At 75.0% G+C, this 57671-nt stretch carries 44 protein-coding genes (2 of these 44 only partly in view); 15 read left to right on the forward strand and 29 right to left on the reverse strand.

Features of this window, described 5'->3' with window-relative positions:
• From ACGFK0_RS20075 to ACGFK0_RS20085, 3 genes are all read right to left on the reverse strand, one after another.
• Positions 1 to 703, reverse strand: the 5' portion of a protein-coding gene (locus ACGFK0_RS20075) for an MIP/aquaporin family protein (RefSeq protein WP_392906699.1). 143 nt of this gene lie to the left of the window's left edge; only the first 703 of its 846 coding nucleotides appear in the window; it begins with the start codon at positions 701 to 703; the stop codon falls past the left edge of the window.
• Between the two features lie 297 nt (positions 704 to 1000).
• Positions 1001 to 2683 (reverse strand): thiamine pyrophosphate-binding protein, encoded by a 1683-nt coding sequence (locus tag ACGFK0_RS20080; protein WP_392906700.1) that lies wholly within the window; start codon positions 2681 to 2683, stop codon positions 1001 to 1003.
• On the reverse strand, positions 2680 to 3453 hold the full coding sequence (locus ACGFK0_RS20085; RefSeq protein ID WP_392906702.1) for a cyclase family protein: 774 nt from the start codon (positions 3451 to 3453) through the stop codon (positions 2680 to 2682). The genes ACGFK0_RS20080 and ACGFK0_RS20085 overlap by 4 nt, the downstream gene beginning before the upstream one ends.
• Positions 3454 to 3671: 218 nt before the next feature.
• Here ACGFK0_RS20085 and ACGFK0_RS20090 point away from each other — a divergent pair, with 218 nt between their 5' ends.
• Complete coding sequence (locus tag ACGFK0_RS20090) at positions 3672 to 4844, forward strand: serine hydrolase domain-containing protein (protein WP_392906704.1); 1173 nt, start codon at positions 3672 to 3674, stop codon at positions 4842 to 4844.
• Positions 4845 to 4958: 114 nt separating this feature from the next.
• Positions 4959 to 5804, forward strand: a complete 846-nt coding sequence (locus tag ACGFK0_RS20095; protein ID WP_392906705.1) for a siderophore-interacting protein — start codon at positions 4959 to 4961, stop codon at positions 5802 to 5804.
• A 32-nt stretch (positions 5805 to 5836) separates the two neighbouring features.
• Here ACGFK0_RS20095 and ACGFK0_RS20100 read toward each other — a convergent pair whose 3' ends face one another.
• Both ACGFK0_RS20100 and ACGFK0_RS20105 read right to left on the reverse strand, forming a co-directional pair.
• Positions 5837 to 7204, reverse strand: coding sequence for an ABC1 kinase family protein (locus ACGFK0_RS20100; RefSeq protein WP_392906706.1), 1368 nt, complete (start codon positions 7202 to 7204; stop codon positions 5837 to 5839).
• Positions 7205 to 7297: 93 nt separating this feature from the next.
• The gene (locus ACGFK0_RS20105; protein ID WP_392906707.1) at positions 7298 to 7966 is read right to left on the reverse strand and encodes a QsdR family transcriptional regulator; all 669 of its coding nucleotides are present in this window, start codon (positions 7964 to 7966) and stop codon (positions 7298 to 7300) included.
• Between the two features lie 91 nt (positions 7967 to 8057).
• Here ACGFK0_RS20105 and ACGFK0_RS20110 point away from each other — a divergent pair, with 91 nt between their 5' ends.
• The gene (locus ACGFK0_RS20110) at positions 8058 to 8894 is read left to right on the forward strand and encodes a cyanophycinase (protein WP_392906709.1); all 837 of its coding nucleotides are present in this window, start codon (positions 8058 to 8060) and stop codon (positions 8892 to 8894) included.
• 2 nt (positions 8895 to 8896) lie between these two features.
• The gene (gene cphA, locus ACGFK0_RS20115) at positions 8897 to 11536 is read left to right on the forward strand and encodes a cyanophycin synthetase (protein WP_392906710.1); all 2640 of its coding nucleotides are present in this window, start codon (positions 8897 to 8899) and stop codon (positions 11534 to 11536) included.
• Between the two features lie 38 nt (positions 11537 to 11574).
• On the opposite strand, the gene ACGFK0_RS20120 is transcribed toward cphA, so the two are convergent.
• The 11 genes from ACGFK0_RS20120 to ACGFK0_RS20170 all read right to left on the reverse strand — a co-directional run bounded on the left by ACGFK0_RS20120 (position 11575) and on the right by ACGFK0_RS20170 (position 24464).
• Positions 11575 to 12732 (reverse strand): 4-hydroxybenzoate 3-monooxygenase, encoded by a 1158-nt coding sequence (locus ACGFK0_RS20120; RefSeq protein WP_392906711.1) that lies wholly within the window; start codon positions 12730 to 12732, stop codon positions 11575 to 11577.
• A 54-nt stretch (positions 12733 to 12786) separates the two neighbouring features.
• A complete protein-coding gene (locus ACGFK0_RS20125) occupies positions 12787 to 13614 on the reverse strand; it encodes an IclR family transcriptional regulator (protein WP_392906712.1) in 828 nt (275 codons plus the stop codon).
• Between the two features lie 29 nt (positions 13615 to 13643).
• Positions 13644 to 14048, reverse strand: coding sequence for a 4-carboxymuconolactone decarboxylase (pcaC, locus tag ACGFK0_RS20130; protein WP_392906714.1), 405 nt, complete (start codon positions 14046 to 14048; stop codon positions 13644 to 13646).
• Positions 14045 to 14839, reverse strand: a complete 795-nt coding sequence (gene pcaD, locus ACGFK0_RS20135) for a 3-oxoadipate enol-lactonase (protein WP_392906715.1) — start codon at positions 14837 to 14839, stop codon at positions 14045 to 14047. Before pcaD ends, pcaC begins: the two co-directional genes overlap by 4 nt.
• Positions 14836 to 16047, reverse strand: coding sequence for a 3-carboxy-cis,cis-muconate cycloisomerase (gene pcaB, locus ACGFK0_RS20140; protein WP_392906717.1), 1212 nt, complete (start codon positions 16045 to 16047; stop codon positions 14836 to 14838). Before pcaB ends, pcaD begins: the two co-directional genes overlap by 4 nt.
• Positions 16037 to 16603, reverse strand: coding sequence for a protocatechuate 3,4-dioxygenase subunit alpha (gene pcaG / locus ACGFK0_RS20145; RefSeq protein WP_392906719.1), 567 nt, complete (start codon positions 16601 to 16603; stop codon positions 16037 to 16039). Before pcaG ends, pcaB begins: the two co-directional genes overlap by 11 nt.
• The gene (pcaH, locus tag ACGFK0_RS20150) at positions 16603 to 17268 is read right to left on the reverse strand and encodes a protocatechuate 3,4-dioxygenase subunit beta (RefSeq protein ID WP_392906721.1); all 666 of its coding nucleotides are present in this window, start codon (positions 17266 to 17268) and stop codon (positions 16603 to 16605) included. The genes pcaG and pcaH overlap by 1 nt, the downstream gene beginning before the upstream one ends.
• The gene (locus tag ACGFK0_RS20155) at positions 17265 to 17945 is read right to left on the reverse strand and encodes a CoA transferase subunit B (protein ID WP_392906722.1); all 681 of its coding nucleotides are present in this window, start codon (positions 17943 to 17945) and stop codon (positions 17265 to 17267) included. The genes pcaH and ACGFK0_RS20155 overlap by 4 nt, the downstream gene beginning before the upstream one ends.
• On the reverse strand, positions 17945 to 18724 hold the full coding sequence (locus tag ACGFK0_RS20160; protein ID WP_392906723.1) for a CoA transferase subunit A: 780 nt from the start codon (positions 18722 to 18724) through the stop codon (positions 17945 to 17947). Before ACGFK0_RS20160 ends, ACGFK0_RS20155 begins: the two co-directional genes overlap by 1 nt.
• A 114-nt stretch (positions 18725 to 18838) precedes the next feature.
• A complete protein-coding gene (locus ACGFK0_RS20165) occupies positions 18839 to 19816 on the reverse strand; it encodes a sigma-70 family RNA polymerase sigma factor (RefSeq protein ID WP_392906724.1) in 978 nt (325 codons plus the stop codon).
• A gap of 190 nt (positions 19817 to 20006) precedes the next feature.
• A complete protein-coding gene (locus tag ACGFK0_RS20170; protein WP_392906726.1) occupies positions 20007 to 24464 on the reverse strand; it encodes a tetratricopeptide repeat protein in 4458 nt (1485 codons plus the stop codon).
• A gap of 271 nt (positions 24465 to 24735) precedes the next feature.
• On the opposite strand from ACGFK0_RS20170, the gene ACGFK0_RS20175 reads away from it, so the two are divergent.
• Positions 24736 to 28485, forward strand: coding sequence for a helix-turn-helix domain-containing protein (locus ACGFK0_RS20175; protein ID WP_392906727.1), 3750 nt, complete (start codon positions 24736 to 24738; stop codon positions 28483 to 28485).
• Positions 28486 to 28507: 22 nt separating this feature from the next.
• Here the strand turns inward: ACGFK0_RS20175 and ACGFK0_RS20180 are convergent, their stop codons facing one another.
• On the reverse strand, positions 28508 to 29005 hold the full coding sequence (locus ACGFK0_RS20180; RefSeq protein ID WP_392906729.1) for an XdhC family protein: 498 nt from the start codon (positions 29003 to 29005) through the stop codon (positions 28508 to 28510).
• Positions 29006 to 29154: 149 nt separating this feature from the next.
• Between ACGFK0_RS20180 and ACGFK0_RS20185 the strand changes: the two genes are divergently transcribed.
• Both ACGFK0_RS20185 and ACGFK0_RS20190 read left to right on the forward strand, forming a co-directional pair.
• Positions 29155 to 29709, forward strand: coding sequence for a universal stress protein (locus ACGFK0_RS20185; RefSeq protein ID WP_392906730.1), 555 nt, complete (start codon positions 29155 to 29157; stop codon positions 29707 to 29709).
• An 82-nt stretch (positions 29710 to 29791) separates the two neighbouring features.
• On the forward strand, positions 29792 to 30436 hold the full coding sequence (locus ACGFK0_RS20190; protein ID WP_392906731.1) for an adenylate kinase family protein: 645 nt from the start codon (positions 29792 to 29794) through the stop codon (positions 30434 to 30436).
• A gap of 60 nt (positions 30437 to 30496) precedes the next feature.
• On the opposite strand, the gene ACGFK0_RS20195 is transcribed toward ACGFK0_RS20190, so the two are convergent.
• Entirely contained in the window at positions 30497 to 31618 is a 1122-nt protein-coding gene (locus tag ACGFK0_RS20195; RefSeq protein WP_392906732.1) for an acyl-CoA dehydrogenase family protein, read from the reverse strand.
• On the reverse strand, positions 31615 to 32808 hold the full coding sequence (locus tag ACGFK0_RS20200; RefSeq protein WP_392906733.1) for an acyl-CoA dehydrogenase family protein: 1194 nt from the start codon (positions 32806 to 32808) through the stop codon (positions 31615 to 31617). Before ACGFK0_RS20200 ends, ACGFK0_RS20195 begins: the two co-directional genes overlap by 4 nt.
• A gap of 273 nt (positions 32809 to 33081) precedes the next feature.
• Between ACGFK0_RS20200 and ACGFK0_RS20205 the strand changes: the two genes are divergently transcribed.
• Complete coding sequence (locus ACGFK0_RS20205; protein ID WP_392906734.1) at positions 33082 to 33693, forward strand: TetR/AcrR family transcriptional regulator; 612 nt, start codon at positions 33082 to 33084, stop codon at positions 33691 to 33693.
• Positions 33694 to 33702: 9 nt separating this feature from the next.
• Here the strand turns inward: ACGFK0_RS20205 and ACGFK0_RS20210 are convergent, their stop codons facing one another.
• The 4 genes from ACGFK0_RS20210 to ACGFK0_RS20225 are packed head-to-tail and all read right to left on the reverse strand — an operon-like array spanning position 33703 to position 41927.
• The gene (locus tag ACGFK0_RS20210; protein ID WP_392906735.1) at positions 33703 to 34581 is read right to left on the reverse strand and encodes a DNA-3-methyladenine glycosylase family protein; all 879 of its coding nucleotides are present in this window, start codon (positions 34579 to 34581) and stop codon (positions 33703 to 33705) included.
• A 43-nt stretch (positions 34582 to 34624) separates the two neighbouring features.
• Entirely contained in the window at positions 34625 to 36625 is a 2001-nt protein-coding gene (locus ACGFK0_RS20215; protein ID WP_392906737.1) for a HelD family protein, read from the reverse strand.
• Between the two features lie 59 nt (positions 36626 to 36684).
• Entirely contained in the window at positions 36685 to 37974 is a 1290-nt protein-coding gene (locus ACGFK0_RS20220) for a M1 family metallopeptidase (protein WP_392906738.1), read from the reverse strand.
• On the reverse strand, positions 37971 to 41927 hold the full coding sequence (locus ACGFK0_RS20225; protein ID WP_392906739.1) for a Pls/PosA family non-ribosomal peptide synthetase: 3957 nt from the start codon (positions 41925 to 41927) through the stop codon (positions 37971 to 37973). The genes ACGFK0_RS20220 and ACGFK0_RS20225 overlap by 4 nt, the downstream gene beginning before the upstream one ends.
• 295 nt (positions 41928 to 42222) lie before the next feature.
• On the opposite strand from ACGFK0_RS20225, the gene ACGFK0_RS20230 reads away from it, so the two are divergent.
• Complete coding sequence (locus ACGFK0_RS20230; RefSeq protein WP_392906740.1) at positions 42223 to 43014, forward strand: SDR family NAD(P)-dependent oxidoreductase; 792 nt, start codon at positions 42223 to 42225, stop codon at positions 43012 to 43014.
• A gap of 40 nt (positions 43015 to 43054) precedes the next feature.
• Positions 43055 to 43897 (forward strand): ABC transporter ATP-binding protein, encoded by an 843-nt coding sequence (locus ACGFK0_RS20235; RefSeq protein WP_392906741.1) that lies wholly within the window; start codon positions 43055 to 43057, stop codon positions 43895 to 43897.
• Here the strand turns inward: ACGFK0_RS20235 and ACGFK0_RS20240 are convergent.
• Positions 43833 to 47045 (reverse strand): carboxyl transferase domain-containing protein, encoded by a 3213-nt coding sequence (locus tag ACGFK0_RS20240; RefSeq protein WP_392906742.1) that lies wholly within the window; start codon positions 47043 to 47045, stop codon positions 43833 to 43835. The two genes, ACGFK0_RS20235 and ACGFK0_RS20240, sit on opposite strands and share 65 nt — an antisense overlap.
• Positions 47046 to 47256: 211 nt before the next feature.
• Between ACGFK0_RS20240 and ACGFK0_RS20245 the strand changes: the two genes are divergently transcribed.
• Both ACGFK0_RS20245 and ACGFK0_RS20250 read left to right on the forward strand, forming a co-directional pair.
• Entirely contained in the window at positions 47257 to 47865 is a 609-nt protein-coding gene (locus ACGFK0_RS20245; RefSeq protein ID WP_392906743.1) for a TetR family transcriptional regulator, read from the forward strand.
• A 134-nt stretch (positions 47866 to 47999) separates the two neighbouring features.
• Entirely contained in the window at positions 48000 to 49553 is a 1554-nt protein-coding gene (locus ACGFK0_RS20250; RefSeq protein ID WP_392906745.1) for an RtcB family protein, read from the forward strand.
• Here the strand turns inward: ACGFK0_RS20250 and ACGFK0_RS20255 are convergent.
• Positions 49543 to 50976, reverse strand: coding sequence for an aldehyde dehydrogenase family protein (locus ACGFK0_RS20255; protein ID WP_392906746.1), 1434 nt, complete (start codon positions 50974 to 50976; stop codon positions 49543 to 49545). The two genes, ACGFK0_RS20250 and ACGFK0_RS20255, sit on opposite strands and share 11 nt — an antisense overlap.
• Positions 50977 to 51077: 101 nt before the next feature.
• Here ACGFK0_RS20255 and ACGFK0_RS20260 point away from each other — a divergent pair, with 101 nt between their 5' ends.
• Positions 51078 to 52292: an acyl-CoA dehydrogenase family protein gene (locus ACGFK0_RS20260; protein WP_392906748.1), complete on the forward strand. Its 1215-nt coding sequence runs from the start codon at positions 51078 to 51080 to the stop codon at positions 52290 to 52292.
• A gap of 47 nt (positions 52293 to 52339) precedes the next feature.
• Here the strand turns inward: ACGFK0_RS20260 and ACGFK0_RS20265 are convergent, their stop codons facing one another.
• The 3 genes from ACGFK0_RS20265 to ACGFK0_RS20275 all read right to left on the reverse strand — a co-directional run bounded on the left by ACGFK0_RS20265 (position 52340) and on the right by ACGFK0_RS20275 (position 54945).
• Positions 52340 to 53137 (reverse strand): enoyl-CoA hydratase/isomerase family protein, encoded by a 798-nt coding sequence (locus tag ACGFK0_RS20265; protein ID WP_392906749.1) that lies wholly within the window; start codon positions 53135 to 53137, stop codon positions 52340 to 52342.
• Positions 53118 to 54098: an alpha/beta hydrolase gene (locus tag ACGFK0_RS20270; RefSeq protein ID WP_392906750.1), complete on the reverse strand. Its 981-nt coding sequence runs from the start codon at positions 54096 to 54098 to the stop codon at positions 53118 to 53120. The genes ACGFK0_RS20265 and ACGFK0_RS20270 overlap by 20 nt, the downstream gene beginning before the upstream one ends.
• 94 nt (positions 54099 to 54192) lie before the next feature.
• Positions 54193 to 54945, reverse strand: coding sequence for a gamma-glutamyl-gamma-aminobutyrate hydrolase family protein (locus ACGFK0_RS20275; RefSeq protein WP_392906751.1), 753 nt, complete (start codon positions 54943 to 54945; stop codon positions 54193 to 54195).
• A 540-nt stretch (positions 54946 to 55485) separates the two neighbouring features.
• Between ACGFK0_RS20275 and ACGFK0_RS20280 the strand changes: the two genes are divergently transcribed.
• A complete protein-coding gene (locus tag ACGFK0_RS20280; RefSeq protein WP_392906752.1) occupies positions 55486 to 56619 on the forward strand; it encodes a globin domain-containing protein in 1134 nt (377 codons plus the stop codon).
• Between the two features lie 4 nt (positions 56620 to 56623).
• Here the strand turns inward: ACGFK0_RS20280 and ACGFK0_RS20285 are convergent, their stop codons facing one another.
• Positions 56624 to 57421 (reverse strand): helix-turn-helix domain-containing protein, encoded by a 798-nt coding sequence (locus ACGFK0_RS20285; protein WP_392906954.1) that lies wholly within the window; start codon positions 57419 to 57421, stop codon positions 56624 to 56626.
• 144 nt (positions 57422 to 57565) lie between these two features.
• On the opposite strand from ACGFK0_RS20285, the gene ACGFK0_RS20290 reads away from it, so the two are divergent.
• A protein-coding gene (locus tag ACGFK0_RS20290) for a PaaI family thioesterase (RefSeq protein ID WP_392906754.1) crosses the window boundary here: on the forward strand, positions 57566 to 57671 show its 5' end (the start). The gene runs 299 nt beyond the window's last position; 106 of the gene's 405 nt are visible here — the first part of the coding sequence; its start codon is at positions 57566 to 57568; its stop codon lies off the right edge, out of view.

Raw genomic sequence — 57671 nt, forward strand, 5'->3', positions numbered from 1 at the left:
ACAGGTTCCCGTACTGGTCGTCCCATGGGGTCTCGTAGCCCGTGAGGAACTGGACCAGCCGCGGACCGAGGTCGCGGGCCGGGTTGATCGCGTACCCGGCGGCGGAGCCGAACGCCATCCCGATCGCCACCACGATGAGCCCGATGATGAGCGGCGCCATGTTGGCCAGCGGCGGCGCGTTGCGCAGGTCGGTGAGGGCCAGCACGAGGAACAGCAGGATCGCGGTGCCGATCACCTGGTCCCTGAACGCCCCCCAGGTCCCGATCGGCAGGGTCCCGTTGCCGGGCATGGTGGAGAAGACGATGTGCGTCTTGTCCGTCAGGCCGGGGTCGAACTTCTGCAGGATCTCGCTGTAGTTCCACCGGACGATGAGCGCGCCGACGAAGGCCCCGAGCGTCTGGGCGATGGAGTACGGGAGCACCTTGCGCCAGGGGAAGCCCTTGAAGACCGCGAGGGCGACCGTGACGGCGGGATTGATGTGCCCGCCGCTGATGCGGGCGGACACGTACACGCCCAGCGTCACGCCGATGCCCCAGGCCCAGGCGATGCTGTCGTGGTCGCCGAGGCTCTGGGGGTCTCCGAGCCCGCTCCCCGCGATGACCTGGGCGACGACGCCCACGCCGAACAGGATCAGGATCATCGTGCCGGCGAACTCCGCGGCCATCTCCCTGGCGAGCTCGGGGACCTTCGGCCCTCGCGTCATCTCTCCTCCTCAGGGGTGTGTGACGTAAGGCACAGTCGCCGCGAACGTATGTTCGTCGGACAAAACGGGTCAACCACCACATGATGACAATGTCGGCACTCTGTACGGTCCATCACCACCCCCGGCGGAACGATCGCGAGCGTGATCTTCCCCAGGGAATACGCCCTTACACCGTCCGCTCGGCCCACCGTCCTCCAACCCCCGCCCGCCACCGTTCAAAGGACGAGCTCCGCTCGGCCCACCGTCCTCCAGCCCCCGCCCGCCATCATCCGGTCGGCGAGGTCCGCTTGAGGATCGTCAGTGGCCTCGGAACGCCTCCTCCAGCCACCAGGCCGGCCGGGCACGGGTGACCTTGGCGTCCACGACCATCGGGCGGTCGCGCGGGCCCGCCAGCCAGTCGGCCACCGCCGCCAGGTCCTCGCGCCGCCGGACGGTCGCAGACGCGCAGCCGAAACCGCGGCCGATCGCGGCCAGATCCGCCGGCGGGAACGTGACCGTGTCGAGCGGGTGCCCGCCCGGGCCGAAGTGGTGCACCTCCGCCCCGTACGCCTCGTCGTCGTAGACGACCACGAGCAGGCCCAGCGCGAGCCGGACGGCGGTCTCCAGCTCCGCGACCGACATCAGCGCGCCGCCGTCGCCGAGCGCGGCGACGGTCAGCCGGTCGGGACGGGCCACCGCCGCGCCGATCGCGGTGGCGAGGCCGAGCCCGATCGACTGGAACGCCTGGGTGAACACGAGCGCGTCCGCGTCGGGAACGTCCAGGAACATCGCCGGGTAGCCCATGAAATTGCCGGAGTCGACGGCGACGGTGCGTTCGCCCGGCAGCATCCCGTCCAGGGCGATGGACAGTGTCCGCGGGTCGATCCGCGGCCCGTCGGCGCCGTCCTTGCCGTCGCGGTGCTCCTCGTAGGGGACGTCCTGCCAGCGTCCCTCCCGCGCGAGCCGTTCGGCCACCTCCGGTGTGCGGTAGCCGGAGGCGGCGTGGCCGCGCGCGTCCAGCTCGGCGGTGACGGCCCGCGCGGTCTCGGCGGCGTCGCCGATGAGGCCGAGGTCGACGGGATGGTGCGCGCCGAGCGCCCGGGCGTCCACGTCGACCTGCACGACCTTCGCGCCCCGGGCGATGAGGGCGCCGTGCCGGGTCGTCCACATGTTCAGCGAGCAGCCCCAGCCGACGACCAGGTCGGCGCCGCGGATCAGGTCGGCGGCGGCGGGGGTGGCGAAACCGCCGCTGACATCGAGGGCGAACGGGTCACCGGCGAACAGGCCGCGCGCGACGGCGGACGTCGCGGGCAGCGCACCGCAGCGCCCGGCCAGCTCGGCGAGGGCCTCGCGGGCCGCCGACAGCCGCGCGCCCCGCCCGGCGATGAACACCGGCCGCTCCGCGGCCTGCAGCGCGTCGGCCAGCCGGGCGATCGCGGCCGGCGGCGGCACCGGCAGCGGCGCCACCCTCGGCCGCTCCCCGGCGGGCGGGCGCTCCTCGGCGCGGTCCGGATGCTCGGCCGCCTGGATGTCCAGCGGCAGGCCGAGCAGCACCGTCCGGCGCTCGGCGACCGCCGTGCGGCACGCGCGGGCCACGTCGGCCAGCGCCGTCCGCGGGGAGTGGACCCGCTCGGGGACGGCCCCGACCGCCGCGGCGATGGCCGCCTGGTCGACGCGGAAGTTGGAGCGGACCGCGGCCGCGGCCACCTCGCCCGCGACCACCAGCAGCGGAGTGCGGCTCTTGGCCGCCTCGGCGATGCCGGTGACCGCGTTGGTGAGGCCGGGCCCCTGGTGGAGCGACACCACGCCGAGGCCGCCGCTCACCCGCGCGTACGCGTCGGCCATCGTGGCGGCCCCGGCCTCGTGCCGCGCGGCGACGAACCGGGCGCCGTTCGCGACGAGCGCGTTGGTGACGTGGAAGTTGCCGCTGCCGACGACCCCGAAGACGGTGTCGGCGCCGAGCCGCGTGAGCGCCTCCCCCACGGCCTCCGCGACGTTCATCCTTCGATCAGCGCGAGCACGCGGGCGGGGCTGCCCGAGCCGCCGACGATCGGCAGCGGCGAGGCGAGCAGCACGGCGCCGCGGGCGGGGAGCCGGTCGAGGTTCTGCAGCTGGGTGAGCCCGTACTTGCCGGCGCCGAGGAAGTAGGAGTGGCACGGGAACGGCGGGTCGAAGGCGTGGGCGCCGCCCGCGTCGGTGCCGACGGTCTCCACGCCGAGCCCGATGACGGGGGTCTCCTCGGCGAGCCACCGCGCGCACTCGGCCGAGATCCCCGGCGTGTGCGGGCCGTTCTCGTCGGCGTTGAGGAAGGTGTCCTGGTCGCCGGACCGCGCGTCCCAGCCCGTCCGGTAGAGGAGCCAGCCGCCGTCCGGGAGCGGCCCGTGCGTCTTCTCCCAGTCGCGGACGTGATCGATCTCCAGCAGGAAGTCGGGGTCGCCGGCGGCCCGCACGGACGCGTCCAGCACGACGGCCGGGGCGACCAGCCTGCCGGGCGGCACCTGCGAGACGTCCTCGCCGTCGCGGCCGGAGGCCCAGTGCACGGGCGCGTCGAAGTGGGTGCCGACGTGCTCGCCGGTGACGATGTCGTTCCAGTACCAGGCGGGCCCGCGGTCGTCGTACCGGCTGATCTCCTCCAGCCGGAACGGGACGGTGTTGGCGAACGGCTCCGGCAGCCGGAGGATCGGCGTCCGCTCCGACAGCGGAGCGGTCAGGTCGACGATCTCCACCGAGCCGTCGGCGACGGCGGTGAGCAACTGGTTGAGCACGGACATCGGTCCTCCGGCGGCGCGGGGGCGGCTGACGGTCGCGGGGTGTCATGAACGTATCGCAGATGCGCCTGTTCGGAGGGTCACCCCGGCCAGGCCGCATGCCCATTGTTCATGCTCACGTCCGGGTCCGGATTTCGTTGCATGACCACATGGACGCAGCGTCGCCGCGCGGTCACCATCGGGGCGGAACCCCGGTCGACACCGCCCCCACGGAGGCCCGCATGCGCCGAAGGCCCTGGACGCTCACGCTCACCGCAGCCGCCCTGACGGCCGCCCTGGCCGTCCCCCTCGGACACGCCGCTCCCCCCGCACACGCCGCCCTCCCCGCACACGCCGCCCTGACTCCGCCGCCGCCCGCACCGCCGTCCGCCGCCGTCACGGGACACCGGGCCGGCTTCGATCCGCTGGTCCCCTCGCCCGACCCGGTCGAACTGCGCGAGGCGTACCGCCCTCTCTCGGTGACCTACACATTCGAGGGCCAGAAGCGCACGCTGGACGACTACCTCGCCCGCACGGGAACGCAGGGCTTCGTCGTCCTGGACGGCAGCGACATCGTCTTCGAGCGCTACGTCGCCTCCGGCGAGGACAGCCTCTTCCAGTCGTGGTCGATGGCGAAGTCGTTCACGTCGGCGGCCGTCGGCATCGCGCTCGGCGAGGGCTTCATCGACTCGATCGACGACCCCGTCACCCGCTACGTCCCCCGCCTGGCGGGCTCGGGGTTCGACGGCGTCTCGCTGCGGGACCTGCTGCGGATGTCGTCGGGCATCGACTGGGACGAGACGTCCGACGTCCCCTTCGTGCATGTCGCCGCGAGCCTCGGGTATCCGCTCACCGAGCTGGCCCGGCAGCAGAAGCGCGGCTGGGAGCCGGGGACGAGGTTCGAGTACACGAGCATGAACACGTTCGTCCTCGCCTGGGTCGTCGCCGAAGCGACCGGGGTCCCGTACCACTCCTACGTCCAGGAGAAGATCTGGGGGCCGGCCGGGATGGCGTCCAAGGCCTACCTCGGCAACGACTCCAACGGCAACAGCATGGGGTACTGCTGCTACTACGCCACCGACCGCGACTTCGCGCGGTTCGGCCTCCTGTACCTGAACGGCGGGAAGGCCGACGGGCGGCAGGTCGTCCCGGCCTCGTGGGTGACGGAGTCGACGCGTCCGTCGGCGCCGTTCAACCAGGGGTACGGCCTGCAGTGGTGGCTCGGCGAGGACGGCGGCTTCTCCGCCAACGGCCTCGGCGGCCAGCAGATCTGGGTCTCGCCCCGGTACGACGTCGTCATCGTCAAGTCGACGCTCTTCACCGTTCTCGGCGCGGACGAGACGGACGCCGCGTTCGAGGCGGTCGCCGCCGAGGTCGCGCGGACGCGCACGGCCCGGCCGGCCTCGGCGCACTGACCGCCCGGCCGCGGGGGCGGCGTCCGCTCCGCCGCCCCCGCGGCCGGGAACAACCCGGGCGTCTCCGGCGGTTAGGCTTACCTAAGTGTGATCCACATCATCGGGAGGAACCGCATGGCGACGGAACCGGCGCGCAAGGGACGCAGGCTCAACCGGGGGACGGTACTGCGCACCGAACGCCTCACCCCGCACATGATCCGCGTGGTCATCGGCGGTGAGGACCTCACCGGTTTCGGCGCGGGCGAGTTCACCGACCACTACGTGAAGCTGCAGTTCCCGCGGCCGGGCGTTGACTATCCCGAGCCGTTCGACTTGGAGCGGGTCCGCGCGGAGCTGCCGCGTGAGCAGTGGCCCGCCACCCGGACCTACACCGTCCGGGCGTGGGACGCCGAGGCGGTGGAGCTGACCATCGACTTCGTCCACCACGGCGACAAGGGCCTCGCGGGCCCGTGGGCGGCGGGCGTCCGGCCGGGCGAGGAGATCCTGTTCACGGGGCCGGGCGGCGCCTACGCGCCCCGCCCCGACGCCGGCTGGCACCTGCTCGCCGGGGACGAGAGCGCGCTGCCGGCGATCGCCGCCTCGCTGGAGCGGATCCCGGAGGGCGCCCCCGCCCGCGTGTTCATCGAGGTCGCCGGGCCCGAGGAGGAGCAGGAGCTGCCCACTCCGGGGGACGCGGACGTCGTGTGGCTGCACCGGGGCGGCGGGCAGGTCGGGGACCTGCTGGTCGAGGCGGTCGAGAAACTGGAGTTCCCCGACGGGGAGGTGCACGCGTTCGTCCACGGCGAGGCGAACTTCGTCAAGGCGCTGCGGCGGCATCTGCGGGTGGAGCGCGGTCTGCCGATGGAGCGGCTGTCGATCTCCGGGTACTGGCGGCGCGGCCGCGACGAGGACGGCTGGCAGACGACGAAGGGCGACTGGAACCGCCGGGTCGAGGAAGAGGAGGCGCAGGCGCTCGCCTGATCCCGCCCTGAGCCGCTCCCGAGGCGGCCGGGTCAGGCGGTGGCCTGTTCGGGCTCCTCGGTCCCGTCGGCGTCGGGTCCGCCGTCGGCGGTGAAGCCGGGGAGCCAGCGCTCGACCTCGGCTCGGAACGCGCCTTCGGCCTCAAGCTGGCACAGCACCCCGCCGCATCCGGTCAGGGCGCGGCTGACGGCCAGGTACTGGGGCGGCAGCCGGAACTGGCGGGCGAGCGCGCCGGGGCGCATGTCGGAGGCGACGCCGAGGCCGTGCGCGGTCTGCTCGCGCATCCACTCGCGGGAGTACCGGAAGCGCTCCACGGCGAACGGGGCGGCGTGCGGCCCGATGAAGTCGGCGACCTCCTCGGGGTCGACGTCGGCGTCCGGCACCAGGAACCCCTCCTCGTGGAGGGCCTCGACGATCTCGTCGGGGTCGCCGAGCGTCCCGATGCGGGTCAGCCGCCCGATCGACCACTGCAGCTCGGCCGGGACGCGGGCGGCGCCGCCGAAGTCCATGACGCCGAGCCGGCCGTCGTCCAGCAGCCGGAAGTTGCCCGGGTGCGGATCGATGTGGATCATCTCGCAGCGGGACGGCCCGGAGAGCAGGAAGCGGAACAGCAGCAGGCCGGCGCGGTCGCGGCGCTCCTGGTCGCCCTCGGCGATGACCTTGGCGAGCGGTGTGCCGCCCAGCCATTCGGTGACCAGCACGTTGCCCGACTGGGTGACGACGGCGGGGACGACGTAGTCGGGGTCGCCGGCGTAGGCGTCGTGGAAGGCGGTCTGGGCGCGGGCCTCGTCGACGTAGTCGAGTTCCTTCTCCAGCCGCCGCTTGAGGTCGGCGATGACGGGCTTGACCTCGACGCCGGGGAACAGCGGCGTGAAGAGCCTGCTGACGCGGGAGATCTGGTTGAAGTCGCTCATCAGCGCCCGGGCGGCGCCGGGATACTGGACTTTGACCGCGACGGTCCGCCCGTCGTGCCAGACGGCCTTGTGGACCTGGCCGATGGACGCCGCGGCGGCCGGCCTGTCGTCGAACTCGGTGAACTTCTCGCGCCAGTCGTCGCCCAGGCCCTCGGCGAGGACGCGGTGGGTGGTGGCGGCGGGCATCGGGGGCGCGGCCTCCTGGAGCCGCGTCAGGCTGGCGCGGAACGGCCCGGCGACCTCCTCGGGCAGCCCGGCCTCGAAGATCGACAGCAGCTGCCCGACCTTCATGGCGCCGCCCTTGAGCTCGCCGAGCACCGCGAACAGCTGCTCGGCGGTGCGGCGCTGGACCTCCAGAGCGACGGCCTCGGCGGGGCGCCCGATCGTCCGCTTCCCGAATCCGAGGGCGGTGCGCCCGGCGAAGCCGAGCGGCAGGGTCGCCAGCTTGGCGGTCCGCGTCACCGCGCGGCGGGGAATGTCGCTCACGGCCTGACCGTCCCTTGTCCGACGATAGGTCTGATGACTGAAGCCTCTCATGGCGAGGGAACGCCACCAAATGGTCATTCCCTGTCAAAGAGTTCAGCGTTCAGGCGGGCCCGGAGATTCCCCGGCCGTTCCGCCGGCGCCCGGCGGGACGCCCGCGCACGGGCGCAGCAGCAGCTCGACGACCTCCAGGGCCTGGTCGATCTCCGGCCGGTTCCCGCCCAGGTAGTGCGCGTACATGAACGAGTCGGAGAGCCGGACGATCGCCTGCGCGAGGGTCCGGGTCGGCAGCGGGACGCGCATCTCGCCGCGGTCGATCTCGGCCTGCAGCTCCTTGGTCAGCAGCTCTGTGGCGCGGTCCTCGATGGTGCCCGGCATGGTGGCCAGCCGGATGAACAGCCGGGGTTCGCGTTCGGTGAAGGCCTTGAGCGGCTCGGCCTCCACCACTGCGTGCATGAACCGGTCGAGGAGCATGAGGATACGGTCCGGGCCGGCGCCGCCCACGCCGCGCGCGGCGAAGCGGTAGGTGCGCTCGGTCATCTCGCCGAGGACCGCGCCGAGGAGCTGTTCACGGCTGCCCACCCACCGGTACAGGGTCGCGCGTCCGACGCCCAGCTCAGCGGCCAGCGCCGACATGTCGATCGGCTCTCCGCGCAGGTAGTGCGCGGACGCCGCGTCGAGCGCGGCGGCGGGCCCCGGCGGCCGGGCGGACGGCCCGCGCGGACGCCGGGCGGGGACGTCCGGGGGAACGGGGATACCGCTCATCCGCACAGCATGGCACAGCGCACATCCGGCCCCGCACATGGCTCCTCGCGGTCGAAAGACTACCGGGGGTGATCAGGGGTAGCTAGCAGATGTGAAAGAGAGACATGGGGGTGCCGGACGCAAGGGCCGGCTGCTGATCATCGGTGGGGCGGAGAACCGGACCTGCGGGTCCGGGGCGCTGGAGACCTTCGTCGAGCTGTCGGGCGGCGAGGACGCGCGGGTCGTGGTCGTGACGACGGCGACCGAGGTACCGGAGGAGGTCGCCGAGGAGTACACCGCCGTGTTCGGCCGGCTCGGGGTGTCGTCGGTCCGGGAACTGCGGCTGCTGGGCCGGGCCGCGGCCGACGGCGCCGCGACGCTGCGGGCGCTGGACGCGGCGACGGGGGTGCTGTTCAGCGGCGGCGACCAGTCCCGGATCCGGACCCTGGTGGGTTCCAAGACCAACGAGCTGCTCAAGCGGCGGCTCGACCAGGAGGGCCTGGTCATCGCGGGGACCAGCGCGGGCGCGACCGCCATGGGCCACTGGATGATCCTCGGCGGCCACGGCCACGAGGTCGCCGCGTCCAGCGTGAAGGTCGGCCCGGGGCTCGCGCTGCTCGACAACGTGCTGATCGACATGCATTTCAACGAGCGGGGGCGGCTGCCGAGGCTGATGAGCGGGATAGCGCTCGACACCCGGCTGCTGGGCGTGGGGATCGACGAGGACACGGCGATCGTGGTGGGCGACGGCCGTTTCGACGTCGTCGGGACGGGGGTGGTCACGGTCGTGGACGCCGGGCAGTCCACCGTCGCCTATGCCGCCTCCGACGACGAGCCGATGGCGATGTTCGACGTGTCGCTGCATCTGCTGCCGGCCGGCTGCGCGTTCCAGATGAACGACAAGCTTCCGGAGATCGGCAACATGCGCGGCCCGGCGGAGGAGGAGTAGCGGTGCGCCTCGACCATGTGCGCCGCCTGAGCGGCCCGAACGTCTATCTGTCGCGTCCCGTCGCGATCGCCCGGCTCGACCTGCAGGGCCTCACCGGACACGAGACCACCGACCATCCCGGGTTCGCCGGGCGGCTGCTGGAGGCGCTGCCGGGCCTGGCGACGCACCACTGCTCGGCGGGCCGGCCCGGGGGCCTGCTGGACGCGATGGCGCGCGGCACCTATTTCGGCCATGTCACCGAGCACGTCACGCTGGAGCTGTCCGGGCTCATCGGCCGCGAGGTGTTCTTCGGGCGCACCGTCCGCGCGGGCGGTCCCGGCGACTACGACGTGATCCTGGAGTGCCCGCGGGACGAGCCGGCCGGCAGCACGGTGGTGGAGCAGCTGATCACGCTCGCCGTACGGGCCGTCACGGGGGCGCTCGCCGGGCGGGTGCCCGACCCGTCCGCCGACCTGGCCCGCGTCGCCGCCGAGCACGAGAGCGGGCGGCTCGGCGTGAGCACCGCGGCGCTGGGCCGGGCGGCGCGGCGCCGGGGCGTGCCGGTCCGCCGCGTCGGCGACCTGAACCTGCTGCGCCTCGGGTACGGGCGGTACCGCCGGACCGTGTGGGCGGCGATGACCGACGGCACGTCCGCGATCGGGATGGAGCTGGCAGGCGACAAGCGGCTCGCGCACCGGGTGCTCGCCGACGCGGGCCTGCCCGTCCCCGCGGGGCGGGTCGCGGCGTCGCCGGCGGAGGCACTCGAGGCGCTGCGCGACATCGGCGGGCCCGTGGTGGTCAAGCCGCTGGCCGGGCACCAGGGGGAGGGCGTCCACATCGAGCTGACCAGCGCGCCGGAGGTCGTGGCCGCGTTCGCGTCCGCGGCCGGGGACGACGGCGAGGTCCTCGTGGAGTCCTACATCCCGGGCCGGGACTACCGGGTCCTGGTCGTCGGCGGACGGGTCGCGGCGGCGGCGGAGCTGACCGCCGCGTGCGTCACCGGCGACGGGGCCGCCACCGTCGCCGGTCTGGTGGAGCGGGTCAACGCCGACCCGGCGCGCGGCGAGGGCCACGACCGGCCGCTGACCCGGCTGGTGCTCGGCCCCACCGAGCGGGCGCTGCTGGCGCGGCAGGGCCACGGGCCCGGATCCGTGCCCGCCGCCGGGGAGCGGGTGTGGCTGCGCCGCAACGCGAACCTGTCCACCGGCGGCACCAGCCGCGACGTGACCGGCGGCGTGCACGCCGACGTCGCGGAGATGTGCGTGCGGGCCGCCGCGACCGTCGGCATGGACGTGTGCGGGATCGACCTGCGGCTGCCCGACATCGGGTGCCCGCCGCCCGCCGACCGCGGCGCCGCCGGGATCCTGGAGGTCAACGCCGCCCCGGGCCTGCGCATGCACCTCGCGCCGCACGAGGGGGCGGGGCGGGACGTCGCCGGCGACATCATCGACCTGATGTATCCGCCGGGGACGCCGTCGCGGGTCCCGGTCGTGTCGGTGACGGGCACCAACGGCAAGACCACCACCGTCCGGATGATCGCGCACATGCTGGAGCTGGACGGCCGGCGGACCGGCATGACCGGCACCGAGGGCGTGTACGTGGGGCGGCGGCTCGTCCACCTGTCCGACGCGTCCGGCCCGCGTTCCGCGGAGATGGTGCTGGGCGACCGCTCGGTGGAGGCGGCCGTGCTGGAGACCGCGCGGGGCGGGATCGTGCGGCGCGGCCTCGGCTACGAACGCGCCGATGTCGCCGTCGTCACCAACATCACCCGCGACCATCTCGGCACGGACGGCACCGAGGACATCGACGACCTGGCCGACATCAAGGCGCTGGTCGCCGAGGAGATCAAGCGCGGCGGGCATCTCGTCCTCAACGCCGCGGACCCGCCGACGGCGGCGCTGGCGGCGCGTCCCGCGGTCCGGCGCCGCGACCCGGTGCTGCGCTACTTCTCGCTCGCCCCGGACGAGCCCGTCCTCGTGGAGCATCTGCGGGACGGCGGCATGGGCTACTACGTGCACCACGGCTGGCTGACCGAGGCGCGCGGCGACCGCCGGACCCGGATCCTGCCCGCGGACGAGGTCGCGGGCTCGTTCGGCGGGCACGCCGCCCATGTCGTCGCCGACGCGCTCGCCGCGGCGGCCGCCGCCCGCGCGCTCCACGTCCCGGTGGACGTGCTCGCACGCGCGCTGCGCACGTTCGACCCGCACACCCGCAATCCCGGGCGGGGTTGCGTGTACCAGGTCGGCGACAATCCCGTCGTGGTCGACTACGCGCACAACCCGGCGGCGGTCGCGGCGATGGGCGCGTTCGTCGAGCGGCGCTGGGGCGCCGGGGGCGTCGCCGCGGTCACCCTGCCGGGCGACCGGCCCGACGAGCTGGTGACCGAGACCGCGCGGGCCGTGTCCGGGACGTTCGGGCGCGTCGTCGTCTACGAGGACGAGGACCTGCGCGGCCGCCGCTCGGGCGAGATGACCCGCCTGATCGTCCAGGGGCTGCGGGAGGGCCGCCCGGACGTGCGGCACCATCCGGCGGGCGACCTGAAGGGGGCGGTGACGTCGGCGCTGGACATGGCGGAGCCGGGCGAACCCGTCCTGCTGCTGTACGAGAAGCTGCAGCCGGTCACCGAGCTGCTCGACACGCTGGGGGCGCGGCCGGGCGGCTGAGCGCCGGACCCGCCGTCGGCCGGGCGCCGGACCCGCCGCTAGGCGATGGGCAGGCCGGCGTAGTTCTCCGCCAGCGACGTCGCGGCGGCCTCGGACGAGACCACGTAGTCCAGGTGGGAGCGCTGAAGCCGCCGCTCGTAGTCGCTCGCGGCCGGGTCGGTGTGCAGCAGGTGCGTCATCCAGTACGAAAAGTGCTCGGCCCGCCACACGCGGCGCAGGCACGCGTCGGAGTAGCCGTCGAGCAGCGTCCGCGACCCCGACGCGTACCGCTCGGCGAACGCCCGCGCCAGGACGATCACGTCGGAGACGGCGAGGTTGAGGCCCTTCGCCCCGGTCGGCGGGACGATGTGCGCGGCGTCCCCGGCGAGGAACAGCCGGTCGTGGCGCATCGGCTCCGCCACGAAGCTGCGCATCGGCGTGATCGACCTGTCGGTGATCGGGCCCTCGTGCAGCTTCCACCCGTCGTCGGTCGCGAACCGCGCCGCCAGCTCGTCCCAGATGCGGGCGTCGGACCACCCGGCGAGGTCCTCGTCCGGGGGCACCTGCAGGTACAGGCGGCTGACCTTGGGCGAGCGGAGGCTGTGCAGCGCGAAGCCGCGGTCGTGGTTGGCGTAGATCAGCTCCTCGGTGGACGGGGCGACGTCGGCGAGGATCCCCAGCCAGGCGAACGGGTAGTCGCGGGAGAACGTCCGCAGTCCCGGCACCGCCGGGCGGCTGACGCCGTGGAAGCCGTCGCAGCCGGCGATGTACTCGCAGTCGAGGGTGTGCGTCTCGCCGCCGCTGCGGAACGTCACGCTCGGCGCGGACGCGTCCAGCGCGACGACCTCCGCCTCGAAACGCACGTCGCCGCCGTCCGCGAGGCGCCTGGCGACGAGGTCCTTGACGATCTCGGTCTGCGCGTAGACGGTCACCGTGCGGCCGGTCAGGTCGGTCAGCGGGATGCGGTGGCCCGCGCCGCCGAACCGCAGCTCCAGCCCGTGGTGGACGAGGCCCTCCCGGTCGAGCCGCTCGCCGGCGCCGCTCTCGCGCAGCACGTCGGTCGTGCCCTGCTCCAGCATCCCGGCCCGCTGCCGATGCTCCACATAGTCGCGGTCCCGGCTCTCCAGGACCACCGAGTCGATCCCCTGCAGGTGGAGCAGGTGGGACAGCAGCAGCCCCGCGGGACCGCCGCCGATGATCGCGACCTGGGTACGCATCGAGCCTCCTCGTCGTCGGTTGACCCAGCGATGCTCGCGCGCATCGCCGCAGGTTCAGGCGCCGGTGTTCCGCTCAGCGGAAAACATGTCGGGATGTCCGCCCCAGTGCGCCGCCACGTCCCGGGACAGCGCCCGCACCGCCGTCGTCAGCGGCGGCAGCAGCCGCCGCAGGTCGGCGCCGCGTGTGCCGGCCACCAGCGACATCGCCGCGACCACGTCCCCGGCCCCGTCGCGCACCGGGGCGCCGACGGACGACGCGCCCAGCGTCATCTCGTCGCGGGTCAGCGCGTAGCCGGCGCGGCGGACCCGCTCCAGGCCGCGCCGCAGCTCCTCCGGGTCGGTGATGGAGCGCACGGCGTGCCGGGCCAGCTCCCCGGCCAGGACCTTCTCCCTGACCTCCGGCGGGGCGTAGGCCAGCAGCACCTTCCCGACGCCGGTGGTGTGCAGCGGGAGCATCGCGCCGACCTGCGTCACGACCGGCACCGACCGCGTCCCGCGCAGCCGCTCGACGATCAGGACGTGGTCGTCGCGCAGCACGCCGAGCTGGACGTTGTCGTGGGTCGCCTCGTACAGGTCCTCCATGTGCGGGAGCGCCAGCTCGCGCAGGCCCATGACCGCCGGGGCCTGGCTCCCGATCCGCCAGAGCCGGGTCCCGATGCGGTACGTGCCGTCCGGCACCCGCTCCAGGAAGCCGCCCTCGGCGAGCTCGCCGACGAGGCGGTGCCCGGTCGCCAGGGGCAGGCCGGAGCGGCGGCAGATCTCGCTCAGGTTGAGGCGGACACCGCCCTGCGCGAACGCGTTCAGGATGGCCATCACCTTGCCGGCCACACTGACCGGCCGCGCACCGCCCGCGCCGCCGCCCGCCGCCCTGCGACCTCCCATGTGAGCCCCTCCGCCCGGGCTCGTGCCCGTCACTCCTGCTCGGTGAGTACCCGCTGGGCGACGGCGAACGCCGAGTTCGCTGCGGGCACCCCACAATAGATCGCCGTCTGCAGGAGCACCTCCTTGATCTCGTCGCGCGTCAGCCCGTTGCGGAGCGCGGCCCGCACGTGCATCGCCAGTTCCTCCAGATGGCCGCCCGCGACCATCGCGGTCAGGGTGATGCAGCTGCGGGTCCTGCGGTCCAGGCCGGGCCGGCTCCAGATCTCCCCCCACGCGTACCGGGTGATCATGTCCTGGAAGTCGGAGGTGAAGTCGTCCTTGCCGGCCTCGGCGCGGTCGACGTGGGCGTCGCCGAGGACCTCCCGGCGGGTCTTCATGCCCTGCGCGTGCCGCCCGGCGCCGGTGGTCTCCTCGCCGGTGGTCTCCTGGCTCATCGGCCGGTTCCCTTCCATGTGCGGTCCAGATGCGCGGTGATCGCGTCCGTGACCGGACCCGGCCGTTCGACGCCGGCGAGATGCCCGGCGCCGTCGACGACGGTCAGGCGCGCGTCCGGGATGCCCTCGGCCAGCCGGTCCGCGTGGCCGCCGGGCGGTGTCGGCCCGTCCTGCGCCCCGGCGATCACCAGGGTCGGGGCGGAGACGCCGCCGAGCCGCCCGGTCGCGTCGAACCGCGCCAGGGCGTCGCAGCACGCCGCGTACCCCTCGGGGTCGGTCGCGCGGAGCATCGCCACGTACGGTTCCGCGCCGGTGAAGGCGGGGGTGAACCAGCGTCCCGCCGCCGTCTCGGCCACCGGCCCGACGCCGTCGCGGCGGACGAGGGCCGCCCGCTCGCGCCAGGGCCCCGAATCGCCGAAGCGGGGGGACGTGCAGCACAGGACGAGGCTCCCGACGCGGTCCGGGGCGCGGAGCGCGAGGGCCGTGCCGACGGCGCCGCCGAGGGACACGCCCGCGTAGGCGGCGCGGGCGACGCCGAGGTCGTCCAGCAGGGCGACGATCCCGCCCGCGAGGTCCTCGACGGTGAACGGTCCGTCCGGCGGCGGGGCGGCGCCGTGGCCGGGCAGGTCGTAGCGCAGGACCCGCCAGGAGCGGGTCAGCGCGGGCAGCTGCGGCAGCCACAGGTCCATGGACGTCCCGAGGGACGGGCCGAGGACGACGACGGGCGCGTCCGCCGGGCCGTCCAGGCGGTGGTGCGGCGGTGTTCCGCCCGGTCCTGAAGGCGCGGTCACGCGCGGCTCCTCCGGTAGGCGTCGAGGGCCCGGCCGACGAGGGCGGCGGCGGCGCCGGGCCCCGGATCGCCGCCGAGCACGTCCAGCAGATCATCGAGGCCGGCCCGCATCGGCTCCGCCGACACCTCCAGGCCGTCGAGCAGTTCGGCGGCCGTCTCCGCGGCGCCGCCGGTGAGGCGGAGGCATTCGCGCAGCGGCTGCCACTCGGCGTGCCACTCCCCCGCCGGCCGCTCGTGCGGCGCCGCCTGCGCGGCGAGCAGTATCTGCACCTGCGCGGGGACCTGCAGCGCGGCCGAGCGGATCAGGGTGGACAGCGCCGGGTTGCGCTTGTGCGGCATGGACGACGAGCCGCCTCTGCCCGCCCCGGCGGCCTCGGCGACCTCGGCGACCTCGCTCTGCGACAGCAGCCACACGTCCGTGGCGATCTTGCCGAGCGCCCCGGCGGTCAGCGCCAGCGCCGCCGCCAGGTCAACGACCGGCGTGCGGCGGGTGTGCCACGGCAGGATCGGGCGGGCCAGCCCCGTCTCCTCCGCGAACGCCGCCACCACGTCGAGGGCCCGGTCGCCGAAGGCGTCCAGGGTTCCGGCCGGGCCGCCGAGCTGCGCCGGCAGCTCCACCGCCGCCAGCCGCTCGCGGGCCTCCAGGCAGCCCATCAGCCAGTTCGCGGCCTTCGCGCCGAACGTCGTCGGCAGCGCCTGCCGGCCGAGCGTGCGGGCCGCCATCGGGGTGTCGCGGTACCGCGCCGCGAGCCCGGCCAGCGCGTCCAGTGCCCGGTCGAGATGGGCGAGGACGACGCGCCTGGTCCGGGCCGCGACGAGCATGGCGCCGGTGTCGGCGATGTCCTGGCTGGTGGCGCCCTTGTGGACGTGCGCACCGGCCGGTCCGGCGAGGACCCGCAGGTCCGCGACCAGCGGCACGACGGGGTTGCCGGAGCCGCGCGCCCGGCGGGCCACGTCCACCAGGTCGAACCGGCCCGCGTCGGCGGCGGCGCCGATCGCCTCGGCCGCGTCCCCGGGGACGATCCCGAGGCGGGCCTGCGCCCGGGCGAGGGCGGCCTCGGCGTCCAGCATCGCCGTCAGGTAGGCCAGGTCGCCCGTCGCGGCCTCCGCCGCCGTCCCCGCGCGGACGGGCGACAGCAGGCCCGCGTCCGGCGACACGGCGTCCGGCGCCGGCGCACCGGGCGCCGGGCCGCGTTCGTCAGAAACCAAGGAAGACCGTCTCCCGCTCCCCCTGCAGGTGGATGTCGAAACGGTACCCGCGCTCCCCTTCGCGTTCGGCGATCAGGGTCGCGCGCCGCCCGGCCGGGACCGCGCCGAGGAGCGGGTCGGCGGCGTGGGCGGGCTCGTCCTCGGGGAAGTACAGCCGGGTGAAGACGGGCTTGAGCAGGCCGCGGGCGAACACCAGGACGGCGATGTAGGGCGCGGCCCCGCCGACCGCGCCGGGCTTGACGGTGGTGAACCAGTAGCCGCCGTCCCCGTCGGTGGCGCAGCGGCCGAACCCGGAGAAGTCGTGCCCGTTCCGGACGATGCCGCCCGGCCGCCGCGGGATCTCGCCCGCCTCGTCGGCCTGCCAGATCTCCAGCAGCGCGTCCGGCACCGGCTCGCCCGCGCCGTCCAGGACCCGCCCGCGCACGTCGATCGCGTCCGGCCGCCAGCCCGGCACGACCTGCGGGCCGGCCTCGTACGGCAGGGCGTAGCCGAAGAACGGGCCGACGGTCTGCGACGGCGTGCACCCGGAGCCGCCGTTCTGGGACGAGATGCTCATCAGGCCTCCATCGGGGTGTCGCCGAGGACGATGTCCCACTGGTAGCCGAGCGCCCACTCCGGCTCGGTGGTGTCCATGTCGAACCGGGAGATCAGCTTGTCCCGGTCCCGCTCGTCCGGGATCGACTGGAAGATCGGGTCGAAGGCGAACAGCGGGTCGCCCGGGAAGTACATCTGGGTGATGAGCCGCTGCGTGAACGCCGTCCCGAACACCGAGAAGTGGATGTGCGCGGGCCGCCAGGCGTTGTGGTGGTTGCGCCACGGATACGCGCCCGGCTTGATCGTGACGAACCGGTAGCGGCCGTCGTCGCCGGTGAGGCACCGGCCGGCGCCGGTGAAGTTCGGGTCGAGCGGCGCCGGGTGGATGTCGCCGAGGTGGGCGTACCGCCCCGCCGCGTTCGCCTGCCAGACCTCGACCAGCGCGCCCCGCACCGGGCGGCCGGCGCCGTCGAGCACCCGGCCGGTCACGATGATCCGCTCGCCGAGCGGCTCGCCGGGATGCTGGACGGTGAGGTCCTCGTCCAGCCGGCCGAGCTCCTGGTGCCCGAAGACCGGCGAGGTCAGCTCCACGCTGTCCGGGCCGAGCTTCGGCATGATCAGTTCCTGTGCGGGGGCCCGGAGCACGGTGCTCTTGTAGCCCGGGGACAGGTACGGGGGGTGCGTCATGCGCTGTTCCCTTCTGCCGCGACGCGCTCGACCGGCTCCGCCGTCCGCCGCTCGGTCAGTTGCGGGCCGGTCGCCGCGCGGATCTCCTCCGCGCTGACGCCGGGGGCGGTCTCGACGAGCACGAGGCCGCCGGCGGTGACGTCCAGGACGCCGAGGTCGGTGATGATCTGGTCGACGCACTCCCTGCCGGTCAGCGGCAGCGTGCACTCGTCGAGGATCTTGGGCTCGCCGTCGCGGGTGGTGTGGCTCATCACGACGATCAGCTTGCGGGCGCCGTGCACGAGGTCCATCGCCCCGCCCATCCCCTTGATCATCTTGCCGGGGACGGACCAGTTGGCCAGGTCGCCGCGCGCCGAGACCTGCATGGCGCCGAGGACCGCGATGTCGATGTGGCCGCCGCGGATCATGCCGAACGACAGCGACGAGTCGAAGCACGCCGCGCCGGGCAGCGCGGTCACCGTCTCCTTGCCCGCGTTGATCAGGTCGGGGTCGACCTCGTCCTCGGTGGGGTACGGGCCGACGCCGAGGACGCCGTTCTCGGCGTGCAGCGTCACGTGCCGGCCCTCCGGCATGAAGTCCGGGATCAGCGTGGGCAGGCCGATGCCGAGGTTGACGTAGGCGCCGTCGGGCAGCTCGGCCGCGGCGCGGGCGGCGATCTCGTTCCTTGACCAGGCCATCAGCCGTCCCCTTCCCCGCCGGCGTCGTCGCGGACCGTCCGCAGCTCGATGGGCTTGTCGGCGGCCTGCTCCGGCGTCAGCTCCAGCACGCGCTGCACGAACACGCCCGGCAGGTGCACGGCGTCGGGGTCGATCTCGCCGGGTTCGACGAGCCGCTCGACCTCGGCGAGGGTGACGCGGCCGGCCATGGCGGCCAGCGGGTTGAAGTTGCGGGCGGCCTTGTCGAACACGAGGTTGCCGTGCCGGTCGCCGAGCGCCGCGCGGACGAGGGCGAAGTCGGTGGTGATGCTCTCCTCCAGCACGTACTCCCGGCCGCCGAACTCGCGGACCTCTTTGGCGGGCGAGGCGACCGCGACCGTGCCGTCCGGCGCGTACCGCCACGGAAGCCCGCCGTCGGCGACCATCGTGCCGACGCCGGCGGGGGTGAAGAACGCCGGGATGCCGGCGCCGCCCGCGCGCAGCCGCTCGGCGAGCGTGCCCTGCGGCATCAGCTCGACCTCGATCTCACCCGCGAGGTACTGGCGGGCGAACTCCTTGTTCGCCCCGACGTAGGAGCCCATGGCGCGGGCGATGCGGCCCGCCGCCAGCAGCTGCCCGAGTCCCCGGCCGTCCAGTCCGCAGTTGTTCGAGACGATTTTCAGGTCCGACGCGCCGCGCTCGTGCAGGGCGCCGATCAGAACGGTGGGAACCCCGCAGAGCCCGAACCCGCCGACGGCCAGCGATGACCCGTCGCCGATGCCGGCGACGGCCTCCGCCGCCGACGCCACGACCTTGTCCATGTGCCTCCCATTCCCACTCGGCGGACGGCACCCGCGCCGCCGCCGACCACCATGGCAGCACACGGCGCCCGCGGCACATCCGGGTTTCCGCAGAGTGGAAGATCAGGGGGCTGATCAGAGGTGCTCGGCGAGCCCGAACAGCGGGAACAGGCTCGTGTCGAAGAACGCCGAGACGTGCGCGACGCCGTCCTCGGTGACGCTCAGGACCTGGAGCTGGTAGGCGCGGTGGACGCCGTCCTCGCCGCGCATGTAGAGGCCGAACGCGGGTTGCGCGTTCGCGGAGGCCGGCACCATCCGGATGTCGCCCGGGGCGGGGGCGCACTGGGTGCGGATGAGCCGCACGACGATGTCGGCGCCGACGAACCACTGGAGGTGCGGCGGCATCTCCCAGATGACGTCCTTCTTGAACAGCTCGATCAGCCCGGTGATGTCGGCGTCCTCGAACGCCTTCGCGTAGCGTTCGAGGAGGTCGCGCTGGGCCGGGTCGGTCGGCTCGACCAGCTCGTCCCGCGCCGGGGCGTGCTCGTCCAGCTGCGCCCGCGCCCGCTGCAGCGCGCTGTTGACCGCGGCGGTCGAGGTGTCCAGCAGCTCGGCGACCTCCGCGGCACGCCACTTCAGGACGTCCCGCAGGATCAGCACGACCCGCTGCTTGGCGGGCAGGTGCTGCAGCGCCGCGACGAACGCCAGCCGGGTGCTCTCCCGGGCGGCGACGATCGTGGCGGGGTCGGCGGCGTCCGCGCCGAGCACGGTGTCCGGTGCGGGCTCCAGCCAGGGCACCTCGGGCGAGGCCACGACGGGCCGCTCCGGCTCGTCGCTCGGCGCGCCCAGCCCGGACGGCATCGGCCGGTTGCCGCGCTGGTCGATCGCCGTGAGGCACACGTTCGTGGCGATCCGGTACAGCCACGTCCGCAGCGACGAGCGCCCCTCGAAGTTGCCGTAGGAGCGCCATGCCCGCAGGTAGGTCTCCTGCACGAGGTCTTCGGCGTCGTGGATGGAGCCGAGCATCCGGTAGCAGTGCGCCAGCAGCTCCCGCCGGTACGGATCGGCGAGTTCCTGGAAGTCCCGGTCTGTTTCTATGGTGCTGTTCCCCATGGCGGTCGTCACCTTCGTCCGGCGTCGTCACTGGGACGGGCGCCGCCGACGGGCCCCGTCGTCCCCGACCGTAGGCGAGCCCACCGACAGAATGCGCAACCCCCACATCCTACGCCCCCGCCCGGCGGCGGGGTGGCCGGACGGGCCGGGAGCCGGGCCCCCTCGGGGGTGCTCACCTGCATCTTCGCCGTCAGGCCAGGAGGGAGCCGAGGTGGCGGCGGGCCTCCTGCGCGCCGTCCCGGTTCCCGGTCTTCCGGCAGACGACGGCCGCCTGCGCCAGGTACTCCCGCGCCTCCCCCGGCCGGGAGAGGGCGAGGGCGGTCCTCCCGAGGAGCAGCAGGCTCAGGCCGCGCCCCCACCGGTCGCCGATGTCGGTCTGGATCTCCAGGGCGGTGACCGCGTGCCGGCGCGCCTCCCGGTGGTCCCCGGCGTCGGCGTGCGCGCGGGCGATGTGGTCGAGGGTGTCGGCCGTCCCGCGGCGGTCGCCGATCTCGTAGCGGATGACCAGGGCCTGCCGGCCGTAGTCCAGCGCCCTGCCGAGGTCGCCGCGCCGCCGCATGAGGCGGGCCTTCGTGTTCAGGCTCTCGCCCTCCCCGTGCCGGTCGCCGATCTCGCGACGGAGCGCCAGCGCCCGGGTGACGAGCCCGAGGGCCTCCGGGAAGCGCCCGGCGTTGCGGTGGATGCGGGCGAGCAGGTCGAGGATCTCGCCCTCCCCGTACGGGTCGGCGGTCTCCCGGCGGATCCGCAGTGCCGCCAGGCCGGCGGCGAGGGCGGCGTCCTCGTCCCCGAGGCGCCAGCGGGCGTGGGCGAGGGTGTCGAGGCTGTCGGCCTCGCCGCGCCGGTCGCCGATCTCGCGGTGCAGCGCCAGCGCCTGCTCGGCGAGCCCGACGGCGAGCTCGTTGCGGCCCAGCCTGCGGTGGTTGCGGGACAGGGCGTCGAGGCTCTCGGCCTGGCCCCGCCGGTCGCCGGTCCCGGTACGGATGCGCAGCGCGATCCCGGCGTGCCGCAGTCCTTTTCGGTACCGGGCGAGAGAGTGGTAGATCAGCGCGAGGCCGTCGTGGGCCTCGCCCTCGGCGTCGAGGTCCCCGATCTCCCGCAGGATCGCGATGGCCTTGCGGGCGTGCTTGACGGCGGCCCGTAGCGCGCTCCGGCGGCGGCAGACGTCGGCGAGCATGGTGCGGGTCCGGCCCTCCGCGGCGAGGTCGCCGATGGCCCGCTCGATGCGCAGCGCGTGCTTGAGGGCCCGCTGTGCGGCGGGGTACTCGGCCCGCCGGCAGCGGACGCGCCCGATGGCCTCCAGGGTCTCCGCCTCGCCGTAGCGGTCGCCCGTCTCGCGCTGGATGGTGTGCGCCTCGGCGAGGTGCCGGAGGGCGCCGTCGTGGTCGCCCAGCTCCCCTTGGAGCCGGCCGATGAGCGTGAGGGCCTCCGCCTCGCCGGTCCGGTCGTCCATGTCCCGCTTGGCCTCCAGCACCCTGCGGGCCGTGCGCAGCGCCCGGGCGTACTCGGTCTGCCTGCGGTCGATGTGCGCGAGGGTGAGCAGGTCGTCGGTCTCGCCGGGCCGGTCGCCGGTCCGCCGGCAGATCTCCAGCGACTCCTGGGCGCATGCGCGGGCCTCGGCGTAGCGGCCGGTGCGCGAGTGGGTGCGGGCGAGGACGTAGAGGGCGTGGCCGGCGCCGGCGAGGTCGCCGATCTCCCGCTGGGCGGCGAGGGCCTCCTCGGCGCGGGCGCGCGCCTCGTCGTAGCGGCTCTGGTGCCACCGGACGAGCGCGATCTTGGCGAGGCTCTCGGCGATGCCGCGGCGGTCGCCGATCTCCCGCCGGATCCGCAGGGACTCGGCGGCGTGCTCGGCGGCCTCGCGGTAGCGGCCGGTGCGGATGCCGACGCGGGCGAAGACGTCCAGCGTCACGCCCTGGCCCGGCCGGTCGCCGGTCTCCCGTTGGAGCCGCAGCGCCTCGCCCGCGTGTTTCAGCGCCGCCTTGTGGTCGCCCATCCTGCACTGGATCCGGGCGATGGTGGCGAGGCTCTCCCCGTGGCCGATCCGCTCGCCGCCGCCGGCGCCGGCCCGGGCGCCGATGGCGAGCGCGGCGCGGGCGTGGGCGAGGGCGTCGCCGTACCGGCCGGCGCTGCGTTCGATCTCGGCGAGGTTGTTCAGCGTCCTGCCGAGCCCGTGGCCGTCCTTCAACGCGCGCTGGAGGGCCATGGCGCTCTCGGCGTCCCGGCGGGCGGCGGCGTGCCGCCCGAGCCGCCGTTCCACCGTGGCGATGAGGTTGAGCACCGAGGCCACGCCGTGCTCGTCCCCGATCCGCCTCCGGATGGCGAGGGCGTGCTGCGCGTGCCGGATGGCCTCCTCGTACCGTCCCGCGTCGTGGCGGAACGCGGCGATGGTGGACAGCGACTCCGCCTCCCCGTACAGGTCGCCGAGGTCCCGGCTGATCCGCAGTGCGCGGCGGGCTCCGTCCATCGCCCCCGGCCGGTCGCCGAACGTCTGCAGCACCCGCGCCCGGCTGATCAGGCTCCTCGCCAGTCCGGCGAGGTCGCCGATGTCCTCGCGGATGCGCACCGAGTCCTGCGCGCGGCTCAGCGCCTCCCGCAGCCGCCCGCTGCGGCGCAGGGTGCGGGACATGCCGTCGAGGACCTCGCCCTGGCCGCGCCGGTCCCCGAGGCGCTCGCGGACGGCGAGGGCCCGCTGCGCGTAGTGCAGGGCGCGGTCGGTGCGGCCGAGCCGGCGCAGGATCCTGGAGATCAGCTCCAGCGCGTCGGCCTCGCCGGCGCCGCAGCGCAGTTCGCGCTGGACGCGCAGTGACTCGCGGGCGTGGCGCAGGGCGGTGCGGTAATGCGCGAGCCTCCAGTGCACCTGCGCGATCTGCTCGAGTCCCTGGCCGACTCCGTGCCGGTCGCCCTCCAGGGTCAGGATCCACAGCGCGTGCTCACCGTACTCCAGGGCCTCCCGGTAGCGGCAGCACTGGCGTTCGACGCGCGAGCGGGTGCCCAGCGCCCAGCCGGCGAGACGGTGGTCGCCGAGCTCGGTGAAGATCTCGTATGCGGCCTTCGCGTCCTCGGCGGCTTCGGCGTGGTTTCCGCGGTCGCAGTGCACGACGGCCAGCTGGTCGAGCATCCGGGCCTCGCTGTGGCGGTCGCCGGCGGCGCGCGCCGCCGCCAGGCCGAGCCTGTGGACCTCCAGGTTGTCGGCGCCGTGCTTGTCGCGCCTCAGGAGCTGGAAAAGGGCGTCGGCGAACTGCCAGGCAGGCGCCGGCTCGCCCCGTCCGGCCGCCTGGCGGGCCATCGCGACCACCGCGGCCCGCTCCATCTCGAACCAGGCGAGGGACGACTCGGCCATGCGCGGAGAGACCGCCGCGGCGCCGGACGCCGGGCCGACGGCCTCGGGCGCGATCGCGGCCGCGGCCTCGCGGACCCGGGTCAGGTACCAGGCCAGCAGCCGCCGGGCGGCCGCGTCGGCCGCCGCGCCGTCCTCGCGGGCGAGGCGTTCGGCGGCGTACTCGCTCAGCAGCTCGTGGAGGCGGAACCGCCCCGTCGTCCCGGGTTCGACGAGGTGCTTGCGGACGAGGCCGCGCAGCAGCCGGCGCGCCTCCGCGACGGGGACGGCGAGCAGCGCGGCGAGGCTCTCGGCGCCGAAGTCGTAGCCGTGCAGCAGGCCGAGCATGCGGAAGACGCCCTGCTCGCGTGCGGTCAGGTTGTCGTAGGACAGGTCGAAGGCGGGGCGGATCGCAAGGCCCGCGTCACCGTCGAGGGCGAGGACGTCGAGCCGGCCTCCGCCGGTCAGCTCCTCCACCAGGGACGTCACGGAGTCGAAGGGCCCGGCCGCCGGCCCGGTCGTCGCGATCCGGATGGCCAGCGGCAGCCGGGCGCACGACTCGGCGAGGGCGGTGACCGCCTGCGGCTCCCGTTCGCTGCGTTCCCCGCCGAGCAGCCGTGCGGCGAGCCTCCAGGAGTCGGCGGTGGTGAGCGGCGCGACGGGGATGGAGGTCCCGCCGAACCGCGTGCCGAGCTCCTCCAGGCGGGTGCGGCCGGTCACCACGACCAGGCAGCCGCGGCCTCCCGGGACCAGCGGGACGATCTGCCGGGCGTCCGCCGCGTTGTCGAGGACGAGCAGGATGCGGCGGTCGGCGACGAGGGAGCGGAACAGCGCGGCGCGGCGCGCCTCGTCCGCCGGGATGTCGGAGGCCGCGAGGCCGAGGTCGCTGAGGAGCCGGAACAGGGCCGTGGCGGGCGACGCCGCGTTCGGGGACAGGCCGTGCAGGTCGAGGAAGAACTGGTCGCCGAAGTAGCCGGTGTTCTGGTGGGCCCAGTGCAGGACCAGCGAGGTCTTGCCGACGCCGGCCATGCCGTGGATCTGCAGGACGGCCGCCGAGTTGCTCTCCCCGGCGGAGGCGCGGGCGCCGTCCATGGCCGCGAGTTCCTCGTCGCGTCCGACGAAGTCGCCGGGAGCCGCGGGGAGCTGCCGGATGGGCGGCAGGAACCGGGGCGGGTGGTGGTGGACGACCTTGTCCCCGCCGACGATGTCGCCGTCGGCATGGACGGGGTCGTGGAAGTGCGCCGCCGCCCGGTCCGGCCGGGCGGGCCGCCGTCGCGCGAGGACCTGCGCACCGTCGCGGGGGATCTCACCGTCGCCTGCGTCGTCTCGCGTCATGGTCGGTACCGCCTCCCCTGTCAAGATCGGGGTCCTTTCCAGAAGAACCCCCGGGCGGGGCGGGCACAACGGTCCGTCCAATGCCCGTACAAGGCCGTACGCCGCGGTGTTTCCGCAGCGGGAGCGCCTCGCCACGAATGGTGACCGGCCCCCGGGAAAACCCGGAAACCGATGCGAGCGGCAGAACCTATGTCATGTGACCTAAACAGCGCCGCGGTCCCGTGTGTCAATCGGGTTGTCGGACGGCATCCGGCTCGCGTGGGGGTTTCAGATGGTGGTGCGCAGTTCGTCCAGGAGCGGAGCGGAGGCGCCGGACCCCCGGGGCATCGTCACGCGGCAGGACTTCGCGCGGGAGCTGACGCTGCTGCGCGAGCGTGCGGGCCTGACGGTCCGGGACGTTGCGCGGGAGGCGGGGATACCGCAGGCGAGCGCGGGCGACTACTTCGCCGGGCGCCACCTGCCGCCGCTGAAGCCCGCGCGGCTCCCGGCGCTGCTGCGGGCGTGCGGGGTCGCCGACGCCGGGACGGTCGGGGCGTGGTTGGAGGCCCTGCGGAGGGTCCGGCGGAGCCCGGGGCGGCGCCCGGCGGTCGTCCCGTACCGGGGGCTGGCACGTTTCGAGACCGAGGACGCCGGCTGGTACTTCGGCCGCGAGGCGCTGACGTCGGTCCTGGTCGAGCGCGTGCGGGCGCTGGAGGGCAGGGGCGCGCTCGTGGTCGTCGGGCCGTCCGGCGCCGGAAAGTCGTCGCTGATCCGCGCCGGGATGATCCCCGCACTGCCCGAGGGGACGGAGGTCGCGCTCCGCACGGCCGGTGAGCTCGACGCGGACGACCTGGCCGGGCTGCGCGGGGCCGCGGACGGGGACGCGGTCGTGATCGTCGACCAGTTCGAGGACGTCTTCGCCGACCGCTCCGAGGCGGACGCTCAGGAGCTGGTCACCGCCCTGCTGGACCTGCCGGCCGTGGTGGTGCTGGCGCTGCGGGCCGACTTCTACGGCCGGGCGCTGCGGCATCCGGGCCTGGCCAGGGTCCTTCAGGCGGGCCAGGTGGTCGTCACTCCCATGAACGAGGACGAGCTGCGCCGCGCGATCGTGGCGCCGGCGCAGCGGGCCGGGCTGGAACTCGAACCCGGTCTGGCGGACCTGCTGCTGCGCGAGGTGAGCCCGGCGCCGGACGCGCGGGCCGGCGCCGCCCACGAGACGGGCACGCTGCCGCTGCTGTCGCACGCGCTGCTGTCGACGTGGGAGCGGCGCCGGCAGGGGATGCTGACGATCGCCGACTACCGCGGCAGCGGCGGGATCGAGGGCGCCGTCGCCGCCACCGCCGAGGAGGTCTACAGCGGCCTGGACGAGGCGGAGCGCGGCGTCGCCCGCAGGCTGTTCCTGCGGCTGGTCCACATCGCCGACGACACGGGGGTGACGCGCCGCCGCGTCGCGGAGCGGGAGCTCGGCGACGGGGTGCGCGACGTCCTCGACCGGTTCGTCCGGCAGCGGCTCGTCACCGCCCGCGCCGACGGCGTCGAGATCGCGCACGAGGCGCTGCTGTTCGCCTGGCCGCGGCTGCGCGCGTGGCTGGACGCCGACCGGGCCGGGCTGCGCACCCACCGGCGGGTCACGGCGGGGGCGCAGGCGTGGGAGGAGTCCGGACGCGATCCCGGCACCCTCATGCGCGGAGTGTGGCTCGCCGAGGGCGAGGAGCTGGCCGCGGATCCGCGGCGCGGCGGCGGCCTGAACGAGCCGGAACGCCGCTTCCTTGCCGCGTCGGCGGAGCAGCGGGACGCGGAGGCGCGCGCCGCGCGGCGGCTGGTCAGGCGCGGCCGCCGGCTGATCGCGGTGCTGTCGGCGGTGTCCTTGCTCGCCCTCGGGCTCACGGCCGTCACGCTGCGCCAGCGCCACTCCGCCGACCTGCAGCGGCATGCGGCGGACCTGCAGCGCGACATCGCGGTGTCCCGGCAGGTCGCGATCGAGTCGGCCAAGCTGCGCGGCAAGGACGTGGCGCTCGCCGGCCGGACCGCGCTCGCCGCGTACCGGGTGGCGCGCACGCCGGAGGCGCGGTCCAGCCTGCTGGAGGCCTACGCCGGCCCGGCGGCGACCCGGATCGCGGGCGCCCGCGGGATCCTGCAGGCGGTGGCCGTCACCGCGGACGGCCGCACCCTCGCGGCCGCGGGCGCCGACCGGGCGGTCCGGCTCTGGAACATCGCGGACCGGGGGCGCCCCGCGCCGATCGGTGCACCGCTGACCGGGCACCCCGACACGATCTACGGCGTCGCGTTCAGCCCGGACGGCGGGACGCTGGCCAGCGGGGGCGGCGGTGGCACGGTCCTGGTGCGGCCGCTCGGCGGCGCCGCGCGGCGGCTCACCGGGCCGCGCGACACCGTGTACGCGGTGGCGTTCGGCCCGGACGGCCGGACCCTCGTCGCGGCGAGCGCGGACGGCACCGTCCGCGCCTGGGACCTCGCCGCCCCGCAGCCGGGCGGCGGCCGCGTGCTGGCCGAGCGTCCCGCGGGCGCCCACAGCGTGGCGTTCAGCCCGGACGGCGGGACCCTCGCCGCCGGTTTCGCCGACGGGAGGATCCAGCTCATCGACATGGACCGCCGCGCACCCGCCGGCCGGCCGCTCCCGGCGGGCGACAGGACCGTGTACGGGCTCGCGTTCGGGCCCGGCGGCGGGATGCTCGCGGCGGGCGGCGCCGACGGGACGGTCCGGCTCTGGCGGATGGACGGCTCGTCGGCCGTCCCGTCCGGCCGGCCGCTGACGGGACCGGATCAATGGGTCAACGGGGTGGCCTTCGCGCCGGACGGCCGCTCCGTGGCGGCGGCGAGCTCCGACGGCCGGGTGCGGGTCTGGGACGCCGGCTCGCGGACGGTCACCGCGTCCCTGCCGCATCCGGGGCCGGTGACAGCCGTGACGTACCTGGGGCCGGGGCTGCTCGCCACCGCCGCGTCCGACGGCACGGCCCGGATCTGGGACGTTCCCGGGCCCGTCATCGAGGGACCGGACGGCGGCGTCTACACCGCCGCGCTGAGCCGCGACGGGCGCGTCCTCGCCCTGGCGGGGGCCGGCGGCACGGCCCGGCTGTGGTCGGTGGCCGACCCGCGCCATCCGGCCCCGCTCGGGCCGGTGATCGAGCGGGCGGCCGGGTCCGGCACCGCGTCCGGCGCCGCCGCGCTGAGCCCCGACGCCGCGACGCTCGCGATCGGCACGCGCGGCGGCGCGACACGGCTCTGGGACGTGCGCTCCCCGGCCCGTCCCACCGCGATCCCGGCCGCGCTCACCGGGCCGGACGACCTCGTCCAGGGGCTCACGTTCAGCCCGGACGGCCGTCTGCTCGCCGTCGCGAGCAACGACGGGAAGGTGTACCTGTGGGACGTCGGCGACCCGCGCGAGCCGGTGCGCACCGCCGAGCTCGCCGGCGCGGCCAACTACGCCTACCAGGCCGCGTTCAGCCCGGACGGCCGCACACTGGCCTACGGCACGGCGGGCGGGAGGGTCTTCCTCTGGGACGTCGCCGACGCCCGGCGCCCTGTCCGGCTGGGCCCGCCGCTGACCGGCCACGAGGGCTACGTGTTCGCGGTGGTGTTCGACCCGGGCGGCCGGACGCTCGCGACGGCGGGCGCCGACAACACGGTGATCCTGTGGGACGTCGCAGACCGGGCCCGCCCGCGTCCGCTCCCCCGGCGCCTGCGCGGCCCGGCCAACTACGTCTACTCGCTGGCCTACGGCCCGGACGGCATCCTCGCGGCGGCCGCCGGCGACGGCACCGCCTGGCTGTGGGACACCTCCGACCCGTCCGATCCGCGCACGCTGGCGACCCTCGCGGCTTCCGGCGAGTCCCTCTACATCGACGCCGCCGTCCCGGCCCGGCCGCTTCTCGTCACCGCCGGCGTGGGCCGCGAGGTGAAACTGTGGACCATGGACCCGGACGAGATCACCGCGCAGATCTGCGGCACGGGCGGGACCCCGGTCACCGAGGCCGAGTGGCGGCGCCATCTGCCGTCCACGCCCTTCGATCCACCCTGCCGGTGAGGCCGGATCATGGCGGTCCGCGCTAGAACTCGAAGCCGCCGGGACGGCCGTTGCGGTCGGCGATGAGGCCGGCGAGGGCCGCGATGGCGATCTCCGCCGGGGAGCGGGAGCCGATGTTGAGGCCGATCGGGCGGTGCACCCGGGCGATGTCCTCGGCGGGGACGCCCAGTTCGGTGAGGGCCGGGATGTGCGGGGCCGGATGCCGGGGGTTGCCCATCACGCCCACCCAGCGGACGGGCTGGGTCAGCACGTCCCGCAGGACGGGCCCCAGCTCGGGCCGGTGGTGGTCGGTGACGACGACGTCCGCGGTCGCGTCCAGGTGCGGCAGGTCCGCGGTCCCGTCCCGGTCCTTGTCGGGGTCGACGAGGAACGTGCGGTAGCCGAGGTCGGCGCCGTAGCGCAGCAGATGCTCCGCGACGGGGCCGGCGAACACCGCGACCAGCGTCCGCTCCGCCGCCGGTGCGGGGACGTCGCCGTGCGCGACGGCGCAGGAGGGGTCGTTCTCGTGCGGTGTGCCCATACCCGAAGTCTGCCCCGCGCAGCGGCGGCCGGTCCAGCGGGCCGCGCCCTTTACGGAAACCGGAGTTTCCCAAACGGGAACCCCTTCCTTCGGAACGGGTATGCCTGCACCCTAGACTGCACACCAACAGGCGGGCCTCGGGAGGGACCGTGATCGCGAGACCGGAGGGCGGCCCCCGCGTCGTGGTGGGGGTCGACGACTCCGCGGGCGCCCGGTGCGCCCTGTCGTGGGCGATCGGGGAGGCGCGGCTGCGGAGGCTGCCGCTGCTGGTGGCGCACGCCGCGCCGCTTCCGCCGCACGTGTCGGCGGCCGGGCAGCTCGGCTGCGGCATCACCGAGGCGCTGCGCGGCTCGGGCGCGGAGCTGATCGCCCGGGTCCTCTCGGACGTGAGCGACGGCCCCCCGGACGGTGTGGAGATGTCGGCCCTGGCGCTGGTCGGCGAGCCGGGCGCGGCACTGGTGCGGCTCGCGGGCGACGACGACATCCTCGTCGTCGGGCACGGGACGCGGGGCCCGTTCTCGCGGCTGCTGCGGCCGTCGGTCCGGCTGCACTGCGCCCGCCGCGCCCGCGCGACGCTGGTGTGCGTCAGCGCGCCCGCGTTCGACACGCTGCTGGAGCGCCTGGCCGCGTACGACGAGTCCCCCGGTCACGTGCCGGGATCCCGGTTCCGTCGGCTGGGCCGCCGCCTGCGTCTCCCGCTGTGATCTCCCCACCAGAATCTCCCCGCCAGAATCTCGCCACCGGCACCTCGCCATCGGCGCCGCATCGCCCGCATAGGCTTCCGGTATGCGCAAGTACGTCATCATCGGCGCGATCGGCAGCGGCAAGGGAACGCAGTCGGCGCTGCTCGCGCGCGATCTGGACATCGTGCACATCAGCGTCGGCGACATCTTCCGGTGGCATGTCAAGAGCCACACCAAGCTCGGCGCGCAGGTGCGGCGCATCATGGGGGCCGGTGAGCTGGTCGGCGACGACCTGGTGGAGGGCGTCGTCCGTCAGCGGCTCGACCAGCACGACTGGAACTACGGGTTCGTCATCGACGGGTTCCCGCGCAGCCGGAGGCAGACCGAGTTCTTCCTGGAGAGCTACGACATCGACGGCGTGATCCATCTCGACCTGCCGGACGAGGAGGTCCGCCGCCGTGTCCTGGCCCGCCGGCTCTGCGCCGGGTGCGGGATGGACTACAACCTGATCGCGGACCGTCCCACCGAGGACGGGCGCTGCGACGTGTGCGGCGGCGAGCTGGTCGCGCGCGAGGACGACACGGAGGAGGCCCTCGCCGAGCGGCTGCGGCTGTACCACGACAAGACCGACCCGATCCTGGACCTGTTCGGCCGCAAGGAGTACGTGGTCACCGTGGACGCGCGGCCCGGGATCGACGAGGTGCAGCGGACGCTCCGCGACAGGCTCCGGCTGCCGATGCCGCGGTGACCGGCGGCCGCGCCGGGCGGCCCCGCGCGCGGACGCGCGGAGCCGCCGGTCCTCCGGGCCTCAGGCCGGGGGCAGGTCGACCAGGGCGGCCAGGGCGGCCCGGTGGTGGCCGGGCGTGCCGAGGGCGATGGAGTCGGCCTTGGCCCGCTTCAGGTACAGGTGCGCCGGGTGCTCCCAGGTGAAGCCGATGCCACCGTGCATCTGCACGCACTCCTCGGCGGCCTTGAGCGCGACGGCCGAGCAGTGCGCCTGAGCGACCGCGACGGCGATCGCCGTGTCGCCGTCACCCGCCTCCGTCCGGGGTGACGGCCCCCCGGCCGCCCCGGCGAAGGCGCTGGAGGCGACGCACGATGCCGCGTGGCGGGCGACCGCGCGGGCCTGGGTGACCGACGTCCACAGGTCGGCGAGGCGGTGCTTGAGGCCCTGGTAGGAGCCGACCGGCCGGCCGAACTGGTAGCGCGTCTTCACGTAGGCGACGGTGTCGTCCAGGCACCGCTCGGCGAGCCCGAGCTGCTCGGACGCCAGCATCGCGGCACCGGTCAGCAGGGCGGCGCGGACGGCGCCCGTCCCCTCGGCGACGCGGCGCGCGGGCGCACCGGAGAGGGCGATGTCGGCGAGGCGGCGCGTCATGTCCAGGGACGTCACGGCGGTGCGGCGGACGCCGGCGGCGTCCACCGCGTAGAGGCCGTCGCCGGCCGGGACCAGGAACACGTCGGCGGCCGTCCCGTCGGCGACGCTGGTGACCGTGCCGGTCACCGCACCGTCCTCGACCCGGACGGTCGCGCCGGCGTCACCGGGGGCGGTGCTGAACGGCACGGCGAGCACGGCGATCCGCTCGCCGGACGCCATCCCCGCCAGCAGGTCGCGCTCCCCCGCGGCCAGCAGCGCGGCCGTCGCGATCACGGAGCTGCTCAGGAACGGGACGGGTGCGGCGAAGCGGCCCAGCTCCTCCATGACGACGGCGGTCTCGCGCCAGGTGGCGCCGGCGCCGCCGAGGTCCTCGGGAACGGGCAGCCCCGCGCAGCCGAGCTGGGCGGCGACGGCCCGCCACAGCGCCGCGTCGTACGGCTCGTCCTTCTCGGTCCCGGCGAGGACGGACGTCCAGGGCGCCTTGTCGTCGAGGACTTCGCGGACGCTCGCGCGCAGGTCGTTCTCGATCTCGCTGTACAGCAGGTCGCTCACTTGGGGAGGTCCTTCCACGCCACGTCCTTGTCGACCCGGATCTCGCCGGGCAGGCCCAGCACGCGCTCGGCGATGATGTTGCGCAGGATCTCCGAGGTGCCGCCCTCGATGGAGTTGCCCTTGGCGCGCAGGTAGCGGTAGCCGGGCGAGCGGCGGGTGAAGTCGACCTCGGTCGGCCGGCGCATGGTCCAGTCGTCGTAGCGCAGGCCGTCCTCGCCGAGCAGCTCCAGCTCCAGGCCGGACACCTGCTGGTTGAGTTCGGCGAACGCCAGCTTGGCGCCCGAGCCCTCCGGGCCGGGCTGCCCGGCGGTGAGCTGCTGGCGCAGCCGCTCCCCGGTGAGCCGGGCCGCCTCGGTCCGCACCCAGGCGCGCAGGACCGAGTCGTGCAGGCCGGGGGTGCGCAGTTCGGGGCGGTCGCGCCACAGGGCGGCGACCACGCCGATCATGCCGCTCTCGCGCGGCGCGGCGGCGCCGCCGATGGCGACGCGCTCGTTCATCAGCGTCGTGGTGGAGACCCGCCACCCCTGCCCGACCTCGCCGAGCCGGTGCTCGTCGGGGATCCGCACGTCGGTGAGGAAGACCTCGTTGAACTCGGCCTCACCGGTGATCTGCCGCAGCGGCCGGACCTCGACGCCCGGCGCGGTCATGTCGCAGACGAAGTAGGTCATGCCGCGGTGCTTGGGGACGTCCGGATCGGTGCGGGTGACGAGGATCGCCCAGCGCGCCTCGTGGGCCATGGACGTCCAGACCTTCTGGCCGTTGACCGTCCAGGCGTCGCCGTCGCGGACGGCTCGGGTGGCGAGCGCGGCGAGGTCGGAGCCCGCGCCGGGCTCGCTGAACAGCTGGCACCACAGTTCTTCGCCGGTCCACAGGGGACGCAGGAAGCGCCGCTTCTGCTCCTCGGTGCCGAACGCGAGGATCGTCGGCGCGGCCATCCCGAGGCCGATGCCGTTGCGTTGGGGGTGGTTGGAAGGCGCGCCGGCCTTGGCGAACCGCCGGTCGACGGCGGGCTGCAGGGCGCGCGGGGCACCGAGCCCGCCGAGCCCCTCGGGGTAGTGGACCCAGGCGAGTCCGGCGTCGAACCGGGCCCGCAGGAACTCCAGGGGCTCGGTGGCGGAGGGGTCGTGCGCGGCGAGGAACCCGCCGACCCGCCTCTCCAGCTCGTCGGCGTCGGGTGGTGCTGTGCTCACAGGGCGTACCTCCGCGCGGCGACGGGTGGCGGCCGGGCCACCCGCACTGGGACATACCAACCGGTCGGTATGGTCCGTCCACCCTAGAAACCTCCGGGAGGCGAGTCAACCGCCGTCGCGCCCCAGCTCACGGCCGAGCCGGGGATGACCGCCGTTCGGCCGCCGGGAGACGGCTCGGGCGCCGGCGGATCCGGACATGTCCCCCTCGACTACAATCGGAGTAGCTGCTCCGCATGGGAGAACTCGGGGTCCGGCAACCGGGGGGAGGCCGCGATGACATCGTCCGCGTCCGGGAGGCCGCTGCGCGCCGACGCCCTGCGCAACCGCGCCAAGGTCCTCGCCGCGGCCGAGGAGGTCTTCGCCGTCCGGGGGACCTCCGCCTCCACCGAGGAGGTCGCACGGGAGGCGGGCGTCGGGATCGGCACGGTGTTCCGGCACTTCCCCACCAAGGAGTCGCTGCTGGAGGCCGTCCTGGTCGCGCTGCTGGAGCGGCTCGCCGCGGAGGCCCGGGAACTGCGGTCCGCCGGCGACGCCGGCGCCGCGTTCTTCGGGTTCTTCGCCCGCGTGGTGTCGCAGGCGGCGGCCAAGCGGGCCGTGACCGAGGCGCTGGCCGAGGCCGGCGTCGACGCCCGCGCGGCCACCGGCACCGCCGGGCCGGGGCTGAAGGCCGCCCTCGGGACGCTCCTCGAACGGGCGCAGGAGGCCGGGGCCGTCCGCGCCGACGTGGGCGCGGGCGAGGTCATGGCGCTGCTGACGGGCATGTCCTATGCGGCCGGGCGCGCCGGGGCCGGCGAGGACGTCCTCAGGATCGCCTTCGACGGCCTGCGCCCCCGCCCGGATCAGGGGGATGCGGATCAGACGGGTGCGGATTCGAGCGGGACGTGAGCGTCCGGCTCAGGCCGCGACGCGCAGGTAGTGCGCCCAGTAGCCCTGCCAGCGCCCGTACCGGGCGGCGAGCCTCCGCAGGTCCGCGTCGGTGACCGCCCTGCCGTAGGCGCGGGACGCCGCGTCCCGCAGCGACCACTCCACCGGTGTCTCCTCCATCCTCCCGAGCCCGCGGATGAGGATGAAGCCGGCCGACCAGGGGCCGATGCCGGGCAGGCCGAGCAGGAAGGCCTTGACCTCCCCGAACGGGCCGTCGCGCAGGAAACCCTCGTCGACCTCACGCCACGCGCGCACCGCGCCGTACAGGTGGCCGCCCTTGCGCCGGTTGCCGACCAGTTCCGCGACGCGCGTCTCCGGGAGGCTCGCGAGCTGCTCGGCGTCGGGGAACGCCGTGTGCGCGGTTCCGTCCACGACGAGGGTGTTGCCGAACTCCCCGGCCAGGGCCCGCTTGCCGTTCGCGGCTGCGGCGATGGGGGTGCGCTGCGACAGGATCGCCCACGCCAGGTTCTCCACCGGGGTGGGGAACTTGACGTGGTGGTATCCGTGCAGGCGGCCGATGACGGGCGCGAAACCGGGGTCGTCGCGCCCGCGGAGGTAGAACTCGGCGAGGTCGTCGTCCAGGCTCAGGTGGAAGCGGACCCGGTCGGCGGCCGCGGCGACGTCGTCCGGTGCGAGCGGCCCGTCGGCGTGCAGGGTGACCCGCACGCCGTCTCCGGCCTGGACGACCCGGGCGACGACCGTCCGGCCGCGGGCGCGCAGGGCCTTGGTCAGCGTCCCGTCCTCGACCGCCTGCTCACCGGATGTCGGCGGGAAACCGCGGACGAAGCGGAGCGCCGGGCCGAGGTCGAACGGCGGCGCCGCGGGCAGGTCGATGGTCTCGGTGAACATGAGCGCACACTATCCACCGGCCGTGACATCGCCCGGGTGAGCGTCAGGAGGCCAGTTCGGCGGGGAGGCCGGCGCGGTGCAGGACCGTCAGCGACGTGACCGCGCGGGTCAGCACGACGTACAGGCGGGCGAGGCCGCGCGTCTCGGCGGCGGCGATCGCGGCGGGCTCCGCGACGATCACGTGGTCGTACTCCAGTCCCTTGGCGAGCGTCGCCGGGACGACGAGCAGGCGGGCGTCGCCGTCGGAGTCCGGTCCGAGGACGGTGTGCTCCAGCCCGGCCGCGTCCAGCGCCGCCGCGTACCCGGCCGCCGCGGCGTCGGGCACGATCAGGCCGGCGGAGCCGGGGCGGGCGAGTGCCTCGCGGGCGGCCTCGACGGCGGCGGCGGCCAGGTCGGGGACGCGCCGCACCTCCAGGGCGCCCGCTCCGGGACGCAGCGAGCGCGGCCGGTCCAGGCCGGGCGCGACGTGCGGGAGCAGGCGGGCGGCGTAGTCGAGGACGGTCCCGGGGACGCGGAAGCCGAGGGTCAGCTCGGTGACGTCGCCTTCCTGCCCGAGGTGGGCGAGAACCTCTTTCCAGGACCGCGCGGACCAGGCGGTCGTGCCCTGGGCGAGGTCGCCGAGGACGGTCGCCGAGCCCGTCGCGCAGCGGCGGCCGAGGGCGCGCAGCTGCATCGCGGACAGGTCCTGTGCCTCGTCCACGATCAGGTGGCCGAGTGAGGCGGTGCGCTCGATGAGGTCGTGCAGCTCGTCGAGGAGCGCGCGGTCGGCGGCGGTCCACCTGGCCGAGCGGTGCGACCTGGCGGGCCCGGCCCACCTGATCGCGGCCTGCTCGTCCTCGTCCAGGACGCCCTTCGCCGCCTTCCGCAGGAAGCCGGCGTCCGACAGCAGCCGGTGCAGGACCTGCTCGGGCGTGACCTTCGGCCACACGGCGTCGAGGACCCGCTTGACCGGCCTGCTCCGCGCCACCTGGTCCTGGACGCGGTCGTCGGGCGCCTCCCCGCGGCGTTCCATTCGCACGAGGATCTGGTGGGCGAGGCGTTGCGCGAACGCGGCGCGGCCGCTGCCATAGCGGGTGGTGCCGCGCAGCGCGGCGGCGATCTCCCGGACCTCGTGGTCGGCGAGCCGGTAGCGGGCGGCGCCCCGGGCGACGACGAGGCCCTCCTCGGGCTTGGTGACGTGCAGCCACAGCGCCTTGCGGAGCACGTCGGCCATGCGCGCCTCGCCCTTGGCGGCGGACACCGCCGCCGGTTCCTCCCCGGTGGGCGCGCCGAGCAGGTCGTCGATCGTGGCCTGCTCGGCCTTGACCTCTCCGAGGGCGGGCAGGACCGCCGAGATGTAGGCGAGGAACGCCCGGTTGGGCCCGACGATGAGGACCCCGGACCGCGACAGCCGCTCGCGGTGCGTGTACAGGAGGTAGGCGGCGCGGTGCAGGCCGACGGCCGTCTTGCCGGTGCCGGGCGCGCCCTGCACGCACACGGTGCGGGGCAGGTCCGCGCGGACGATCACGTCCTGGTCCGGCTGGATCGTGGCGACGATGTCGCGCATCGGCCCGGTGCGGGGACGCTCGATCTCCTCGGTCAGGATCCGGGACGGGCCGATCTCGCCGCCGTCCAGGGGCTCGTCCTCGAACGCGGTCAGCTCACCGGCCTGGAACCCGAACCGGCGCCGCAGCCGCCACCCCATGGGGTCGGCGGGCCCGGCCTGGTAGAACGCCCGCGACACGGGCGCGCGCCAGTCCAGGACGAGCGGCCGGCCCTCGTCGCCGTCGTGGACGTGGCGGCGCCCCACGTACATGATCGCGGGCAGGTCGGGTTCGCCCTCGCCGGCGCGGTCCATGCGCCCGAAGAACAGCGGCGTGCCGGGATGGTCGGCGAGCGCCGCGACGCGCCGGTCGAGCAGCGACTCCAGGAACTGCCTGGACACCCGGTCCGCCGCGACGTCGGCGGACAGGCTCTGCGCATGCTCGCGCATCCGGCGCAGCGCGGCGCGGGACTCGGCCAGATGGGCGCGTTCGGCGGCCAGGACGGTGGACTCGGCGGGCATGCGGGCAGACCTCCGGCAGCGAGAGGTGAGTGGGGGCAAACCCACCACCTTACCCGCCCTCACGGCAGCGGGGGCAGCGGACGCCGGTGAAGCCAGGCGGAGAAGAGGTCGTCCAGCGGGCGGCCGGCGCCGCGGGCGGCGAGCGCGGTGAAGTCCTCGGTGGTCACCGAGCCGTGGCGGTGCCCGGCCGTCCACTCGCGCAGGGTCCGGAAGAACGCGTCGTCGCCGGTCGTGCGCCGCAGCGCGTGCAGCGTGAGCGCGCCGCGCTTGTAGACGTAGTCGTCGAAGAGGTGCCGCGGCCCGGGATCGGCGAGCACGAGGTCCTGGGATTCCCTGGCCAGCCGCGCGTGCCATCGGCGGGCGTGCTCGGCCGCGGGCGCCCCGCCCGACCTCTCCGACCACAGCCATTCGGCGTAGGAGGCGAAGCCCTCGTGCAGCCAGATGTCCCGCCAGTGCGCCACCGTCAGGCTGTTGCCGAACCACTGGTGCGCCAGTTCGTGCGCGACGAGCTGCTCCTCGCCCCGTTCCCCGTCGAGATGGTTCGCCCCGAAGATCGACATTCCCTGCGCCTCGACGGGGATCTCCAGCTCGTCGTCGGCGACCACGACCGTGTACGCGCCGAAGGGGTAGGGGCCGAACAGCTCGGAGAACGCCTCGATCATCTGCCCCTGGCGACCCAGGTCGTGCAGCACCCGCCGTTCCCGCGCCGCGGGGAAGTGGACGTGCTGTGGGACGTGGCCGTCCAGTTCCACGGACCGGTACCGCCCGATCTGGACGCTCGCCAGGTAGGTCGCGGTCGGCTCGTCCTGCTCGTACACCCAGACGGTGTTCGCGCCGGCGCGGCGCCTGCCGGTGAGCCGGCCGTTCGCGACGACGGTGTAGGCGGACGCCGTGGTGACCGTGATCCGGTAGCGGGCCTTGTCGCCGGGCCGGTCGTTGCAGGGGAACCACGACGGCGCGCCGGTCGGCTGCCCCGCCACGATCGATCCGTCGGTCAGCTGCTCCCAGCCGAGCCCGCCCCAGTGGCTGCGGACGGGCGACGGGTTGCCGGTGTAGCGGACCTCCACGGTGAACGCGCCCGGGCCGGCGGGGCGCGCGGGCGTCACGGTCAGCCTGCCGCGCCGGTGCCGGAACCGCGCCGGGCTCCCGTCCACCAGGACCCTGCCGATGCGGAACGGCCCGAGGTCGAGCGCGAACCGGTCGAGCCGCGCGCCGGCCGACGCCGACAGCCGCGCGGTGGCGCCGAGCCGGTTGGGGCCGACCCGGTAGTCCAGTTCGAGGTCGTAGGCGCCGACGGAGTAGCCGTCGTCGCCGTGGCCGGGGAAGTACGGGGCGGGGCGGGTGTTCACGGACGGTGGGGTCCCTCGGGTCGTCGTTCGGTGTCGTCCCGGCCGGTGCCGCCCGGGGTCCAGGCCGCGATCGGGTTGCCCAGCCACCGGGTGCCGGCGGGCAGCTGCTCGCCGCGCATCACCAGGGACGCGGGTCCGACCGTGGTGCCCGCCCCGACCGAGGCCGCGGGCAGGATCACCCCGTTGGAGCCTAGCGTCGCGCCGCGCTCCAGCACGACCGCGCCGACCCGCATGATCCGGTCGTGGAACAGGTGGGTCTGCAGTACGCAGCCCTGGTTGACGCACGCGCCGTCGCCGAGCCGGACGAGGTCGGCCTCCGGGAGCCAGTACGTGGCGCACCAGACGCCGCGTCCGATGCGGGCGCCGAGCGAACGGAGCCAGAGGTTGAGCGGGGCGGTGCCGAGCCACGGCTCGGCGAACCACGGCGCCGCGAGGACCTCGACGAAGTTGTCGGCCAGCTCGTTGCGCCAGACGAACGAGCTCCACAGGGCCCGGTTCCCGGGCGTGATCCGTCCGACGAGCGCCCATTTCGCCGCGGTCGCGACGGCCGCGGCGAGGACGCCTGCGGCGGTGAGGACGAGCCCCGACAGGAGCGCGGCGACGCCGAACCCGCGGGCGGCGGCGAGACCCTCGAAGGCGGCGGCGGCCAGGACGCCGACCGCGACGGTGCACATCGCCGGCACGACGCGGCACGCCTCGACCGCCGCCCGCGCCGCCCTGAGCCGGCGGGGCGGCCGGTACGTGCGGGCCTGGTCGGCGGTGTCGGCCCTGCGGTTCAGCCGCACCGGCGGCATGCCGAGGTAGGACGCGCCCGCCTCGGCCTTCTTCGGCGCCGCCGACAGGACGCCGATCAGGCCGCCCTTGGGAACCTTGCGGCCGGGGCCCGTCATCCCCGAGTTGCCGAGGAACGCGCGCTCGCCGATGCGGGCCCGCGCGATCCGCATCCGCCCGCCGCCCAGTTCATAGGCCGCGACCATCGTGTCGTCGGCGAGGAACGCCCCGTCGTCGACGGAGGTCATGGTGGGCAGCGCGAGGACGGTCGAGGCCTCCACGTCCCGGCCGACGCTCATGCCGAGGGCGCGCAGCCACGCGGGCGTGAGGACGCTGGCGTACAGCGGGAAGAGCCATACGCGCGCCGTCCCCATCAGCCGGCTCGTGGCCCACGCCTGCCATGCCTGGCGGCTGTGCACCGGGTGCTCGCCTTCGCGCAGCCCGAGGCCCAGGAGCCGCACGCAGACCAGGGTGATCGACGCGAACGCGGTCATGCCCGCGAGCGTGGCCAGGGGCACCGAGAGCAGGGCCGCCGCCAGGGCGCCGCCCAGGCTCGCCGTGCCGTGCACGAAGAAGCCGAGGACGGCCAGCCCGGGTACCGCCGCGATCAGCGGCAGCAGGCCCAGCCCGAGCGCGGACACCGCGTACGCCAGCGTCCAGCGGCGGCGCCTCGGCGGCCGGACGGTGTCGCCGTGCCGCTTGACCTTGCCCTTGCGGACGGCGGGGGCGCCCGCCCAGCGCTGCCCGGCCGGGACCCGGCCGGTCACCGCCGCGCCCGCCGCGACGTGCGCCTTCTTCCCGACGCGGGCGCCGGGGAACAGCACGGCCCGCGCGCCGACGACGGCGCCAGCGCCGACGCGGATCTCACCGACGTGCAGGACGTCGCCGTCCAGCCAGTGTCCGCTGAGGTCGGCCTCGGGTTCGATCGCCGCCCCGCGCCCGAGCCAGAGCATGCCGGTCACGGGCGGCGGGGAGTGCAGGTCGACGTCGGCGCCGATCCGGGCGCCGAGCGCGCGGGCGTAGAAGGCGAACCAGGGCGCGGCCGACAGTTCGGCGGCGCCGAGGCGGGCGGCGAGCTGCTCGGCCGTCCACAGCCGCAGGTGGACGGCGCCGCCCCGCGGATGGGCGCCGGGCCGCAGCCCGCGCAGCAGGAGCCGCGCGCCGGCGGCGGCCAGGGCCATCCTGCCGGGCGGCGCGACGAACAGCGTCGCGCCCGCGAGCACGGCCCACCATGACACGCCCGGCACCCACGGGAACGCGGCCGGGGCGTAGCGGGCGGCGAGGTTGCCGAGGGCGGCCAGGCCGACGGCCCACCGCATCGCGCCGAGCGTCAGCAGCGGGATCATCAGCAGCGCCTGGACGGCGGACGCCCGTACCGGCACCGGCCGCACGGCGCGCGCGGGCGCCGGCTCCGCTGCCGCGCCCAGCGGCTCCCCGTCTCCGAGGTGGGCGGCGAGGCCGCGCAGTGTCGGGTTCTCGTAGACGTCTCCGACGGCCGCGGACGGATGGCGCGGCCGCAGGGCCGACACCAGCCGCGCCGCCGCGAGGCTGCCGCCGCCGAGTTCGAAGAAGTCCGCGCCGGGGGCGGCCGGGGCCTCCCCCAGCACTTCGGCCCACCTGGCCGCCAGCCACTCCTCGGCACCGCTGAGCGGTTCCGCGTCCGGGTCCGTGTCCCTGTCCGCCGCGTCCGGGTCGCCCGCCGCGGGCATCGGCCAGGGCAGCGCGTCCCGGTCGACCTTCCCGGACGTCCGCGTGGGAAGCGTCTCCACGCAGACCAGGCGCGGCACCAGCGCGGCCGGGAGCACCTCCCTCAGCCGGTCGCGCGCCCCGGCCGGGTCGAATCCGTCCCCGGTGACGAGGTAGCCGACGAGGAGCCGGTGACCGGCCGGGGTCGCGCGGACCGCGGCGGCGGCGCCGGTCACGCCGGGCAGGGCCTGGAGCGCCGCGTCGACCTCGCCGAGCTCGATCCGGCGGCCGCCCAGTTTGATCTGGTCGTCGGCGCGGCCGACGAAGACGAGGCCGGCCGGGTCGGCCTGGACGAGGTCTCCGCTGCGGTAGGCGCGGTCCCAGCCGAGGGACGGCAGCGGCGCGTACTTCTCGGCGTCCTTGGCGGGGTCGAGGTAGCGGGCGAGGCCGACGCCGCCGATGACGAGCTCGCCGGTCTCGCCGGGGGCGACCGGGGCGCCGGCGGGGTCGACGACGGCGAGGTCCCAGCCGTCCAGCGGGAGGCCGATCCGGACGGGGCCGGCGCCGCCGAGCGGGGCGGCGCAGGCGACGACGGTCGCCTCGGTGGGCCCGTAGGTGTTCCAGACCCGGCGTCCGGGGACGGCCAGGCGCGCGGCCAGCTCGGGCGGGCACGCCTCGCCGCCGAAGATCAGCAGCCGGATGCCGTCGAGGGTCTCGGGGGGCCACAGCGCCGCGAGCGTCGGGACGGTCGACACGACCGTGATGCCCCGCCCGGCGAGCCAGGGGCCGAGGTCGGCGCCGGTGCGCACGAGCGAGCGCGGCGCGGGCACCAGGCAGGCGCCGTGCCGCCAGGCCAGCCACATCTCCTCGCAGGACGCGTCGAACGCCACCGACAGTCCGGCAAGGACGCGGTCGGACTCGTGCGCCGGGAACAGCCGCGCCTCGGCGTCCACGAACGCCGCGGCCGCGCGGTGCGGGACGGCCACGCCCTTGGGCCGGCCCGTCGAGCCGGACGTGAAGATGATCCAGGCGTCGTCGCCGGGTTCCGGGCGGCCGGTGCGGCCCCCGGGAACCGCGCGGAGGGCGACCTCCCGGTGCTCTCCGATGACCGCGCAGACGCCGGCCTCGCCGAAGACCGCCGCGGCGCGCCCGGCCGGGTCGTCCGCGTCGACCGGGACGTAGGCGGCGCCCGCGGTGAGGACGGCGAGGATCGCGATGTACAGGTCCGCGGTGCCCGAGGGGACGCGGACGCCGACCCGGTCGCCGCGTCCGATCCCCGCCTGCTCCAGTTCCTTGGCGAGGACGGCGACCTCGGCGCGCAGGCCCTCGTAGTCGAGGCGGGTGGAGCCGTCGTCCAGCGCGGGCGCGTACGGGTGGCGGAGCGCGGTCGCGTCCAGGACGTCCAGGAGGGTGCGCTCGGGAGGCGCGCTCCGCGACCGGTAGACGGCGTGCTCGGATTCGGCCGTGGCACCTGAAAGACGAAGTGGACGCAACATTCCCCCGGTGTCCAGGCGGCCGGCGGCCGCTACGTCCGGGGCACCGTGTCGTCGCTCCGTCCCACCGGAGCCGGTGCGCCCTCGCCGCCGGGCGGCGCGCCGCTCGCGCCACCGGGGATCTCGCCGATCCCCGCGATCGCGCTCCGGCCGGGGCCTTGTGGGCCGCGGGGGCGCGAGTACCGCTGATCGGGACACTCTACTCGATGGCCGTGAAAGCCCCCGGGCGGCGCTGCGTCTTGCCGGGCCGCACGGGGTGTGTGACGTTGGGCGGCATGGTGATGCTGAGGGGAGCGGCATGTCGGCGGTGAGCGGGCGGACCGCGCTGGTCACGGGAGCCTCGTCCGGCATCGGCGCGGTCGTCGCGCAGACCCTGGCCGTGGCCGGGGCGCGGGTCGGGCTGGTGGCGCGGCGCGAGGACAGGCTGAGCCGGGTCCTCGCCCGGTGCCGCGAGCACGCGCCCGGTTCGGCGATGTGGGTCGCCGACCTCGCGGACCTGGACGGGATCGCCGGTCTCGCGGCGGCCGTCGAGCGCGAGTTCGGCGGTGTGGACGTGCTGGTCAACAACGCGGGGATGCCGAAGCGGCGCCGCGTCCAGGACCTGTCGCCCGCCGAGGCCGAGGACGTGATGCGCCTGAACTACCTGTCCCCGGTGCGGCTCACGCTGGCGCTGCTGCCCGGGATGATCGCGCGCGGGAGCGGGCACCTGGTGGCGGTGGGCTCGGTCGCGGCGCGGCTCGGACCGCCGCACGAGGCCGCCTACTCGGCGTCGAAGGCGGCGCTCACCGCGTTCTGGGAGAGCATGGCGGTCGACCTGGACGGCACCGGCGTGCAGGTCCACGTCGTGCAGCCGGCGCTCATCGCCGGCACCGAGCTGTTCACGCTGCCCGGCAACGAGGAGCCGCTCAGCGACGTCTCCGAGGCGCTGCCGGCGCAGGAGGTCGCCGACGCCGTCCTGGACGTCGTCGGGAAGGGGCGGTTCGAGGAGTACGTGCCGGGCTGGTTCACCGAGATGGCCTCGGGCAAGGCCGCCGACGTCGACGCGTTCGTCGCGGGCGTCAAGGAATGGACGCGCGACCGGCTAGAGTGACGCTCCAACGGTGATCCATGTCACATGAGCCGAGGTGCGGATGGCTGCTGCGGAGGGGCTCCGGATCTCCGGCGTGACGGTGCGGTTCGGCGGGCTGACGGTCCTGGACGGGGCCGGGCTCACCGCGCCGCCCGCCACCGTCACCGGCCTGGTCGGGCCGGACGGCGCGGGAAAGACGATTCTGTGCGACGTCATCGCGGGGACGCGGCGCCCGGCGGCGGGCACCGTCCGGCTGGGCGACGCGGACCTGACCGGCAGCACCGCCCGCGAGCGGGCCCGGCGCGGCATCGCCCGCACGTCGCAGAGCTCCGGCCGGGAGGGTTCGGTGACCGTCCGCGACAGCGTGCGGGCCGCCGCCGCGAAGCACGCGATGACGCGGCGGTACCCGGGGCGGACCGCGCGGGACCGGTGGCGGCTCCGCATGGACGCCCGGCGGGACGCGGGCGCGCGCGCCGACGAGCTCCTCGCCCGCGTCGGCATCGAGGAGCACGCCGGCCGGTGCGCCCGCACGGCGCCGCCCGGCGTCGCGCGGCTGCTGGAGGTGGCGCGGGCCCTGGCCGCCGAACCGGCGGTGCTGCTCCTGGACGAACCCTGGTCGGGCCTGCCGGTACCGGACGCGCGCGCCCTGGAGGTGCTGCTGCGCGACCTGGCGGCGGACGGGCCGGCGGTGCTGGTCGCCGAACGGGAACTGGAGCGGGTGCTGGGCGTCTGCGACGTCCTCCACGTCCTGGACGGCGGCAGGGTGATCGCCGCCGGCCCGCCCGCCGAGGTCCGCGCGGACGCGCGGGTGAGGGACGCCTGTCCGGCGGACGCCGCCGTCACCATGTGTCGATCCAGCGGCGGCGGTCCGCGAGCGGCGGCGCGGACCCGAACGCCGTGGTGATCCAGCGGCGGGTCCCGGCCGGGTCGATGACGTCGTCCAGCTCGAAGACCGTGGCCGCGTTGAGCGCCTTCCCGTGCTCGTAGGCGGCGGCGACCATCTTCCCGAACAGCGCATCCGGGTCGTCGGCCTCGGCCAGCTCCTTGCGGAACCCGAGCCGGACCGCGCCCTCCAGGCCCATGCCGCCGATCTCGCCGGTGGGCCACGCGACGGTCGCGAGCGGCGCCTTGAACCCGCCGCCCGCCATGGCCTGCGCGCCGAGCCCGTAGCCCTTGCGCAGCACGATCGTGACGACGGGGACGCGCAGGTTGGCGCCGATGACGAACATGCGGCTGAAGTGCCGGACGGTGGCGGTCCGCTCGGCGTCCGGGCCGACCATGAAGCCGGGGGTGTCGCACAGGGACACGACGGGCAGGCCGTGCGCGTCGCACAGCTGCAGGAAACGGGCGGCCTTGTCGGCGGCGTCGCGGTCGATGGCGCCGCCGAGGTGCGCCGGGTTGCTGGCGATCAGGCCCATCGGGCGTCCCTCGATCCGCACCAGCGCGGTGATGATCCCGACTCCGAACGCGCGGCGCAGCTCCAGCACCGACCCCGTGTCGGCGAGGTGGGTGACCGCGCGGCGGACGTCGTAGGCGCGCAGCCGGTTCTCGGGGACGACGTGCCGCAGGATCCGCTGGTCGCCGCACGTCCACTCGTCCCGCGGCCCCTGGAAGTAGGACAGGTAGCGGCGGGCCGCGTCGACGGCCTCGGCCTCGTCCTCGACGGCGATGTCGACGACGCCGTTCGGCTCCTGGTCGCCGATCGGGCCGATCTCCTCGGGCGCGAACACGCCGAGCCCGCCGCCCTCGATCATCGCGGGGCCGCCCATGCCGATGTTGGCGTCGCGGGTGGCGATGATGACGTCGCAGCAGCCGAGCAGCGCCGCGTTCCCGGCGAAGCAGCGCCCGGACGCGATCCCGACGGACGGGACGGCGCCGCTGAGCCGCCCCATGGCGTGGAAGGTCGTCACGTCCAGGCCGGACACCGACGAGGTGTCGGTGTCGCCGGGCCGTCCCCCACCGCCCTCGGCGAACAGCACCAGGGGCAGGCGGCGGCGGCGGGCGATGTCGAGCATCCGGTCGGTCTTGCGGTGGTTCTGGTAGCCCTGCGTCCCGGCGAGGACCATGTAGTCGTAGGACATGACGACGGCCTGCGCGCCGTTCACGTCCCCGACACCGCAGACCATGCCGTCGGCGGGGGTGCGCTCGATCAGGTCCTCCAGGGACCGGCGCTGCCGCTGCGCCGCGATGGCGAGCGCGCCGTACTCCGCGAACGTGCCGGGGTCGCACAGGTCCTCGATGTTCTCCCGGGCGGTGCGGTGCCCCCGCGCGTGCCGCTTGGCGACGGCCTCGGGCCGGGACGCGTCCAGGCCGAGCCCGTGCCGGCGCAGCGCCTCGGCGAGGTCGGCGCGGATCTCGCCGAGGTCGGCCCCGGCGTCCTCGGCGGCGTGGTCGCCGGCCACCTCGGCGGGTTCGACGAACAGCAGCGGGGCGCCCTCGGCGACGGTGTCGCCGGCCGCGGCGGCGACGCCCGCGACGATGCCCGCCTCACCCGCGCGGACGACGTGCTCCATCTTCATCGCCTCAAGGATCAGGACGGGCGCCCCGGCCCGGACGAGGTCGCCCTCGGCCACCTCGACGGCGACGACCGTGCCCTGCATCGGCGCGGGCACCGCGACGGTGCCGGGCGGCGCGTCCGGCTGCGCGGCGGGGACGTCCGCCTCCTCCCGGACGGTCCCGACGTAGTAGCGGCGGTGCTCGCTCTCCAGCAGCTCGGGCAGATGGTCGGCGATGAAGGACGTGTCGAAGCCGCCGGAGGTGAACCCGGGATGCCGCAGGACGCCCTGCAGCAGCGGGATGCTGGTGGCCACGCCCGCGACCTCGAACTCGCCGAGCGCGCCGTGCGCGCGGGCGGCGGCGGACGGGAGGTCCTCCGCGCGGGCGATGACCTTCGCGAGCAGCGGGTCGTAGCGCGGGCTCGTGCGGTACCCGGCGTATCCGTGGGTGTCGACGCGGACGCCGGGCCCGGCCGGCGGCGCGAACGCCGTCAGCGTCCCCGTCCGCGGGCGCGGGGTGCCGTCCGCGTCGAGCGTCTCGGTGTTGACCCGCACCTGGACCGCGCAGCCCGTCGGGCGCGGCGGCCCGCCGCCCAGGCCCACGGCGGCGAGGTCCTCCCCCAGCGCCAGCCTGATCTGCGTCTTCACCAGGTCGACGCCGGTGATCTCCTCGGTGACGGTGTGCTCGACCTGGAGCCTCGGGTTGACCTCCAGGAACCAGAACTCCTCGCCGGTCACCAGGAACTCGAACGTGCCGATGCCGTCGTAGCGGACCCGGGCGGCCATGCGGAGCGCCGCGTCCAGCAGCGCGTCCCGCACGCCTCCCGGCAGCGCGGGCGCGGGCGCGACCTCGATCAGCTTCTGGTGCCGCCGCTGGACGCTGCAGTCGCGCTCCCACAGGTGGACGACCGCGCCGGTCCCGTCGCCGGCGGACTGCACCTCGATGTGGCGGGCGCGCGGCACGTACTTCTCGGCGTACAGGCGGCCGTCGCCGAACGAGGCCAGCGCCTCCGACCGGCACCGCTCGTACGCGGCGGCCATGTCACCGGGATCGGTGACGGCGCGCATCCCGCGTCCGCCGCCCCCGGCGACGGCCTTGAGCATCACCGGACCGTGCTCGCGGGCGAACGCCTCCGCTTCCGCGAGGTTCACCGGGCCTTGCGTGCCGGGCGTCACGGGCACGCCCGTCTCCCGGGCGAGCGCGCGGGAGCGGGTCTTGTCGCCGAACAGTTCGAGCAGTTCCGGGCGGGGGCCGGTGAACGTCAGCCCGGCGGCGGCGCAGCGCGCGGCGAACGCCGCGTTCTCGCTCAGGAACCCGTAGCCGGGGTGGACGGCGGTGACGCCCGTGTCCTTGGCGGCGGCGAGCAGCGCGTCCGCGTCGAGGTAGCCGGCGACGCCCTCGCCGGGCAGCGCCCGCGCCTCGTCGGCGCGGCGGGTGTGCGGCGAGGCGGCGTCGTCGCGGGTGTGCACGGCGACCGTCCGCAGGCCCAGCTCCGCCGCGGCCCGGACGACCCGGAGCGCGATCTCTCCCCGGTTGGCCACAAGGATTCCGCCCACCCGGTCCTCCTCACCTCACTTGGCCCGACGGGGCCCCACTCTAGAGAGGCGGGCGGGGTGCGGCGCGTCCGGGCTTGTCCGGCCGGTCCGGCGGCGCGAGCGGCCGCGATGGCCGTCCTCGCGCCGCGCCGGTGACCGGGAGCGGCTCCCGAGTGATAATGGTGCGGTGGGGCCGCCACCTCACGATCACCCCTCCGGAGGTACACGACTCATGGGCACCGCCGGCCGCTCCGTGCGCGAGTCCCTGCTGGACGCCGCCGCCGACCTTCTGGTGGAGCGCGGCTACCGCGGCGTCCGCATGCAGGACGTCGCGGCTGCCGCCGGGGTGAGCCGGCAGACCGTCTACAACGAGTTCGGCGACAAGTGGGGCCTGGCCCAGGCGGTCGTGATCCGCGACAACGAACGCTACCTCGACGGCATCGACGCGGTGCTGTCCGAGCACGACGACCTGTACTCGGCGGTGACGGCCGCGGTCATGTTCACCCTGGAGATGTCGGCGGACGACCAGCTGAAGAAGGCGGTGCTGACCGGCGCGGGCGGCGACGAGCTGCTGCCGCTGCTCACCACGCAGGCCGAGCCCGTGCTGTTCACCGCCAGCGCCCGCATCGCCGAGCACGGGCTGCGCCACTGGCCGGACCTGGACCGCGCCGCCCTCACCGAGATCGCCGACGCGGCGGTGCGGCTGACGATGAGCCACATCATGCTGCCCTCCGGCCCACCGGAGCGGTTCGCCCACTTCGTCGCCCGGATGGTGACCCGCTACATGGCCGTCCCCCCGAAATCGGCTGGCACGGGCACCGGCCCCCGCGCTATCGTGTGACCGCCTCGCGGCTGCTGAACCCGAGGACGGAGCGGGCCGATTCCCGCTCCCCCGCCGCCGTGCCCTCCCGCACGGACGGCTCCCTTCCCGCGCGCCGCCGAGCGCGCCTTCCGGTAGCCCCGAAGGATTCCGCGATGCCCGCACGTCAGGACCACCGGCTCGTCCGCACGGACGAGCACTGGCTCACCCTCCCCAACCCGCACTCCGTCCCCGTCGAGATCTGCGCCGGCGGCGACGTCCCACTGGAACCCGCCGCCGTGGACGAGGCGCTGCGCTTCCTGGACACCGCCGCCACGCTGGAACGGCTCGCCGAGGCCACGCCCGGCTACGACGGGCCCGCGCCGCGGATCACTCGCGCGGCCCTCACCCCCGATTTCCACAAGGGCGCCGGAATCCCGATCGGCACGGTCCTGGAGACCGAGCACGCGCTGCTCCCGCAGGCGGTCGGCAACGACGTCAACTGCGGCATGCGGCTGGAGGTGACCACACTGCGGGCCGATCGCGTCCGGCCGAGGCTGGACGCGCTGGAACGGCGGCTGCGGCACCTGTTCTTCGAGGGCGGCCGCCGCATCGCGCTCACCCCCGCCCAGCGCGAAGGGCTCCTGAGGGACGGCCTGCCCGGCCTGCTGCTCACCGGCGAGACGCCCTGGCAGGGCCTCGGCCCCGAGGACGCCGAAGACGCCCTCGACCGCGTCCACGCCTCCGGCCACCCCGCCGGGACGGCCGACGCGTTCGCCGGGTGGATCGGCAGCGCGGGCGGTTCCGGCCGCGCCGGCACCGGTCACCACGGCGCAAGCCACCACGGGGCGAGCCACGACAGCATCATCGGCGGGATCGGCGGCGGCAACCACTTCGCCGAACTGCAGTACGTCGCCGCCGTCCACGACCCGGCCGCCGCGCACGCCTGGGGGCTGACGCCCGGCACGGTCGTGACGATGGTGCACAGCGGGTCGCTGTCGCTCGGCCACCAGGCCAACGCGACCGCGCTGGACCGGCTCCGCGCGGTCTGGCCGGCCGGTCTGCCCCGGCCGCGCAACGGCATCCTGCCGTTCCTGCTGGACGAGCGGTCCGAGCCGGACCGCCGCCGGTATCTCGACGCGTTCGGCAACGCCGCCAACTTCGCGGTCGGCAACCGGTTCTTCCTGTCGCTGACGATGCGGGCGGGGCTGGCCGCCGAGTGCGGGGACATGGCGTCGCGGCTCCTGTACGACGCGCCGCACAACCTGTTCTGGCGGGACGGCGACCGGGTCGTGCACCGCAAGGGCGCGACACCTGCGGGCGGGCACGCCGCGATGGCCGGCGGCCCCTACGCGATGTGGGGCGAGCCGGTCATCGTGCCCGGGTCGATGGGCGCCGCGAGCTTCGTGCTGCGCGGGCACGGGGATCCGCGCACGCTCGCCAGCGCCTGCCACGGCGCCGGGCGCCGCGTCCCGCGCGGGGCGTCGGCGCGCGGCGGCGACGCCGAACTGGACGCGTTCCTGCGCGATTTCCGGGTCGTGACGCCGCTGGACCACCGGGACCCGGTGGTGGCGCGGCGGTCCGACGTCATGGCCGCCTGGCGGCGCGACCTCAAGCAGGAGGCGCCGTGGGCCTACAAGGACATCGGCCCGGTCGTGGCGGGCCTGGAGGGCGGCGGTGTGGCGACGCCCGTCGCGGAACTGCGGCCGCTGCTGACCGTCAAGGGATGACGGTCTGCAGGTGGACGACCTTGACCGCCGTCATCTCGTCCAGCAGCTCGGGGCCGTAGCCGAAACCCCAGCCGCTGACGCGGCGGGGTGTGGCGGCGCCGCCGGGGGCGCCGCCGAACACCGCGTTGATCTTCACGGTGCCGGTCTTCAGGGTGCGCCAGGCCGCCTGGACGTGGACGGTGTCGCGGGTGAGGACGGTCGCGGCGAGCCCGTAGCGCGACCGCCGCGCCGCGTCCAGGCCCTCGTCGAACGAGGCGACGGTGCGGACCGGGGCGACGGGACCGAACGTCTCCTCGGCCATGACGCCCATGGCGTCGGTGCAGCCGGTGAGCACGGTCGCCGGGTAGAAGTAGCCGGGGCCGTCCGGGATGCGCCCGCCGGTGAGGAGGCGTGCGCCGTCCGCGACGGCCTTCTCGACCTGCTCGTGGACCTGGGCGCGGTGCCGCTCGTCGACCAGCGGGCCGAGTTCGGTGGCCGGGTCCGCGCCCGCGCCCATCCGGATGGTGCGGGCGCGTTCGGCGAGCGCGTCCAGGAATTCGGCGGCCACCGCCTCGTGCACGTAGACGCGTTCGACGGAGGTGCAGATCTGCCCGGCGTTGGCGAAACAGCCGATCGCGGCCTGCCCGGCGGCCCATGACGGGTCGACGTCCGCGTCCACGACGAGGGGGTCGGCGCCGCCGTTCTCCAGCAGGGCCTTGCTCCCGGTCCCGATGGTCAGCTCGGCGATGCGGCGGCCCGTGCGGGTGGAGCCGACGTGCGCGACGACGTCCACGCCGCGGTGGCCGGCGAGGACCTCGCCCGTCGCGCCGTCGCCCGTGACCAGGTTGAGGACGCCGTCCGGCAGGCACCCGCCGAGCAGCTCGGCGAGCATGGCGCCGGTGTGCGGAGTCCGCTCGGACGGCTTGTGCACGACGGTGTTGCCGGTGACGACGGCGGCGCCGATCAGCCCGCAGGCGATGGCGACCGGGTCGTTCCACGGGGTGATCACCGCGACGGTCCCGTAGGGCTCGCGGACCATGAAGTCGGCGGCGTCCCACCCGCCCTGCAGGCTTCGCCCGCCGTGCAGGGGGCCGAGCTCGGCGTACTGGCGCAGGGTCGCGATCCCGGCCTCGACCCCGCCGAGCGCGTCGCCGGACGGCTTGCCCATCTCGGCGGTCACCAGAGCGGCCAGCTCTGCCCCGCGGTCTTCGACGGCCTGCGCGGCGGCGCGCAGGGCGGCGCCGCGGTCGGCGGGCAGTGCGGCCATCCAGCCGGGTGCGGCGTCGCCGGCCGCGGCGACCGCCGTGTCGACGTCGCCGCCGGCGCAGACGGGCACCACCCCCAGCGGTTCGCCGTTCGCCGGGTCGGTCACCGTGAACATCCGGTCCCCGGTGCCCTGGCTCCACCGTCCGCCGGCCAGCATCCACATGTCGCGCGGCCGCATGATCGTCCCCCTCGATTCGGGTTCCCCGTCCGTTCGCCTACCCCGGGAGACGGCCTTCAATGACGCCCCGAGTCAGTGACCACTTACTGAAATCGGCTACCGTGGGACCGAACAGCGAGTGCGAGGGAGACGCGGTGGACTTCGACCTGCCGGAGAGCGCGGCCGCGGTGCGCGAGGGCGTGCTGGCGATCGCCGGGAACTACGACCAGGACTACTGGAGCCGGTGCGACGCGGACAAGCGCTGGCCGGAGGAGGTCTGGCGGGAACTGATCAAGGGCGGCTGGCACAGCCTGGCGATCCCGGAGGAGCACGGGGGCGCCGGGCAGGGCCTCCTGGAGCTGGCCGTCGCCCTGGAGGCGCTGGCCGAGGGCGGCGCGGGCGGCGCCGCGTCCTTCATGTACCTGCTCACCCCCGCGTTCGGCGGGCTGACCATCGCCCGGCACGGGACACCCGAGCAGCGGCGCGAGTTCCTGCCGAGGATCGCCTCCGGGGAGATCGAGACCTGCTTCGCCATCACCGAGCCGGACGCGGGCAGCAACTCCATCAACATCTCCACCCAGGCCCGGCGCGACGGCGACTCGTTCGTGGTCAGCGGCCAGAAGATCTGGATCTCCGGGGTCGAGCGCGCCGACTACCTGGTCCTCGTCACCCGGACGGTGCCGGCCGCCGAGGCCAGGCCGCGCACGTCCGGCTTCACCGTCCTGCTGGTGGACGTCAAGCAGGCCGTCGTCGACGGGACGCTGAGCTACCGGCCGATCCCCAAGCTCGGCACCAACACCGTCGCGTCCAGCATGGTCTTCCTGGACGGCGTCCGCGTCCCGGCGGAGCGGGTCCTCGGCGAGGTGGACCTGGGGTTCGCCGTCCTGTGGGACATCCTCAACCCCGAGCGGATCCTGGCCGCGGCGGGCGGCGTCGGGTCCGGCGGGCTGGTGCTGAAGCTCGCCTGCGAGTACGCCGGCGAGCGGGCGCCGTTCGGCAAGCCGATCGGGGCCGACCAGGCCATCGCGTTCCCGCTCGCCAGGATCAAGGCGCAGCTGGAGCTGGCGCGGCTCATGACCTACAAGGCCGCCTGGCTGTGGGACCGGGGCCGCCCCTGCGGTTCGGAGGCCAACATCGCCAAGCTCACCGCGGCGGACGCGGCCTGGCAGGCGGCCGACCGCGCCTTCCAGACCTACGGCGGCATGGCGTACTCCCTGGAGTACCCGATCGCCCGGATGTTCCGCGACGCCCGCATCGGCAAGAGCATCCCGGTCGCCGAGGAGCTCGTCCTCGCCCACATCGCCCAGCACGAACTCGGCCTGCCCAAGTCGTACTGATCCCCGGAACCGCCGGCCGTGGGGGCGCGGGGTGCGCGGAGCCCGACTCAGCCGAAGCGGGGCGGGCGCTTCTCCCGGATCGCCGCGACGCCCTCCCGCACGTCCGGGCCGGTGAACCCGAAGAACTCCATCGCCAGGGACGCGTCGAACGCCGGGCCCGCGAGGCGCAGCCAGTTGTTCAGCGCGTGCTTGGTGAACGACAGCGCCTCCGCGGGCCCGGCCGCGAGCCGCCCGGCGATCTCCAGCGCCCGCTCGTGCACCTCCGCGTCGTCCACGCACAGCGAGACCAGGCCGATCCGCTCGGCCTCCTCGCCGGTCAGGACGTCGTTGAGCAGCAGGTAGTACTTGGCCTTCGCCAGCCCGCACAGCAGCGGCCACACGATGGCGGCGTGGTCGCCGGCCGCGACGCCCAGCCGCGTGTGCCCATCGATGATCTTGGCGGTGCGCCCGGCGACGGAGACGTCGGCCAGCAGCGCGACCGCGAGCCCGGCGCCCACCGCCGGGCCCTGCACGGCGCTGACCACCGGCTTCGAGCAGTTCAGCACGTTCATCACGATGTCGCGGGCCTCGCGCATGATGCGGCGGCGGGCCGCGTGGTCGGCCATCATCTCCTCGATCATCGCCAGGTCGCCGCCCGCGGAGAACGCCGCCCCCTCGCCGCGCACGACGACGACGCGCACCTCGTCGTCGGCGTCGGCGTCCCGCCAGATCTCCGCCAGCTCCCGGTGCCCGGCCGCGTCGACCGCGTTGAGCTTGCCCGGCGTGCTGATCGTGACCCGCAGCACGCCGTCCGCCGCCCAGTCGATCTTCAGCCGCCGATAGCCGTCATACCGCCCGCTGCCCATGGCAGGTCGCCTCCCGCGTCCGCGCGTCGAATGCCGCGCGCAATCGTCGCACAGCGAAATCCATCGCGCGGACACCGGCATCGAAGATCTCCGGCAGCAGGAAGAACGAGTGCACGACCCCGTCGTAGCGGCGCAGCTCCACCGGCACGCCGGAGGCGGCGAGGCGGCGTGCGTACGCCTCGCCCTCGTCGCGCAGGATGTCGCACTCCGCGGTGATCACGGTGGCGGGGGCGGCCCCGGCGAGGTCGGGGGCGCGCAGCGGGGCGAGCCGGAAATCCGACGGGTCGGCGCCGCCCCGGTACAGCCGCATGAACCGGGCGAGCGCCCCGGCGTCCAGCCCGTACCCGGACCCGTACTCGCGCCAGCTCGGGGTGTCCATCGCCGTGTCGGTCACCGGGTAGACGAGCAGCTGGTGGACGAGCGGAACCCCGCGGTCGCGGGCCAGCAGCGCGGTGACCGCGGCGAGGTTGCCGCCGGCGCTGTCGCCGGCGACCGCGACGGCGCCGGGCAGGACGCCATAGCGTTCCGGTTCCCGCGCCACGGACGCGACGACGGCCCAGGAGTCGTCCACGGCCGCCGGGAACGGATGCTCCGGGGCCAGCCGGTAGCCGACGTTCAGGACGACGCATCCGGTGGCCGCCGCGAGGTCGCGGCACGCGGCGTCCACGTCGTCCACGCCGCCGAGGACCCAGCCTCCCCCGTGCAGGTAGACCACCGCGGGCAGCGGGCCGCGGCCGGCAGGCGCCGGGCGGTACAGGCGCACCGGGACCGTGCCGCCCGGACGGCGCACGGCGAGGTCGCGGACCTGCGGCAGCTCACGCCCGGCGGCGGGGAACGCCTCACCGAGCCGGGCGCGCATCTCCTCGATCGTCGGTTCCGTCCGGTCGTCCGCGCCCGGTGGAGGGGCCGTCCAGGCGGCGAGCTCCTTCAGGTAGCTCACGGTCTGCGGATGCAGGGGCATGCGGCGGCCTCCGGCTGGCGATATGCGGCGGAATCTACCGAATCGCCTTCCCCGGTACCGGGACGTCAATCCCCGGTCTCGGTTCCCGCCCCGGTCAGCGGCCGGCGGCCTCGGCGACCAGGGCCTCGAACAGGCGCCCGTCGTCCCCCTCCTCCGGGTGCCACTGGACGGCGAGCCCGAAGCGGTGGCCCTGCAGCTCGACGGCCTCGACCACCTGATCCTCCGCCCAGGCCACCGCGGACAGGCCCTTGCCGAGCCGGCTCACCGCCTGGTGGTGATAGGTGGGGACGTCGGCGGAGTCGCCCATGATCTTGCCGACCAGGCTGGTGGCGCTGATCTGCACCGGATGCGAGCCGACGAGCCCGCTCTCCGGCGCGTGGCCCTTGTGGCCCACCGCCTCCGGCAGATGCTGGATCAGGGCGCCGCCGCGCGCCACGTTCAGCACCTGCATCCCCCGGCAGATCGCCAGGAACGGCAGGTCGGCGTCCACGACCGCGCGGGCGAGCGCCAGCTCGAACCGGTCGCGCTGCGGCTGGGGCGGCCCGGTCTCCGGATCGCGGACGGCGCCGTACAGGTCGGGGTCGAGGTCGCCGCCGCCGGCGAGGACGATGCCGTCCAGCCGGCCGATCAGCGCGTCCATGCCGCGCAGCGCCGCGGTCGGGGGCAGCATGACCGGGACGCCGCCGGCCCGCTCGACCGAGCGCACGTACGGCACCGGCAGGAGCGCGGCCTCGCGCACCCAGGCCCCCCAGCGGGCCGGCTCCTGGTACGTGGTGATGCCGATGAGCGGCGGCGCGCCGCCCGCGCCGGCGTTCGGGGCCGGCTCCCCGCGGATGGCCTTCGACATGCGTGATTCCCCTCTGCTGAGCACTGGCCACGGGACGACTTCCGATATGGGTGATTCGCCGTCTTTCGGCTGCACATCATGGTGCCTCACCCGCCCCCTCGGGCCGTCCCGTCCCCCGGCCTTCTGCCTGCCAGCTTGCCGCACGGACCGGATCTTCGCAGTCGGAAGTGGCGAGATCGGTCCGGAGGGGCCCGTGCCCCGGAGGGCGCGGCCGGGGCGCCGCCCAGAAAAAATTGCCGAAGAATCCTGAAATCTTCCACTCGGGACGGGATTCATGTCCCACGACCGGCCGGTGCCGTGAACGACTGCCCCTTCTCGCAAATACCGATCAGTATGCGTGCGCCTTCCAAAGACCGGACGCTCACGGAGAATTCATCGGTGACTACCCAGTGGTACATTCGCGGGCCGTCCCACCGGCCCGCGCTTGAGGACCTGCGCATTTGAATGCGAGAATCTCACGAAGCCGGGCATCGGACGCGGCGCCCCCGCCGCGAGATCCCCGGATCCGTCCTCCAAAAGCCCAAGGGGGCGAGCTGGAGAATGTCACCGGAACCCCGCATCGTCAAAGAGACCTTCGCCCGCCTCGAAGCGGACCCGGCGGGCGCGACGAGCTATTTCTACGGACGCCTTTTCGCGCGGGAACCGCGGCTGCGCACACTGTTCCCGCCCGAGATGAGCACCCAGCACGACCGGTTCTTCCAGGCGCTCACCCGGATCGTCTGGAGCCAGGACAACCCCGAGGAGCTCACCGGCCACCTCGGCCGGCTCGGCCGCGACCACCGCAGGTACGGCGTCCTGCGCGAGCACTACCCCGCCGTCGAGACCGCGCTGATCGCGACACTGCGGCTCTTCGCCGCCGACGTGTGGACCACCGAGGCCGAAAACGCCTGGACCGCCGCCTACCGCTCCGCCGCCGCGGCCATGATCGCCGCCGCCGGGCGGGACGCCTCCGACCACCCGCCGTGGTGGGTCGCCGAGGTCACCGGCCACGACCGCCGCGACCACGACCTCGCCGTCCTCGCGCTGCGGCCCGAGCGGCCGCTGCCGTTCCTGCCGGGCCAGCACGTGAGCGTGCAGACCGCCCGCTGGCCCCGCGTGTGGCGGCCCTACTCGATCGCCAACGCGCCCCGCCCCGACGGGACGATCCGACTGCACGTCCGCGCCCGTCCCGCCGGCTGGGTCAGCGGCACGCTGGTACGGCACTGCGCGCCCGGCGACACCGTCCTGCTCGGCCCGGCCGCGGGCACCATGACGCTCGACCCGGGCCACGGGCGCGGGCTGCTCCTGATCGGCGGCGGCACCGGGCTCGCCCCGATGAAGGCGCTCGCCGAACAGGCCGCCGCGTCCGGCCGCGACCGCGACGTCCACCTCCTCGCCGGGGCCCGCACCGTGAGCGGCCTCTACGACCTGGCCGAACTGCGGCGCCTGGAATCCGCCTGCGCACGGCTGCGCGTGGTCCCGGTTCTGTCGCGGTCACCGGGGCCGCCCGGCGGCCTGCACGGCCGGATGCCCGACGTCCTGCCGGGCTTCCTGGACGGCGTCCGCGGCTGGCGGGACCACGACGCCTACGTGGCCGGCCCCGCCCCGCTCGTCCGGCGGACCGTCACCGCGCTGCAGCGGCACGGGATGTCCCTCACCCGCATCCACCACGACCTGCTCACCGCCGAGGACTGAGCGGTCACCAGCCCGCGCGCTCCCGCAGGAACGCGGTCGTCGCCGCGTCCGCCGGATAGAACGACTCGATCGCCAGCTCCGCCACCGTGATGTCGACCGGCGTCCCGAACGTCGCGATCGTGCTGAAGAACGACAGGTCCCGCCCGTCCACCCGCATCCGCAGCGGGACGCACACCTCGTTGCCCTCGGGCGGCGCCATCGCCTCCCCCACGTCCCCCGGGAAACTCCGCAGCTCCCGGTAGAGCTGGGCGAGCGACGCGTCCGCGGTCAGCGCCACATGCCGCCGCACCCGGTCGATCATGTGGGCGCGCCACTCGGCCAGGTTCAGGATGTTCCGGGCCATCCCCTCGGGATGCATGCTGAGCCGCAGCACGTTCAGCGGCGGCTCCAGCAGCTCCGGCGGCGCTCCCTCCATGAAGAGCGCGGCGGCGCCGTTGGCGTCGATCAGGTTCCAGAACCGGTCGACGACCACCGCCGGGTACGGCTCGTGCCCCTCCAGAACCTGCCTCAGCGCCGCGCGGACCGAATCCATCCTCGGCTCCTCGATCGGCGTCTCGTCGAACACCGGCGCGAACCCCGCCGCCACCAGCAGCAGGTTCCGGTCGCGCAGCGGCACGTCCAGATGCTCGGCCAGCCGCAGCACCATCTCCCGGCTCGGCGCCGAACGCCCCGTCTCCACGAAGCTCAGATGCCGCGTCGACACGTCCGCCTCCGACGCCAGCTCCAGCTGGCTGAGCCTGCGCCGCTGCCGCCACGCGCGCAGCTGGTCCCCGACCGGTCTCACGTCACCCAACGCCGTCATCGTCGTCACCGCCCCGACGGTACCCGCGGCCCGTCATGGCGGCGATTACCTCGCGGGTAACCGCGTCCGCGGCTACCCGCGAGGTAATGGACGCGGCGTGTGCCCGCTCGCCAGAGTGGGACGGACACGAACGAGGAGGCCTCCATGACCACCGGGCTCACCCCCGACCAGCTCGCAGACGCCATGCCCTTCGCCCGCGCACTCGGTGTGGAGATCGACACCGCCGGGCCCGGGGAGGTCACGGGCCGGC

It is taken from the genome of Spirillospora sp. NPDC048823 (assembly GCF_043198445.1).
Taxonomy (GTDB): Bacteria; Actinomycetota; Actinomycetes; order Streptosporangiales; family Streptosporangiaceae; genus Spirillospora.

Coding starts and splice junctions, on each gene's coding strand:
- ACGFK0_RS20085 (WP_392906702.1), bottom strand. CDS start 3,453: ATGTCCGTGCTCAACCAGTTGCTCACCGCCGTCGCCGACGGCTCGGTG.
- ACGFK0_RS20155 (WP_392906722.1), bottom strand. CDS start 17,945: ATGGCCTGGTCAAGGAACGAGATCGCCGCCCGCGCCGCGGCCGAGCTG.
- ACGFK0_RS20080 (WP_392906700.1), bottom strand. CDS start 2,683: ATGAACGTCGCGGAGGCCGTGGGGGAGGCGCTCACGCGGCTCGGCGCC.
- ACGFK0_RS20265 (WP_392906749.1), bottom strand. CDS start 53,137: ATGGGCAGCGGGCGGTATGACGGCTATCGGCGGCTGAAGATCGACTGG.
- ACGFK0_RS20120 (WP_392906711.1), bottom strand. CDS start 12,732: ATGCGTACCCAGGTCGCGATCATCGGCGGCGGTCCCGCGGGGCTGCTG.
- ACGFK0_RS20255 (WP_392906746.1), bottom strand. CDS start 50,976: ATGCGGCCGCGCGACATGTGGATGCTGGCCGGCGGACGGTGGAGCCAG.
- ACGFK0_RS20275 (WP_392906751.1), bottom strand. CDS start 54,945: ATGTCGAAGGCCATCCGCGGGGAGCCGGCCCCGAACGCCGGCGCGGGC.
- ACGFK0_RS20190 (WP_392906731.1), top strand. CDS start 29,792: ATGCGCAAGTACGTCATCATCGGCGCGATCGGCAGCGGCAAGGGAACG.
- ACGFK0_RS20160 (WP_392906723.1), bottom strand. CDS start 18,724: ATGGACAAGGTCGTGGCGTCGGCGGCGGAGGCCGTCGCCGGCATCGGC.
- ACGFK0_RS20245 (WP_392906743.1), top strand. CDS start 47,257: ATGGGCACCGCCGGCCGCTCCGTGCGCGAGTCCCTGCTGGACGCCGCC.
- ACGFK0_RS20090 (WP_392906704.1), top strand. CDS start 3,672: ATGCGCCGAAGGCCCTGGACGCTCACGCTCACCGCAGCCGCCCTGACG.
- pcaH (WP_392906721.1), bottom strand. CDS start 17,268: ATGACGCACCCCCCGTACCTGTCCCCGGGCTACAAGAGCACCGTGCTC.
- ACGFK0_RS20105 (WP_392906707.1), bottom strand. CDS start 7,966: ATGAGCGGTATCCCCGTTCCCCCGGACGTCCCCGCCCGGCGTCCGCGC.
- ACGFK0_RS20235 (WP_392906741.1), top strand. CDS start 43,055: ATGGCTGCTGCGGAGGGGCTCCGGATCTCCGGCGTGACGGTGCGGTTC.
- ACGFK0_RS20180 (WP_392906729.1), bottom strand. CDS start 29,005: ATGGGCACACCGCACGAGAACGACCCCTCCTGCGCCGTCGCGCACGGC.
- pcaG (WP_392906719.1), bottom strand. CDS start 16,603: ATGAGCATCTCGTCCCAGAACGGCGGCTCCGGGTGCACGCCGTCGCAG.
- ACGFK0_RS20205 (WP_392906734.1), top strand. CDS start 33,082: ATGACATCGTCCGCGTCCGGGAGGCCGCTGCGCGCCGACGCCCTGCGC.
- ACGFK0_RS20285 (WP_392906954.1), bottom strand. CDS start 57,421: ATGACGGCGTTGGGTGACGTGAGACCGGTCGGGGACCAGCTGCGCGCG.
- ACGFK0_RS20125 (WP_392906712.1), bottom strand. CDS start 13,614: ATGGGAGGTCGCAGGGCGGCGGGCGGCGGCGCGGGCGGTGCGCGGCCG.
- ACGFK0_RS20225 (WP_392906739.1), bottom strand. CDS start 41,927: ATGTTGCGTCCACTTCGTCTTTCAGGTGCCACGGCCGAATCCGAGCAC.
- pcaC (WP_392906714.1), bottom strand. CDS start 14,048: ATGAGCCAGGAGACCACCGGCGAGGAGACCACCGGCGCCGGGCGGCAC.
- ACGFK0_RS20280 (WP_392906752.1), top strand. CDS start 55,486: ATGTCACCGGAACCCCGCATCGTCAAAGAGACCTTCGCCCGCCTCGAA.
- ACGFK0_RS20095 (WP_392906705.1), top strand. CDS start 4,959: ATGGCGACGGAACCGGCGCGCAAGGGACGCAGGCTCAACCGGGGGACG.
- ACGFK0_RS20175 (WP_392906727.1), top strand. CDS start 24,736: ATGGTGGTGCGCAGTTCGTCCAGGAGCGGAGCGGAGGCGCCGGACCCC.
- ACGFK0_RS20270 (WP_392906750.1), bottom strand. CDS start 54,098: ATGCCCCTGCATCCGCAGACCGTGAGCTACCTGAAGGAGCTCGCCGCC.
- ACGFK0_RS20170 (WP_392906726.1), bottom strand. CDS start 24,464: ATGACGCGAGACGACGCAGGCGACGGTGAGATCCCCCGCGACGGTGCG.
- ACGFK0_RS20165 (WP_392906724.1), bottom strand. CDS start 19,816: ATGGGGAACAGCACCATAGAAACAGACCGGGACTTCCAGGAACTCGCC.
- ACGFK0_RS20210 (WP_392906735.1), bottom strand. CDS start 34,581: ATGTTCACCGAGACCATCGACCTGCCCGCGGCGCCGCCGTTCGACCTC.
- ACGFK0_RS20215 (WP_392906737.1), bottom strand. CDS start 36,625: ATGCCCGCCGAGTCCACCGTCCTGGCCGCCGAACGCGCCCATCTGGCC.
- ACGFK0_RS20230 (WP_392906740.1), top strand. CDS start 42,223: ATGTCGGCGGTGAGCGGGCGGACCGCGCTGGTCACGGGAGCCTCGTCC.
- ACGFK0_RS20250 (WP_392906745.1), top strand. CDS start 48,000: ATGCCCGCACGTCAGGACCACCGGCTCGTCCGCACGGACGAGCACTGG.